Here is a 57,671-nt window from a genome sequence, read left to right as displayed (position 1 = left end):
ACGCCGGATGCCGCCTCGTCGAGGCCGGAGTCGGTGATGGTGGCCTCGGCGAAGGTCTCGGCGGCCTCGTTCCACGCGTCGGCGATGAGCGTGTCGAAGGACGCGATCGCGGACTTGTTGAACTCGTCGATCGGCTTCATGTGCACGATGCCGCCGGCCAGCGAGCGCAGGTGGATGCCTTCGCGCAGGTCGGCGAGGTAGGCCAGGTGGTCGGTCCAGCGCCGGTCCAGGTGGTGCAGGGCGATCCGCCGGGCGGCGTCCTTGACCTTCTCCTCGCCGTGCTCCTCAACCAGCTCGTCGTACTTCTCCTTGACGCGCTCGGAGAGCTCGGTCGCGGCGAGGTCCTCGGTCAGGACCTTCTCGCGGGTGTCGAGCAGGATCGAACGCTGCTGGCCGGTGAGCCGGTGGTACTGCCAGGTGGTCCGGTGCAGCTCGGCGTTGGCGCCGTCGGCGACCCGCTGGGCGTGGTCGAGGATGCCGAGCGACTTGCGGTCGGTGAGCCGGCCGGTCTCGTCCGGGTGCGGGCGCAGGCCCGACGAGACGGAGTACCGGACGACGAGCTCGTCACCGAGGCTCGCGAAGAACAGCGAACCGCCGGGGTCGCCCTGACGGCCGGCGCGGCCGCGCAGCTGGTCGTCCAGCCGGCGGGACGCGTGCAGGCCGGTGCCGACGACGTACAGGCCGCCGAGCTCGATCGCCTTGTCCTTGTCGTGCGACTCGTCCTTGCCGCCGAGCCGGATGTCGGTACCGCGGCCGGCCATCTGCGTCGACACGGTCACCGTGCCCGGTACGCCGGCCTCGGCGATGATCGACGCCTCTTCGGCGTCGTTCTTCGCGTTCAGCACGACGTGCGGGATGCCGGCGGCCTCGAGCTGGTCGCTCAGCTGCTCGGACTCCTCGACGCTGTGGGTGCCGATCAGGATCGGGCGGCCGGTCTCGTGCACCTCGGCGATGTGCTCGACCAGAGCGGCGTTCTTCTGCTTGACGGTCAGGTACAGCCGGTCGACGTCGTCCTTGCGGATGTTCGGCTTGTTCGGCGGTACGACGGCCACCTCGACGTCGTAGAACTCCTGGAGCGACTCGCCGACCACGACCGCCGTACCGGTCATGCCGCAGAGCGACTTGTAGCCCTTGATCAGCGCCTGCACGGTGATGCTGTCGAGCACCTCACCGGAGTCGCTGACCGGGACGGCCTCCTTCGCCTCCACGGCGGCCTGCAGACCGTCGGGCCAGCGCTGCAGCTTCGCGATCCGGCCGCGGTTGTTGTTGATCAGGCTGACCTTGCCGTCGCGGACCAGGTAGTCGACGTCCTTGCGCAGCAGCACCTCGGCGTGCAGCGCGACATTGATCTGGGTCAGCCGGTCGAGGTTCTCGTCGTCGTACAGGTTGAAGGCGGGGCGCTCGGCCTCGGGCTCGGCTTCGGCCTTGTCCTCGGTCTCGTCCTCGGCTGCCTCGTCCTCGGCTGCCTCGTCCTCGACGACGGCCGCAGGCTCGGCCGCCGCCTCGGCCTCGGCGATGCGCTCGCCGAGCAGCTTCTCGACCTTGTCCGTGCCCGCGTCGGTCAGTGCGACCGTGCGGCCGTCACCGTCGATCTCGTAGTCGACCCCCGCGCGCAGCGTCCGGACGATCTGGACGATGTCGTCGTCGAGCTCCTCGGTCCGGGTCGCGCCGGCGAGCACCAGCGGCACCCGGGCCTCGTCGATCAGCACCGAGTCCGCCTCGTCGACCAGCGCCACGTCCGGCTCCGCCGTGACCCGCTCGGAGACGTCGTTGACCAGTCGGTCGCGCAGGACGTCGAAGCCCACCTCGCTGACCGGTACGTAGCAAACCTCAGCCTGGTACGCCGTACGCCGCTCTTCCGGCGTGGACGCCTGGCCCACGTGCGAAACCGTCACACCGAGCAGCTCGTAGACCGGACCCATCCACTCCGAGTCACGGCGAGCCAGGTAGTCGTTGACCGCGAGTACGTGCACCCGGCGGCCGCCGACCGCGTACCCGGCCGCGGCGAACGCACCGGCGAGCGTCTTGCCCTCACCGGTCGCCATCTCGACCACGCGCCCCTGCAGCATCGCCAGCGCACCGACGATCTGGCCGTCGAACGCGCGCTCACCGAGCGTGCGCCGGGCCGCGTCCCGGGCCAGCGCCAGAAACTCGATCTGCTCGTCCTCGTGCAGCCCACCGGTGGTCCGCAGGTCGGCGACGGCCTCGGTGAGTTCCTCGTCGGTCAGCGCCTGGACGGACTCCTCCGCCTCGGCGACCAGTTGCGAGAGCCGGTCGTACGGGCCCAGGTCGATCGAGCCGGGGCGCTGGAGCAGACGACGAAAGCGCGAGGTGATTTTCAGAGCCATAATGACGGCAACGTACAGCCTGACCGTGTCGTTCCGCCGACCAGGTCAGCGTGTCTCGGGACTCCACTCGTACGGCGTGGTGGTGGTGACGCCGTGCAGGCCGAGTTTCTGCAGGATCGGGCGGGAGTCCTCGGACGCGTCGACGCGCAGAAATTCGTAGCCGCGCTCCTTGGCCAGCCGGGCCCGGTGCACCAGCAGCGAGCTGTAGAGCCCGCGCCGCCGCCACTCCGGCAGCGTGCCGCCGCCCCACAGACTGGCGAAGCCCGTGCCCGGGTGGAACCGGATCCAGGCCGCGGAGACGACCGGACCCTCCGCACCGCGCAGTGCGTCCTCGATCAGGAACACCGACAACCGCTCCGGGAACATCCGCGCCTCACCCGCCAGCCGCTCCTCCACCCCGGCCAGCCCGTTGTGCCACAGCGAGTCCATCAGTACGGCGATCCGGTGGAAGTCGCTCGGCCCGTCGGCCTCCCGCAGTACCGCCTTCGACGGCAGCGCCGAGGGCCGCTCGATGATCCGGTCGACCTCACCGAGGATCAGCGTCTCCGGATCCTCCTGAGTGAAGCCCGCCCGAACCAGCCGCTCACCAAGGTCGGCCGGCTCGTCGTACGCGTAGGTCTTCCATTCGAAGGACAGCCCGCGCTCTGCAAAGAACGCGAGTTGGGCAGCGATCACTGCATCCGGATCGTCCCCCAGCCCCCGCGGTGTCTCGACGAAGCCCGCGCCGTCCGGCCCCTCGACGTACGACCTGTGCACGAGACCGTCGTGCTCGACCTTCCAGCCGGGGATGGTGTCCGCGTCCGGCAAGCGGATCCGGCGGTGGAACACGTCGAGCAGCTCCTCAGGCGTCATCTTCGCAGTCAACCAATCTGGTCCTGCCTGCGTCCAACGAGTAAGTCCTGAGAGGGGGACCATCATGAACATCCACCACATCCCCACGAAGACGATCCTCGCCGCACTCGCGGTGGCCGCATTGCCCGCGGTCGCACTGGCTGCTCCCGGCTCGTCCCCCGCCCCTCAGACCCTGTCCGTCTCCTGCCCGTCCGGCTGGGGGTCGCTGCCCGAAGCGAACGCCCGGATGGTCCAATCCCCGGCAGTCGCCGTCCGCACCGGCCGGCACGCCTGCTTCGACCGGCTGGTCGTCGACCTGCAGGGCCGATCCCCCGGGTACGACGTTCGCTACGTCAGCACCGTCACCCGGGACGGCTCCGGCTTCCCCGTCCCGCTCCGCGGCGGCGCGAAGCTGCAGATCATCGTCCGGGCGCCGTCGTACCGGTCGATCGCGGCTCCCGACGTCCGTGGCTACGACACCTTCCGGCAAGTCGCGTACGCCGGCAGCTTCGAAGGCCAGACGACACTCGGTCTCGGGGTCCGGGCCCGGCTGCCGTTCCGTGTCACCACGGTGGCCGGACCGGGCTCGAGCTCCCGTCTGGTGGTGGACGTCGCCCACCACTGGTGACTTACGGCAGGACGCGGTTCATCAGGTCGAAGAACGCGTTGGCGAGCACCAGTTCGTAGCGGTCGTCGAGCAGGCTGGCCAGCTCGGCGATGTCGGACGGTGTCCAGTTCCAGGCGTTGATGCCGCCAGAGATGAACAGGGGCTTTGATCCGTCCCACTTGGCTACCTGTGCGTCCAGGGCGGCCTTGTACTCACCGGCTTTACCAGGTGCACCCCACTGGCCGGCGATCGGCAGACCGCCCTTCCGGACGGCGAGCAGGTCGCCGTCCCAGGTTTGCATGATGCCCTTCAGCGGTGTGTACTTCGCGAAGCCGGCAGCGATCTCCTCCGAGAGCACGACCCACTTGTCGTTCTCGCGGTGGCTGTACGAGTACACCTGATCCATACCGGTACGGCGCAGCTGTGAGCCGGTCAGTTTGAGGAACTGCGTGAACTCGCTGGGCACCCACGAGCCCGGGTAGGTGTAGCCCGCACCGGACGGTCCGCAGACCAGCAGGTCGTTGGCCGTCGCGGTGCGCTGGAAGTGACTGAACAGACCCGGACCGGTCTCCAGGAGCATCGGACTGATCGTCCAGTTCGCGGGAGCCTCGCCACGCTTCGGGTCGTCCCACAGATCGCGCATGTGGCGCTGGCAGTACTGGATGTTGTCGCCCTCACCGAAGGTCAGCGTCAGATAGACCTTGTTCTTCGGCTTGGTGATCCGCCGGACCGGACGGACCTTCTCCGAGATCGGTGCGGTGAAGCCGGCGTGCACAGAGCCGTTCATGTAGAAGTCGGCCGCGATGACCGGCGACCCGCCCTTCGACGCGAGGTCGACGCCGTCCCACTCACCGGAGACGTCGTTCGCGAACCACCCCATGTACGGCGCCAGTGTCGGCCACTTGGCGAAGTGCTCGGTCAGGAGCGCCCCGGTCTCGCCGCCCGGCGGCAGCCAGCTCACCAGGGCTTTGGTGGCCACCACGTAGTCACGGAAGTACGCGAACGGTTCGATCCGCGTGGGCGCGGTGTCGGTGATCGAGACCAGGTACTGGTTCCACATCGTCACGGTCACCACGAGGGACGTCGTACCGGCGGGTGGGTCGAAGGCGTAGATGTAGTAGCCACCGCCGTCGCTGAAGCGGTTGGCCTCGCCGCCGATGCTGGAGTTCGCGCCGTCGAACAGGTACTGCGCCTCCTCCGGCGTACCGGGTTTGAAGTGCGCGATCTCGACGCCGTTCGCCTTCACCCACACCTCGGAGACCGACGGACCCCAGCCGTCGTCACCGAACGAGTCCTGCCAGCGCACGTACACCTTGCCGGCGCCGAGCTTGGCCGACACGTCCAGGTCGTAGTTGCGACGGTTGGACGAGTCCCGGATCTGGCGGGTCTCGCGGGCGATCTCTTGCCACTGCACGTTCTCGACCGCGACCACGCGGGTCGGCGGCAGGCCGGCGAGCAGCTTGTGGGTGACCCGCGGAAACAGGTTGTCCAGCTGCCACCGGTAGGTCTTCACGCGGTCGCCGTCGAACTTCCCGCGCAGGTCCTGCACGATCTTCAGGCCGTGCGCCTTGGCCTGCGCGGCATCCGCCACGACGCAGTCCTCCAGCCCCGCCAGCGTCGTCGCGACGTTGAGCGAGTCCGGTACGGCGGGGTCGTAGACGATCGCGCCGCGGACCCGGTGCCGGTACTTCGCCACGAGGTCCAGCGGGTTCTTGTACAGCGTCGTCGGCAGCCGCATGTCGGTCAGCCACTTGCTGTCCGGCGTGCTCTGGGTGCCCGTGTCGAAGAGGAAGTACAGCTCGGGCTTCGCGCGGTTGACGATGCCTTGCAACGTTGTCAGCAAGGTCTGGTCCTGACCGCTGAGCTTGCTGGCATCGCCGTACCGCAGGTGCGTCGGGCGGCTGAAGGCCGGCAGCAGCCGGGCGGGGCTGCCGGACGTCGATGGAGCAGCATTCGCAGTGGCAGCAAGGCCCGGAACCAGTCCGAAGCCACCCGCCGTCACCGCACCGCTGCCCGCCAGGAACGTTCGTCTCGAGACCATCGTGACCACTCCCCTGTCGCTGACATCGATGTCAAATCTGGCCGGACAGTAGCAATCGGGTGAGAGCGTGTACAGAGCTCGTTACAACGTTGCGCTGAGTATTTGGAATCGTTTCCGGGAGATCGGATCTCTACCAGGCCTGGCGCAGGATCTCGGTCGCCTCCGGCAGACTGATCCCGGCCTCCCGGGCAGCCCGAACCAGCGCGGTCGCCGCGGCCCGCGTCCCCGCGTCATTGGTGTGGCTGCGCGACGCCAGCACGAACGTCCCGTTCCGGCCGCGGGTCTCGATCATCCGATCTGCCTCGAGCTCCTTGTAGGCGCGCGCCACCGTGTTCACCGCCAGCCCCAGCTCACCCGCCAACTGCCGAACCGTTGGCAACCGCGTCCCCTGCGCCAGCTCGCCTCGCCGGATCAGCCCGTCGATCTGGTCCTTCACCTGCTCGTACGGCGGCTGCGCGGCCGCCGGGTCCACGGTGATGTTCATCGGGACAACGTAGCGGCGAATCTTTGGCAGCATGTCGATCAACGGGTCCGCGAGTTCGTCGTACGGGTAATGGGCCGGAGAGCAGGCCCCGACGAGATGGAGCTAGCTGATGAAGTACATGGTGCTGATCTTCGGTGACGAGAGCCAGTGGGCCGCGATGGGACCGGACGAACGCGCGAAGATCGACTCGGCTCACCGGGAGTTCGCCGCCAAGGCAGGCGCCGGGGTGCTGGCGAGCGGGGAGCTGCAGCCGCCGCAGACCGCGACGACGATCCGGTCCGGCGACACCGGGAAGGTCGTGATCACCGACGGGCCGTTCCTGGAAGCCAAGGAGGCGATGGGCGGGTTCTACCTGCTGGAGGCCGAGGACCTCGACCAGGTGATCACACTGGTCTCCGGCCTGCGCGAGGTCCATGTCGGCCACAGCGGCGTGGAGATCCGCCCGCTGGTCAACCACGGCTGACCCGGGATGACCGAGGTGGTACCGGCCGGCGTCGTGGCCGAGGCGGTCGCGTCCGCACACCGGCAGGAGTGGGCGCGTGTGCTGGCCGTCACCGCCAGGCTGACCAGGGACCTGGACCTGGCCGAGGAGTTCACCCAGGACGCCTTCGCGCAGGCGCTGAAGTCGTGGCCGACATCCGGCATCCCCGACCGGCCCGGCGCGTGGCTGACTCTCGTCGCGCGCAACCGAGCCACGGACCACCTCCGCCGCGAGGCCCGCGCCCGGCACTCGCTTGGGCTTCTCGTCCCTGAAGACTCGGTCCCCGGGCCTGAAGAGATCCTCGAGGACGACCGCCTCCGGCTGATCTTCACCTGCTGCCACCCGGCACTGGACCGCGACGCCCAGGTCGCGCTGACCCTGCGACTGGTCTGCGGCCTGTCCACCGCCGAGGTCGCGCGGGCCTTCCTGGTCCAGGAATCCACCATGGCGGCCCGAATCACCCGCGCGAAGAAGAAGATCGCCGCCGCCGGAATCCCGTACCGCGTCCCGCCGCCGGACCAACTGGCCGACCGCCTCGGCGCCGCCCTCGAGGTGACCCACCTGATCTTCACCACCGGCCACGCGCCGCCGTCAGGCTCGCAACTCGTCCGCCAGGACCTCCTCGACAGCGCCATCAGCCTCGCCCGCATGCTCCGCCTCCTCATGCCCAGCAGCCCCGAGACCAGCGCCCTACTAGCCCTGCTCCTGCTGATCGAAGCCCGCTCCGCGTCCCGAGTCGACTCCGCCGGCCGCCTGCTGCGACTCTCCGAGCAGGACCGCAGCCGGTGGGACCGCGCCCTCATCACCGAAGGCGTCGCGGCCCTCACCGACGCCCTGAGCCGCGCCGCGCCTTCCCGCTATGCAGTCGAGGCCGCACTGGCCGCCGTACACAGTGAAGCGCCGTCGTGGGAGCAGACCGACTGGACCGGCATCATCGCCCTGTACGACGTACTGCGCGCCTCGTGGCCGTCGCCAGTCGTAGACCTCAACCGAGCCGTAGCCATCGGCCTCCGCGACGGTCCAGCCGCCGGCCTCCGCGAGCTAGAACCCCTCACCGCCGAACCAGCCTTGGCCGTGTACCACTACCTCAGCGCCATCCGCGCCGATTTCCTCAGCCAACTCGGCCGAGTCCCCGAAGCGATTGCCGCCTACGAAGAAGCTTTAGCCCTTGCAGACAACGAGGTAGAACGAGCCTTCCTCCAGTCCCGCCTCGCCGCCGTACGCGACGCGTAACCGCGCGCACGCGCGTTGATGGTCGCGGCGGATGTCACTACAGGCCGTGCGACGCGTCCTCGAAGGCGGCGATGAGTACCTCGCCTGGGAAACACAGCCTGGCCGGAGAAGCAACCGGTTGTGCGCGTCAGAGTCGGCTGCGCACAACCAGCGATTTCTTGGCGGCCGTGCATCGTACGGTGACCGGCGGGCGATCCGCTGAGGCTGGTTCGCCCGCTCTGCACACCGTGAGATGAGGTTCGAATGGACGTAGTGGTTGGGTTTCTCGTCGCCTGGGCGGCCGGGAAAGCACGGCGGGTGCTGAAGATCGTCGACGGGCTGACCGACGACGCGCTCGATGCGGCGGGCGAACGAGTGTGGAAGGTAGTGGCACCCAAGCTAGGTGTCGATCCGGCGATTCAGCGGCTCACCGCTCAGGCCCGCGATACCGGCGACGCGACAGCCGACGTGCGCGCCGCTGCGGTGCATGCGCTCGAGGCTGCCGCGGCAGCCGACCCGGGATTCCGGGCCGAAATAGCAGCGGCGATGCCGGCAAGAGAAAGTTCACCGCGCGGGATCGGAAACTCGGGAGTCATCGCGGAGCGCAATCAGGTCGGCCGGGACCTCACCATCGACAACAGCACGACGTTCACCAACAAGATCCAGCAGCACCCGGTCTACGCGGCGTTGGCGGTGGTAGTGATCGTGCTCGTGGTGGTCTGGGGACTCTGGTCAGTCCTTGGTGCCCCGCCGCAGGCAGACGCGAGCACAGTGGTCGGAAACTGGACCGCTTCCGACGGTACGGGTGCCAAGTCATTCAGTGCGGACGGTCAGTGCGACGGCGTCTTCTACAACGAGGGCAAGCCACTCGACATCGGCGGGCCGATGACCTGCGCCCTCTCGCAGAAACCGGACAGCAACGGCTTCTACACGCTGCGGGTGACCCAGAGCATGAACAAGGCCACCTACAAGCTCCACTTCGACTCCACCGACCACCTCACCGTCTTCGATTCGGCCGGCCGCAAGCTCTACGAACTCGACAGGTTCTAACTATCGCCTCCGCTACCATGCCCCGCTCGGCGTGCGTTGGCAGCGGAAGTACAGGATGCCGGGGACGGTTTGCCAGACCGGTCGGTCCCCGACCGGCTCGACCATCCGGACGATGGGCAGGCCCTCGGCCATGAACGTATTGAGGTAGGTCGAGAGCATCCGGTGGTAGGAGACCCGCGGCAGAATGGCCAGCCGGGTCGGGCTGGTGAACGGGCCCTCGTCGAAGTACCGGCCGACGATCCGTCTGGTCGAACCGTCGACATAGTCGATCAGTTCGCCGTCGGCCGGAGTCTTGTAGCAAGGGTGGATGATCGAGGCAACGAACCAGCCGCCAGGCTTGAGCATCCTTGCGATCGACCGGACCGTTGGTTCAAGGTCGGGGATGTCCATCAAGGCCATGTAGCAGACCACTCCGTCGAAGGAGGCGGTGAGATCGTCGCTCAGATTCTGTGCGTCGGCGTGCAGGTACTCGATGCCGCGTGGCGCTTGCTGTTCGAGCCTGTAGGCGTGCGAGAGCAGCGATTCCGACGCGTCGAGCCCGACCACTCGCGCACCGAGGTCGGCGAGGCGACGCGCGTCACGGCCTTGGCCGCACGCGACTGCGGCCACACGCTCACCGCGGACGTCGCCTACCAGGGAGTCGAACGTCGGATCGCTCAGACCAGCGCCTTCGGGGTCGACGCCCTCGTGGTAGGCGTCAGCCAGTTCTTCGTATGCGCTCGTGAGGTTCGGCATATCGTGTGAACGGCGGTGCCGTCGCTGAGGTTCCGGACCGCCACGCCATCACAATCGCTCGTTGCGCGTGCACCCAGGCGTAGATGCCAGCTCCATCGTCAATTGTGATGGCCTACAGAACCATCAACGCGCGTGCACCGGCGCCGGGGGGACTTTCGGTGGGTGCCGAAAGAGTGGGTGGGGTCGGGAGAGCTTGGAAGACTTGAAGTATGAGAGTCGGACAGCATGGCAGTGGGCCGGGTGTGCGGACGCCGGACGGTAGTTCGGTCGAGATGTACGAGCTGGCGGAAGCCCACGGCGAGGATGAATTGATCGACAAAGCGATCGGTCCGCAGAGCAGCATTCTTGAGCTGGGGTGCGGGACCGGGCGGATCACGCGGCCGCTGCTGGCTCGGGGGCATCGGGTGGTTGCGGTGGACGAGTCGGCGGAGATGATCGCGCGGATCACCGAGACCGAGACGGTCCAGGCGACCATCGGCGAACTGCGGCTCGACCGGCGGTTCGACGTTGTACTGATGATGTCGTACCTGATCAATGTCGCCGACGAGGCCGAGCGGCTGCGGCTGCTGCGGACCTGTGCGCACCACGTGCGACCCGGTGGGTCGGTGGTGATTCAGCAGCAGTTGCCGGCGCAGCTGGCGTGGCCTGTGGTGCTGGAGAGCGAGCACAGCCGGATGGAGATCTCCGAGGTCGAGCACCTGCCTGGTAACCAGGTTGCAGCGACACTGACGCATACGCGTGGCGGCCGGAGCTGGTCGCAGCGCGTCCTCACCCAGAATCTCACGGAGGAGCAGTTAGCAGGTCACCTGACCGACGCAGGGCTCAAGCTGGTGCGGTACCTGACGCCGGACACGAGCTGGGTACTGGCAACCACACTGTGACCTGTGGACCCTGAGGGGTATGACGACGACTTCGCGGCAGGTGGACCGGCCTCCGCCTGAAGCTCCGGACGACGACCTGTGGGACGCTTTGCGCCGCCAGGAGCCGGAGGCGCTGGGCGAGCTGTTCAGCCGGTACGCCGCCGCCGTCCACGCCTACGCGGTCCGCCACACCGGCTCTTATGCGTACGCCGATGATGCGGTTCAGGCGACGTTCGTGACCGCGTGGCGGCAGTTCCACCAGCACGATCCCGGTCCGCTGCAGCACGGCACTGCGAAGCCATGGCTGCTGACGATCGCGCGAAACGAGCTACGCAACAGCGTCCGGTCCAGACGGCGGCTCGCGCAGTTCCTGCTCCGCCAGCCGGCGCCACTGCATCACCCAGACCACTCCGAGGCAGTTGCCGCGCGGGTCGACTCCGAGAAACACATCCGAGCCGTGCGAGCAGCCCTGTCTGCTCTGCCGGCGCACGAGCGCGAGACCGTCGAGCTCGTCTACTGGGCAGAGCTGACGCTCGCCGAAGCCGCGGCGGTCCTGGGGGTCGCCGAAGGCACCGTGAAGGCCCGGCTGTTCCGTGCCCGCCGCCGCCTGCCCGCCCTGCTCGAGGAGCACCGATGAACCTGACCACTCCCCCGCCGGTCGAGCGCCTCGACCCCGAGTACGCCGCCGAGCTGAAACACCACCTGGTTCGCACCGCCCGCAAGCGCCGGCGGACGCCGTACGTCGCCTGGGTGCCGATCGTCGCGGCAACCGCTGCAATCGCCGTCAGCATCACCACCGTCGTCGTTCTGAGCCGCAGTGGCGGTGCGGACCCAGCCGGCCCGGCGGGTGTCATGCAGGTGGCGCCGAGCGCATCAGACAGCGAGTCGATCGAGCTCGGCAAGGCGAGCGAAGCGGAGGCGCGGGCCGCCGCGCAGCAGTGCCTGACAGTCAGGAAGAACGCCTACGGCGTCGAGACCCATCCAGGCAGCTCAGCGGACGCGAAGACCGCGGCCCTCCGCTCGGCGCGTTGGATCAGAGCCCTCGGCGTTCCGGGAAAGAGCAAGCAGCTGCTGCAGACCTTCGTCGTCACGCATCCCGACAACGAGCTCCTCTGGTACCAGTGCCTCGACGGCGAACTCCTGCGCTGGGCGTGGTACTTCGACGACTTCGGCCGGACGATCGGCTTCGACGGCAGCAGTCCGATCCCGGGGACCTGGGGCTGGTCGGACATCGGCAAGGGGAAGTCGGCCGGCGTGCGGGCGTCGTACTCGTTCCGTGCCGCCGACAACGTCGATCGGGTCGAGCTCCGGATCCGCGGCGTCGACAGCGTCTCCCCCTGGTACGCCGAGCGCGTGGCGGACCACGGAGGCTATGTCGCCGGAACCCTGGCCGGCGCCGCCGCGGAGCACGGCAAGGCGGAGATCGACGTGCGCGCCGTCGGCAAGGACGGCAAGCAGCTCTGGTTCACGACGTTCGGCTGAGCAACGACCCGGGCAACGATCCGGCCGGGCCCTCGGGGGGTCCGGCCGGGTCGCGGGGTGGTTCGGGTGAGCTCAGCCGAGGCCGCCGGCGCCCTCTTTGGCAAGCGCGTCGAACTGGGCGCGGGTGAGCTTGCTGGTGTCGCCGGACATCTTGCCGGTGCGGCTGCAGTTCACCGCTGGGGCCGGCTGGCCGCTCAAGTAGGCGATCGCCGTGCGGAAGGTCTCGCACCGACGACCGTCTTCGGCGCCGGCGGGGTAGCCGATCGCCGCGTTGACCTTGCCCATCTGCAGAGCGTCGGCATACGGGTTGATGTTGCGGGCAACGGTCCAGTACCAACGAGCAATCTGAGCGCTGTAACGGATATCGCGAGCCAGCTCGGGATTGTTGATCAAATCAACGCCAAGCCACTGCCCAGCCGGACGATAGTTAAAGTCGCCGGTCAACTGGATGTACCCACGACCGCCGTACAGCCGGGTGTCGCCAATCTCGCGGATGTTGTACTCCAGCCGCGACTCGTGGACCAGCGTGGCCAGGAAGGCGGCCTTGCGGTAGACCGTGTTGATCTGCGCGTCCCGCATCGCCTGGTTCAGAGAAGGGAGCCCGTCCTGCACGATGGTCGGGTTCGCGATCCGCGAACCGAACATCGCCTGGACGTCGGCCAGCGTGATGTCGCCGACCGGCGGTTCCGGATTACCACCGCATTCGGCAACACCGGGCAGCTTGTCCTCCGGGATCGAGACGAACACGACCGTCACGTACCCACCGAGGGCGGGGACATGGGCCCACCACTCGCTGGTGCCTTCGGAGGTGGTGACGCGGTCACCCTTCTTCTGGCAGTCGACGTCGATCGAGGTTGGGCCGGGCAGCGTCGTGACGACGGCTGCGGACAGGTAGGCGTCGGCGCGGACGTTCACACCACTGCCGTAGGTGGAGAAGACCGCTGCGTGCGCCGGGGTCGCAGTGACCAGACCGGCCGCCACGATGCCGAGACCGGCGAGAAGAGTGGTGAGTCGGCGAAGAACCATGTGGAGCTCCTGGGCGGAGTGGGAGGGGCGGGGTTTGGTGAAATGTTCCCTGCAAACCACAGTTCACGGTTACTTTCCACCAGACCCCGCCCGTCCTCAACCCTTTCGACCCTGATGATCAGCCGACGGTGCCGGGCGCTCCGGGAACCTTGGCCAGCGCGTCGAACTGGGCACGGGTGAGCCTGCTCGTGTCACCGGACATCTTGGCTGTCCGGCTGCAGTTCACCGCCGGGGCCGGCTGGCCGCTCAAGTAGGCGATCGCCGTGCGGAAGGTCGCGCACCGACGAGTGTCCTCGGCGCCGGCCGGGTAGCCGATCGCCGCATTCACGCGACCCATCTTGAGCTGATCGGCGTACGGATTGATGTTGCGGGCAACGGTCCAGTACCAGCGGGCGATCTGAGCGCTGTAACGGATATCGCGAGCCAGCTCAGGGTTGTTGATCAAGTCAACGCCAAGCCACTGCCCGGCCGGGCGATAGTTGAAGTCGCCGGTCAGCTGGATGTAGCCACGACCGCCGTACAGCCGGGTGTCGCCGATCTCGCGGATGTTGTACTCCAGCCGCGACTCGTGCACTAGCGTCGCCAGGAACGCGGCCTTGCGGTAGACGGTGTTGATGTTCGCGTCCCGCATCGCCTGATTCAGCGATGGCAACCCGGTCTGCACCAGCGACGGATTCGCGATCCGCGAACCGAACATCGCCTGTACGTCGGCCAGCGTCACATCACCGGTCTGCGGCGGATCCTGCGGACAGTCCGGTACGCCGGGCAGCTTCGTGCCGGTCGTGTCGATGTATGCGACCGTGGCGTAGCCGCCGTGCGCGGGCAGATGCGCCCACCAGGTCGTCGTACGGGATCCGACGGTGACCGAGTCACCGGACTTCTGGCAGTCGACCTCGACCGAGGTCGGCCCGGCCAGCACCTTGACGACACCGGCCGACAGATAGGCGTCCGAGCGGATGTTCAGGCTGGTCGCGGTGGTCCGGAAGGCCACCGCGTAGGCCGGGACGGTCGCGACGACACTGGCGGTCGCGACGGCCAGAGCGGCCGCGAGAATGCGCTTGAGCATGGCAACTCCTGGGCGGAAGGAGGGGCGGGGTGCGGCGACCACTGGTCACCGCACCGCCACCCTTGCACCGCAGGACTGCAGTTGCTCAAGTACGCAACGTCAGGACTTCTTCTCCTCCGAAGGCTTGAAGTCGACGCCGGCTTCCTTGCGCTGGGCCGGCGTGATCGGCGCCGGCGCCGCGGTCAGCGGGTCGAACCCCCCGCCGGACTTCGGGAACGCGATCACGTCGCGGATCGACTCCGTACCGGCCAGCAGCGCGGTGATCCGGTCCCAGCCGAACGCGATGCCGCCGTGCGGCGGCGCGCCGAACTTGAACGCGTCGAGCAGGAAGCCGAACTTCTCGGTCGCCTCCTCGTCGGTCAGGCCCATCACCTTGAAGACCCGCTTCTGCACGTCCTCGCGGTGGATACGGATCGACCCACCGCCGATCTCGTTGCCGTTGCAGACGATGTCGTAGGCGTAAGCCAGGGCCGACCCCGGGTCGGTGTCGAAGCTCTCCAGCGAGTCCGGCTTCGGGGAGGTAAAGGCATGGTGGACGGCCGTCCACGCACCCGAACCCACCGCGACGTCACCGGCGGCGGTCGCGTCGTCGGCCGGCTCGAACAGCGGCGCGTCGACGACCCACAGGAACGACCAGGCCGACTCGTCGATCAGGCCGCCGCGACGGCCGATCTCCAGCCGGGCCGCGCCCAGCAGCGCCCGCGAGGTCTTGACCGGACCGGCGGCGAAGAAGATGCAGTCGCCCGGCTTCGCACCGACGTGGTCGGCGAGACCCGCGCGCTCCTGCTCGGACAGGTTCTTGGCGACCGGACCACCGAGCTCGCCGTCCTGGCCGACCAGCACGTAGGCCAGTCCGCGCGCACCGCGCTGCTTGGCCCACTCCTGCCACGCGTCCAGCTGCTTGCGCGGCTGGTCCGCACCGCCCGGCATCACGACAGCACCGACGTACGGCGCCTGGAAGACGCGGAACGGGGTGTCCTTGAAGTACTCGGTGCACTCGACGAGCTCCAGGCCCATCCGCAGGTCGGGCTTGTCGGAGCCGAACCGCGCCATCGCCTCGGCGTACGTCATCCGCGGGATCGGGGTCTGGACGTCGTACCCGATCAGCTTCCAGAGCGCGGCCAGCACCTCTTCGGCCAGCGCGATCACGTCGTCCTGGTCGACGAAGCTCATCTCGATGTCGAGCTGGGTGAACTCCGGCTGCCGGTCGGCGCGGAAGTCCTCGTCGCGGTAGCAGCGCGCGATCTGGTAGTACCGCTCCATGCCGGCCACCATCAGCAGCTGCTTGAACAGCTGCGGCGACTGGGGCAGTGCGTACCACGAGCCCGGCTGCAGCCGCGCCGGGACCAGGAAGTCGCGAGCGCCTTCCGGCGTCGACTTGGTCAGCGTCGGCGTCTCGATCTCGACGAAGTCATGCTGCGCCAGTACGTCGCGCGCCGCCTTGTTGACCTGGCTGCGCAACCGCAGCGCCGCACCCGGGCCCTGCCGGCGCAGGTCGAGGTAGCGGTACTTGAGCCGGACCTCTTCGTTGACCGGCGTCGCGTGGTGCTCCTCGACCGGGAACGGCAGCGGGTCGGCGGAGTTCAGCACCTCGACCTCGCTGGCGATCACCTCGATCTCGCCGGTCGGCAGGTTCGGGTTGGCGTTGCCCTCCGGCCGCGCGCTCACCTCGCCGACGATCTTCAGGCAGAACTCGGCGCGCAGCGGGTGCGCGACCTCCTCGTCGCGGATGACGACCTGGACCGTGCCGCTGGAGTCGCGCAGGTCGATGAACGCCACGCCGCCGTGATCACGCCGCCGCGCGACCCAGCCGGCCAGCGTGACGGTCTGCCCGGCGTGCTCGGCACGCAACGAGCCTGCGGAATGGGTACGGATCACGAGTTCTCCTGAGTGTTGATTTTCGGTCGTACGTCGGCCGTCGGCGGCGTCCACGTGGACGGGTCGACCGCCACCTGCTCGCCACTGCGAATGTCCTTGATCTCGGGTCCGTTCTCGGTGCTGAACAGCACGAACGGGATGCCCCGGCGATCCGCGAACTTGATCTGCTTGCCGAACTTCGCCGCGGCGGGAGCGACCTCGACCGGGATCCCCCGGCTTCGCAGCTGCGCGGCGGTCCGCATCGCCTCGGCGCGGTCCTCCTCCGCGGTCAACGCGACCAGTACGGCGGTCGGCGTACTGCGGCTGCCCGTCAGCAAGCCCTGGCTGATCAGCCGGTGCACCAGCCGCGAGACACCGATCGAGATCCCCACACCCGGGTACGTCGTCTTGCCGTCGGACGCGAGCGCGTCGTACCGGCCACCGCCGCCGACCGAGCCGAACGACTCCTGGCCGACCAGGTAGATCTCGTAGACCGCACCGGTGTAGTAGTCGAGGCCGCGGGCGATCCGCAGATCGGCCAGTAGCAGACCGGGCGCGTGCTCGGCCGCCGCAGCCATCACCTGGCTGAGCTGCTCGAGCCCCTCGTCCAGCGTCGGGTGCTCGACGCCGAGCGCACGCACCTGCTCGACGAACGACGTGTCGGTGCTGGAGATGTCGGCCAGCTGAACCGCCAGCCGCGCCTGCTTGTCGGTCGCACCGGACTCGACCAGCCGCTCGACGACCTTCTCCGGACCGATCTTGTCGATCTTGTCGACGATCCGCAGCACGGTGGTGACGTCGTCCAGGCCGAGGCCGCGGTAGAAGCCCTCGGGGATCTTGCGGTTGTTCACCTTGATCACGAACTCGGGCACCGGCAGCTTGCGCAGCGCGTCCGCGATGACCAGCGGCAGCTCGACCTCGTAGTGGTTCGGCAGCTCACCGCTGTCGACGATGTCGATATCGGCCTGGGTGAACTCGCGGTACCGGCCCTCCTGCGGGCGCTCGCCGCGCCAGACCTTCTGGATCTGGTAGCGCCGGAACGGGAAGGCGAGCTTGCCGCCGTGTTCGAGCACGTAGCGCGCGAACGGAACCGTCAGGTCGAAGTGCAGACCCAGCGCCGCGTCCTCGTCCGAGCCGGCGGCCAGGCGTCGTACGCCGTAGATCTCCTTGTCGGCGTCCTCGCCCTGGTTCGACAGCCGCTCGACCGGCTCCACCGCGCGGGTCTCGATCGAGGCGAAACCGTGCAGCTCGAACGTCTCCCGGATCGTGTCGAGGAACTGCAGCTCGACGATCCGGTCCGACGGAAGAAATTCGGGGAAGCCGCTGAGCGGCGTCACCTTACTCATGAATTCGGTATCTCCAGGTCCTGCAAGTAGGGGTTGGTCGCCTTTTCCCGGCCGATCGTGGTCTGGCCGCCATGACCCGGCAGGACGACGATCTCGTCGCTCATCGGCAGGATCTTGGTGGCCAACGTATGCAGCATCGCCGGATGGTCGCCGCCGGGCAGATCCGTCCGGCCGATCGACCCGGCGAACAGCACGTCACCGGAGAAGAGCACCGCGGGGACGTCTTCCGGACCCAGGTACGGCGTGGTGAAGGTGACCGAGCCGCGCGTGTGACCCGGCGTGTGGTCGACGGTGAAGTTCAGTCCCGCGAGCTCCAGCGAGAGGCCGTCCTTGAGCTCGGCGACGTCGTCCGGCTCGGCGAACTCGTGCTTGCCGCCGAGCAGCATCGCCGCCGTCTCCCGGCTGATCCCGGCCATCGGGTCGGCCAGCAGGTGCCTGTCGTCCGGGTGGATCCACGCGGTCGCGTCGTACGTGCCGCAGACCGGCAGCACCGAGAACATGTGGTCGATGTGACCGTGCGTGAGCAGCACGGCGACCGGCTTCAGCTTGTTCTCGGCGACCACCTGCTCGACCCCGGCGGTCGCGTCCTGACCCGGGTCGATCACGATGCATTCCGCGCCCTGGCCGGTGGCGACGACGTAGCAGTTCGTACCCCACGATCCCGCGGGGAACCCGGCGATGAGCACGACAGACCTCTCTGAAACACAGCTGGACCACCCAAGGCTACCGGTGCCGCGCCGCCGAGTTCGAACCGGATTGTGACGGAACAGCATTGCGTGACGGCCGAAGGTTTGTGATTGTTCAGGGATAAGCGTTGGGTTCGAGGCCCGACGCGCCCGGCCGACCCCGAACACCGCAGTTGAACCAGGGGCCGACCAGAATGGGCACGAGCGCAGTACATACCGCCGGAAGGGGCGAGTTGTGGCCGGAGAGAGCTGGGGCCGGGTAGCCGAGGACGGGACCGTCTTCGTGAAGACGAAAGACGGGGAACGGGCGGTCGGCCAGTGGCCGGACGCGAAGCCGGAGGAGGCGCTCGCCTTCTACACCCGCCGGTACGACGCCTTGGCGTTCGAGGTGGAGCTGCTGGAACAGCGCGTCCAGGCGGGCACTGTATCCCCGGACGACGCCCGGGCGGCCGTGAAGAAGGTCAACAGCTCGCTCGAGGACGCGCAGGCGGTCGGCGACCTGGACGGTCTCAAGGCCCGGCTCGAGGCGCTCACCCCGCTGCTCGCCGTACAGCGTGAGAAGCGCAAGGCCGAGCGCGCCGCGAAGGTCGAAGAGGCGCGCGCTGCCAAGACCAAGATCGCCACCGAGGCCGAGACGATCGCCGCCGGCACCGACTGGCGGCACGGCGTCACCCGGCTGCGCGAACTGCTCGACGAGTGGAAGGCGCTGCCCCGGCTCGACAAGGCCAGCGACGACGAGCTCTGGCACCGGTTCTCGTCCGCACGGACGACGTACACGCGGCACCGCAAGCAGCACTTCGCCGAGCTCTCCTCCAAGCGCGAGGAGGCCGCGACCGTCAAGGAGCGCCTGGCCGCCGAGGCCGAGGCCCTCTCGTCGAACACCGACTGGGGACCCACCTCCGGCCGCTTCCGCGAGCTGATGCGCCAGTGGAAGGCCGCCGGCCCCGCGCCGCGCGAGGTCGACGACAAGCTCTGGGCCCGCTTCCGCGCCGCCCAGGACACGTTCTTCGGCGCCCGCGACGCCATCCAGGCCGAGGAGAACGCCGAGCAGACCCAGAACCTCGCCGCCAAGGAAGCACTGCTGGTCGAGATCGAGGCCATCCTCCCGGTCAACGACGCCAAGACCGCCCGCGACCAGCTCCGCGACCTGCTCGACCGCTGGGACGCCATCGGCAAGGTCCCGCGCGACTCCATGCGCGCCATCGACGCCCGCCTCCGCGCCGTCGAGCAGGCCGTGAAGTCCGCCGAGGACGAGGTCTGGAACAAGAGCAACCCGGAGGCCCGCGCCCGCGCCGAAGCCACCGTCAAGCAGCTCCAGTCCCTGATCGCCGACCTCGAGAAGCAAGCCGCGAAGTACGAGGCCCAAGGCAACACCCGCAAGGCCACCGAGGCCCGCGAGTCCATCGAAGCCCGCCGCGAGTGGCTCACCCAGGCCCAGAACGCCCTCGACGAGTTCAGCTGACCTGTGGATAACTCCCAGCAGGGTTGAGCCCACTTGGGTCATCCTGCTGGGATGTACCCGTACGACCAGCCGCACGTCTTCGGCGGCCTGCCCTTCACCGCGCGGCAGATGCCGCGCAAGCTCAAGTGGCTGCAGTCCCGTGGCGAGATCCGCCAAGTGCTGAAGGGCGTGTACGTCGACGCCCGGGTGCCGGACACCCGTGACCTCCGACTGGAGGCACTGCAGCTCGTGGTGCCTCCGGACGCCACGGTGTGTGGGCCGACCGCCGCATGGCTCCACGGCATCGAGCTGACAACGCTTGGCCCTGAACCGCTACTCGAACCGCACTGGACGTTTCAGCCACGACCCACGGTTGAGCTTCAGGGTCTCCGGGTCACCTCGCCGGCGGCCACGGCGATCGAGCTCGCTCAACACCTGCCACGCCCGTTCGCGCTCTCCGCGCTCGACGCTCTCCTCCATCAGCAGGTCGTCACCCTCGACGAGCTGCACGAGAGCTCGAGCGCCTACTTCGCGAACGACAGCCGCTCCCCCGCCGCGCTGCTGTTGCGGCTTGCGGATGGGCGTGCGGCCTCGCCTGGTGAGTCGTGGCTTCGGCTGCGCCTGTTCGATGCCGGGTTTCCCCGGCCCGAGCTCCAGGTACCGGCCGGCCGCTATCGCCTCGACCTCGGCTACCCCGAGCACCCGGTCGACGACCGCCGCCTCGGCCTCGAATACGACAGCGACGCCTGGCACTCCACCGACCGTCAACAGGTCCGCGACGAGTCCCGCCGTACTGATCTCGCCAAGCTCGGCTGGCACATCATCCCGATCCGCCGCCAAGACCTCTGGGGCTCCTACCCCGCGCTCGAACTAACCGTCGGCGCCTTTCTCTGCCGGCACCCCCGGCTCCCCCGCCGCTGGTAGCTCGATCCAGTACCGGCACACGTCACCCCGGACCTCCTCCAGCACACCGCCGTTGCGCTCGATGGTCCGCGCCGAACCCTCGTTGCCTTCCAGACAGACGAGCAGCACTCGCCGCAGTCCCAGCGCCCGGGCCTCATCCAGCATCGCTCCGAGCGCCCACGTGGCCAGCCCGCGGCCCCGAGCCGACGGCCTGACGCCGTACCCGATGTGCCCGGTCACGTCGTTCAGCCGGTGCCGCAAGGCGATCCCGCCCTGCACCCGCCCGTCCTCAACGATCCACCGACACGTCGAGTCCTCGGCCTTCACCCGCTCGACCCATGCCGCAAACCCGTCCGGCGACTCGACCTCATCCGTCGCGGCGAGCCCGAACCCATCCTCGTGCAGTCCGGGCCCCCACTCCTCATGCGCCTCCCACCAAGCGCCGTACAGCTCAACAGAAGGTTCCACCAAGGTCAGAGCCACCATCGGACACTACCCTCACGCCTTGACGTCACGCCTGAACGGAACCTCGAAGTCGTAGTTGAAGTCCGGACCCGCCACGACGGTGACCAGCAAGGTTCCGACGCTCAGGAGGTGCTTGCGATCGCCGCCGCCGGGGCAGCTCAGAGCGACATTGTGTACGGCGTTGGGCGGCAGACCGTGCCGTGGCGTGGCGTCCACCGATCCGTTGGTCTGCGTACAGGGCTCGACAGTCTTCCCGATCCGGATCCGGTACTTGGCCCCGTCCGGCCCCACCACGGCGAGGCGCGAACCGCCTTCCGTGGTGGAGCCAAGAGTCAGGATGCGAACCGCGGTCGGGCCGAGCTCGGCGCCCTCCTCGATCTGCGAACTGACCGGGGCCGGCGAATCCGCAGGACCGGTCCCGCAGGCGCCCAGCACCCCGGCCAGGCCGGCGACGGCCAGCCCGGCAGCGAATGTTCGGTTCATCATCAGGCCTGGAGCAGCCATTCCTCATCCATCGCCTTCTGCGGTGCGTTCGCCGCCTTACCGCTGTACGGGCTGTACCAGGTGCAGGTGTGGGTGTTGAAGGCTCGCTTCGACACCACGAAGTAGCGCGAGGTCTGGAACAGCCGCATCCGGCGCCGCTGTCCCGACGCAACCGTCATGGAGTAGGTGAAGCCGTCCGTACGGGAATACTGCGACGTCAGCGCGACCCCAGCCGTCGTGCTCGCCTTCGCGACCACCACACCTGCCTCGGCGGTGACACTGGCGGACGCGGTAAGGCCTACGGTCGCGGTGGTGGTCTTGTTGTAGGAGATCGTCCCCGGACCGGTGATGTACCGGCTCATCAGGTTGGTCCCAAGCTTCGACAGCTTGAAGTTGGTGAAGCTGTACCGGGCAGGCTCCGGCGGGCAGGCCTGCGTCCCGGCCTGGGCCGGGAGGGCAGTGAGGCCGGAACCCAGCAGGACTGCAGCGGTGGAGACCGCGAGGAGCGCACTCGATCGATTCATGGAAAGTCCTCTCGTGGGAGTGATGTTGCGCATGGCAACGATCACAGACCGTCACGAGCCGGAACAGGGACAAAGTGGTACAACCGCCTGATTGCCTCTTGCTGCAATCAGGCGGTTGTAGCCCGTTAAGCCGTACGGCGGCGGATCAGGAATCCGGTGGTGAGGAGCAACGCGAGCCCGGCTGCGGTGATCGGGATCGTGAGGTCGTGGGTGGGAGCCACGACGGTGGCGGCGGCGGTGTCGTAGCCGCCGGCGGTGCCGTTGTCGTTGTACTGCGAGCCGGGGAGTTTGTCGGCGTACCGGGCGGCGACCAGGCCGTGGTAGGCGGCGACGGTGACGGGCGCCTTGCCGATGGACTTGGTAGCGGATTCGTTGAGGGGGCGGACCTGATTGCCTGCGAGGGCGTACCAGGCGCCGATCTGAGGTTCGGTGAAGACGAGGGCGCCGCGGGCTGCGGTGAACATGCGGGCCTCGGTGTCGCCGGTCGCGACGTTGACGGCTTGCCAGGTGCCGTTGGCGTCGGGGGCCGTGTAGACGGTGAGCCGGTCGACGCCGCGGGTGGCGGTGGTGGCGGCGTACCAGAAGGTTGCCACCGGCGCCGAGGCGTCGCGGACGAAGGCTGGGTTCAACGCGTAGACCGGGCGCGCGTCGTGGGCCACGGCGAGCTTGGCCGTCGACTTCGCGGCGGCCGACTTGGTGGCGGCCGACTTGGTGGCCTTGCCGAGCAGGCTGACGGCGGTCGGCGAACTGGCGGCGTTAGTTGCCTTCGACAACTCACTCGCCGGGACCGGCTCCGGGCCGGCGGCGTTCGCGAAGGCGGCAGTGGCCAGCGTGAGGCCGAGGCCCGCGGTCAGTACGGCGGTCGCGCGGAACAGGAAGTGCTTGAGGCCGCCCATCTCAGGCTCCGATCCGGTAGAGCGAGTGCGTCCAGGTGAACTGCGAGTTGGACCGGTACCAGTTGTACGTCGAGTAGTTGAACCGCGGGTCGTCCGGCCACGGGTTGTAGTACTCGATGGTCGAGTCCGACGCGTCGTACCCGGTGATGTCCATCATGTGCCCGCCACCGGAGGTCCAGCCGATCCGCGTCATCACCGGGCGGCCGGCGGCGATCTCGGTGACCAGGGTGCTGAAGGCGAGGGTGCCCGAGATGTAGTTGCCGGAGCTGATCCCGATCGCACTGAATGCGCGCTGGTCGTTGCCCAGCGTGGCCTGGTTGTTGGGGCAGGTGGCGTTCATGCTGTAGCCGAACGCAAGGTTGCAGAACTGGTTCTGCGAGTAGCTCTTGCCGTAGAAGGCGGCGATGCTGTTGCCGGTCGCGGCCCAGCACCAGTTGGTCTTCTGCTGGGCCTGGCCGGTCACGTTCAGGTAGTAGCTGCTGGGCGCGGCCGCGGCGACCGGCGCGAGCGGGGCCAGGGTGGCCACGCCCAGCACGGTTGCCAGCAGCAATGACCAGGAGCGGCGGGGGCGGAGCCTGCTCATGAACCCTCCTCGATTGGGGTGTGGTGGCGTCAATGGTCAGGACGCTTCGCATCCCCGGCAAGACGCAACTCCCCCGCCGCACAGCGCTTGTGAACACCCACAACAACGTGAACAGCGCGTGATCAGGCAATGTCGCCCCGTGCTGTGAACGTTTACACTGAGCCGCATGACCGGTTCGGTGCCCGCCGTCACTCTGGACACGTCGTTCGCCGCGGCCCTCCGGCAGGCGATCGCGCATCGCGGCCTGGCCCTCAACCGGATCCGCACGCATCTGGCCGACCGCGGCCTGCAGGTCGGCGTCGCAACGCTCAGCACCTGGCAGAGCGGTCGCCGGGTCCCCCGCGACGACTCACTGGCCGTGATCATCGCCCTGGAGGAGCTTCTCCAGGTGCCGCCCGGCTGGCTGACCGTCCGCATCCCACCGGCCCGATCCGATCTCGCCGCGGCCCACCGCCCGTACGCCGTCGTCGAGTACGCCGAAGCGCTCGGCCGACTGCTCGACCGGCTCCGCCGCGACGCCCACGGCCGGCTGCGCAACGTCACCGTCTTCGAAGAGGTCCAGCACGGCCCCGACCGCGCCGTGCAGTACCGCCGGGTCACGCAATGCGTGGTCGCGGTCCAGCCGGTCGACCGGATCATCGTCGCGCACCAGGGCGAGCCCGGCTGCGACGTCGGCCAACTGACCGTCCACGGCCTCAGCGGCTGCCGCACCGGCCGCATCGCCCGCGCGCCCGAAGCCGGTGCCCTTCTCGGCGAGCTCCTCCTCGACCGCGTCCTCGCCACCGGCGAAACCGCTGTCGTCCACTACGAGATCGAGGACAACACCGGCCTCCCGTCCTCGAACTACTACCGCTTCGACGAGTGGGGCGGCACGCACTACGTCCTCGAGGTCCAGTTCGACCGGGCCGCGCTGCCGGTTCGGGTCAACGAGTTCCGTCATCGCCACGCCGACGGCGCCGACGTACTGAGTCAGGATTTGATGCTCACGCCGGACGGCCGAGCCCACCTGATCGAGCCGTCCACCGAGCCGGGCCTGCTCGGCATCTCCTGGGAATGGGACTAAGCGCGGAAGCCAGCGTGCACGTGGTCGTGGTGGGTCTGGTCGGAGAAGAACGCAGCACCAGAGAGCATCACGGGACCGCCGACGTTGTAAGAGCCAGCCCGCTCCAAGGCTTTCATGTACGTCGAGATCAGGCTCCGCGAGGTCTGCGGTGAAACGACCGGATGGCCGTCGATCTCCCAGGTATCAAAGGCGCGGCCGCGAGGATGGTCACTCGGCCGATCCGTGCCGAACACATTGATCGGATGCCCGGACCGGATCACACTCACCCCGATCCGGTACGTCTTCGCGAGCTCGAGCATCGCGGTCAGCACACTGTCGTGCACCTGCCCGGACCGGATGTCCGCGATCGATGCCGGAGGCAACTGAATCGCCTTGGTCGCCAGCACTTGCCGCGCAACGGCCGAGACGGTCCGCGCCGCCGGCCCCGGCTTCGCCGGCTGCAGCGACATGACTCGCCAGGTGTCACCGGACTTGTTCATCCGTACGTCGACCGTCGTACCGCCAGTCACCACCCTGCCGTCGCGCAGCGAGTACACCCGGCACGGAACGAGCACACTCGCCGAGCTGCTCAGGATCCCGCCGTACTGCGCGTCGATCACCTCGACCACGGACTGCCCCTGCTGCAGTTGCTTCACCACCGCCGCCACAGCCAACCGCTTCACCTGCGGTGCGACCTCCCCCGGGCCGGCCACCCACGGCCGCACCACCGGCAGCTTCACCGCGGACGGTGTGCTGGTGGGAGCCGGCATGCTCACAGGCGGCGTGCTGGAGGGCGGCGTGTTGGAAGGTGAGGCGCTGGACGGCGCACCGCTCGGCGACTCCCCCGACGAGCTGCAGCCAACCAGCACCCCCGCCCCCGCAATCAGCAGCCCCCGCCGCCCGACCTCACCCGAGAAACCCATACCAAGCAGTCTCCCCCGCCTCACAACCTCAGCGTGGCGTCGCCCGTGTTGTAGGTCTGCACGAACCGATCAAGGAAGTCGGTACCGATCAGGCCGTCGAGGTGAAGATCCTGGAACATCACCGTCGGTTGTTCGTGCCGGGTCCGGTCCGGCGCCGCATCGAGCCACAGCGCACCAGGGATCCGCGCGAAGCGCCGGACGAACTGGTGGCCGGTCTCGTCCGTGCCCTCCACGATCCGTACGCCGCCGGCCGTGAGGTCGACCGAACACGCCGACAGGTAACGGGAGTCGAGGATCGTCGTCCCGGACCCGGTGTCGATCTCGACCTCGGCAATCTGGCCGTCCGGAAGCCGCAGCTCGACGCGCAGCTCCACCGAAGCGCCGTCGCGAAGGACCGAGACCGGTACGACGGTCCGCTCGTCGGCCGCCGGCGCGCCAAGCCGGATGACCTGTGCGAACGGGTCGACAGTCAGCGGCAGTTCCCCGAGCAGATCGAGGCCGAGGATGCCGTCGAATCCGTCAGCCCCGTCGACCGCACCGAGCGCCGCGACCGCGACCACCGACTCGGTCACGGTGTGGTCCCCGACGCGCAAGACCGGCAGCGCCGCCAGCGGCGCCCCAACCTCTTGCCCGGACATGCGCCGACCGGTGAACTCTTCGCCGGTCAGCTGCAGCCCGGCCCGATCGACCAAGGTGGGATGGACGAGCGAGATTCCGATCCCGGTGTCGACGAGGAAGCGTGCCGTCCGACCACCCGGCAGTTCACCGGCGATCCGGATCAGGTGCCCGACGCGGTCGAAAGGGATCTCGATCATCTGCTCAGCCTAGGAACAGAGGCGGCAGTCCTGGTAGTCGCCGACGAACAACCCATGCTCGGGGCACCGCTCGAACGACGCCGCCGGCGCTTGCTCCCACCGAGCGCCCGGCACGCCCTCCGGCTGGTAGTCGAACACCAGCTTCTCGTACGTCGCCAGGTAGTCCTCCGCGAACGGCGGGTCGTAGCTCAGCGCGTCCCACCGGAATCGCGCCGCCGCCAACCGCACCACGCGGATCAGGAAGAAACGCTCGCTCGGCCACTCGTCCGACCATGGCAGCTCGTCCAGGTCGAAGTCGTCGTTGCCGCCGCCGATCCGCGCGTTGCAGAGCAGCAGCGCGAAGCCGCGCTCGAAGTCTGTCTCCGCGAGCTCACACGCCGCCAGCGCCAGTACGTCGAGGAACACTGCCGTACCGCCGTTGGACAGGCTGAGGACGTGGTCGTGGTCGTCGCGTCCCCAGCCGAACGTGCTGCCCATGCGCTACTGCGTGACGCGGTAGACGTCGAAGACGCCCTCGACCGATCGGACCGCCTTCAGGACGTGACCGAGGTGGGTCGGGTCGCCCATCTCGAACGTGAACCGGGACTTCGCGATCCGGTCGCGGGTCGTGGTGAGCGCCGCGGAGAGGATGTTGACGTGGTAGTCCGACAGCACCCGAGTGATGTCCGAGAGCAGGCGGGCCCGGTCGAGTGCCTCGACCTGGATGGCGACCAGGAAGAGCGACTGCGCCGTCGGGGCCCACTCGACCTCGACGATCCGCTCCGGCTGGGTCGACAGGTTCTCCACGTTCGCGCAGTCGGCGCGGTGCACCGAGACGCCCGCACCGCGGGTGATCCAGCCGATGATCTCGTCACCGGGCACCGGCGTACAGCACCGGGCCAGTTTGGAGAGCACATCGGTCGCACCCTTGACGATGACACCGGCGTCGCCGCGCGCGGTCCGCTTCCGCCGTTCGCGGGACTGCGGCAGCCGGAGACCCTCGGCCAGATCCTCGGCCGCGCCCTCCTCACCGCCATACGTCTCGATCAAACGCCGTACGACGGCTTGTGCGCTCACATGCGATTCGCCGACCGCGGCGTACAGACCCGTGACGTCGGGGTAGCGCAGCGAGTTGGCGACCGCGGTCAGCGTCTCGTGCGACAGCAGGCGCTGCAGCGGCAGGCCCTCCTTGCGCAGCTGCTTGGCGATCGCGTCCTTGCCGTGCTCGATCGCCTCGTCGCGGCGCTCCTTGGAGAACCAGTGCTTGATCTTGTTCCGCGCGCGCGGGCTCTTGACGAAGGAGAGCCAGTCCCGCGAGGGGCCGGCGCCTTGGGCCTTCGACGTGAAGACCTCGACGACGTCACCGTTCTCCAGGGTGCTCTCCAGGGGCACCAGGCGACCGTTGACGCGGGCGCCGATACAGCGGTGCCCGACCTCGGTGTGGATCGCGTAGGCGAAGTCCACCGGCGAGGATCCCGTCGGCAGCGACATCACGTCACCGCGCGGGGTGAAGACGTAGACCTCGGAGTTGTTGATCTCGAACCGCAGCGAGTCGAGGAACTCCGACGGGTCGGAGGTCTCGCGCTGCCAGTCGACCAGCTGCCGGACCCACGGCATGTCGTTCGGTGCGCCGACCTCGGTGGTCGGCGGCGCGCCCACCTCGGGGGACGGGGCGTTCGGGTCTTCCTTGTACTTCCAGTGCGCGGCGATGCCGTACTCGGCCCGGCGGTGCATCGAGAAGGACCGGATCTGCAGTTCCACCGGCTTGCCCTGGGGGCCGATCACGGTGGTGTGCAGCGACTGGTACATGTTGAACTTCGGCATCGCGATGTAGTCCTTGAACCGGCCGGGGACCGGGTTCCAGCGCGCGTGCATGATGCCGAGGGCGGCGTAACAGTCGCGGACCGACTCGACCAGGACCCGGATGCCGACCAGGTCGTAGATGTCACCGAACTCGCGGCCGCGGACGATCATCTTCTGGTAGATCGAGTAGTAGTGCTTGGGCCGGCCGGTGACGGTGGCCTTCACCTTGGCCGCGCGCAGGTCCTCGTGGACCTGGTCGATGACCGTGGCCAGGTACTCGTCGCGGGACGGAGCTCGCTCGGCCACCAGCCGGACGATCTCGTCGTACACCTTCGGGTGCAGGGTCGAGAACGACAGGTCCTCGAGCTCCCACTTGATCGTGTTCATACCGAGCCGGTGCGCCAGCGGAGCGTAGATCTCCAGCGTCTCGCGGGCGATCCGCTCCTGCTTCTCCTGGCGCAGGAAGCCCAGGGTGCGCATGTTGTGCAGCCGGTCGGCGAGCTTGATCACCAGCACCCGGATGTCCTTGGCCATCGCGACGACCATCTTGCGGATCGTCTCGGCCTGCGCGGACTCGCCGTACTTGACCTTGTCCAGCTTGGTGACGCCATCGACGAGCATGGCGATCTCTTCGCCGAAGTCCTTGGTCAGCTCGGCCACCGTGTACGGCGTGTCCTCGACCGTGTCGTGCAGCAGCGCGGCGCAGAGCGTCGGAGCCGTCATACCGAGCTCGGCGAGGATGGTGGCCACGGCGAGCGGGTGCGTGATGTACGCGTCGCCGCTCTTGCGCAGCTGGCCCGTGTGGTACTTCTCCGCGGTCCGGTAGGCGCGCTCGATCATCGCCAGGTCGGCCTTGGGGTGCGTCGCCCGCACCACCCGGAACAGCGGCTCCAGCATCGGCGCCCGGTTCGGGTGCCGGGTGCCGCCGAGGCGGGCCAGCCGGGCCCGGACGCGGGCCGGCGCGATCCGCGGCGGCTGGGCGGCCGGCGGCGGTGACACGGGAGCCGGGCGCACCGGTGCCGGGGCGCGCGGAGGCTCCTGCGGTACTACGTTCGGTACCGCTGACGTCATCGCCGGGTCTTCGCCCACGTTGTGTCCCTCCGCCGACAGAGCACCAGTCTAGGGGTCACCGGCCAACGACAGAGAAACACCCTGTGGACAACACGCCGGGTCATTGACCCGTCACGGAGAGTTTATCCCCTTTTTAACCGATACAGCGCAGTTCAGACAGAAACTAGCGAAGTGATCTGTTCCGAGCCCAACCGCTCGCGCCACGGCAGGAACGACAGTTCCAGCAATACCGCCGTACCGACGACCTCAGCGCCACAGCGCCGGATCAGCCGCAGACAGGCCTCGACGGTCCCGCCCGTGGCCAGGACGTCGTCGATCACCAGCACCCGGTCACCCGGCCGGAACGCGTCCTGGTGCACCTCGATGGTGGCCTCGCCGTACTCCAGCGCGTACGACTCCTCGTACGTCGCCGCCGGCAGCTTGCCCTTCTTCCGGACCGGGACGAACCCGGCGCCGAGGGCGAGCGCGACCGGGGCGGCGAGGATGAACCCGCGCGCCTCGATCCCGACCACCTTGTCGACCACCGGGTTGCCGTCGTCGTCCTGCCCCGCGGCCGCCAGCGCCTGGACCACCTGGCCGAAACCGTCGTGGTCGGCCAGCAGCGGGGTGATGTCCTTGAACACCACCCCCGCTTGCGGGTAGTCCGGGATGTCGCGGATGCCGTCGGCCAGAACCTGCTCCAACGTCCGCGACATCACTTGCCGCGCTTCGACCGCGGTTTACGGCTCGGCTGCGGACGGCCGGCGCCGCCGGCGTTCATCGGCCGGGCCGCCGGAGCCGGCACCGAGCCGGTCGCCCGCGGGGTGTCCTGGACCGCACTGGCGCCCGAGGCCGCCGGCACCAGATCCTCGGCGACGGCCGGGGACTTCGCCGTACCGGCGCTCTGGGCCTTCTTCGCGGTGACGCGGCGGTTCAGCGCCTGCATCCCCGGCTCACGCTCCTTGAAGGCCGCGAGCAGCGCCGGAGCGATGAAGATCGACGAGTACGCACCGACCGCGATACCGACGAACAGGGCCAGCGAGAGGTCCTTCAGCGGACCGCTGCCGAGCACCCAGGTACCGACGACGAGGATCGACCCGACCGGCAGCAGCGCGATCAGCGTGGTGTTGATCGACCGCACGATGGTCTGGTTGACCGCGAGGTTGGTGGCGTCGGAGTAGGTGTAGCGGTTCGAGCCGGTGATGCCGCGGGTGTTCTCACGGATCTTGTCGAAGACCACGACGGTGTCGTACAGCGAGTAGCCGAGGATGGTCAGCACGCCGATCACGGTGGCCGGCGTGACGTCGAACCCGATCAGCGCGTAGACGCCGACCGTGATCAGCACGTCGTGGACCAGCGCGATGATCGCCGCCGCGGACGCCTTCGATTCCCGGAAGTACGCCCAGATCACGAAGAAGACCAGCAGGATGAAGACGCCGAGCGCCCAGATCGCCTTGTTCGCGATCTGGTCACCCCAGGAGGCGCCGATCTGGGTCGAGGTCACCTGGTCGGCCGGGACCCCGGCCTCCTTGGCGATCGCTTCCCGGACCTTCGGTACGTCGGCCTGCGCGAGCGGCTTGGTCTGAATCCGCACGCGCTCGTTGTTGATCGTGGTGACGACCGGGTCACCGAGACCCTCGATGTTGGTGGCCTTGACCACGTCACCGAACTTCTGGACGGTGTCGCCGGTGATCTGGGTCTTGGCCTCGTACTCCACGCCGCCGCGGAACTCGATGCCGAGCGCCAGGCCGCGGGCGAACAGGCCGCCGAGCGAGAGCACCACCAGGGCGATCGAGACGGCGAACCAGATCTTGCGCTTGCCGATGAAGTCGTAGGAGACCTCACCGCGGTGCAGCTTGTTCCCGAGCTGTCCGAGCTTCGACATCAGACCTCCCCTCCGATCGGCTTGCGCGTGGACGGCGTCTTGCGGGGGCGCGGGGTGGCCGAGCCGGCGTTGTGGCCGGGCAGTCGTTCCACGCCGAGGTGTTCAGGATCCAGACCGGACAGCTTGTGACCGTGGCCGAAGAAGTTCGTCCGGGCCAGCAGCGTGACCAGCGGTTTGGTGAAGATGAAGACCACGAGCAGGTCGATCAGCGTGGTCAGGCCGAGCGTGAACGCGAAGCCGCGGACGCTGCCGACGGCCAGCACGTAGAGCACCAGCGCGGCGAGCAGCGAGATCGAGTCGGCCGCGATGATCGTGTGCTTGGCGCGGGCCCAGCCGGTCTCCACCGACGACCGCAGACTGCGGCCTTCGCGGACTTCGTCACGGAGTCGTTCGAAGTAGATGACGAACGAGTCCGCGGTGATACCGATCGCGACGATCAGACCCGCGATACCGGCCAGCGTCAGGGTGAACCCGATCGCCTTGCCGAGCAGGACGACCAGCGCGAAGGTCAGCACCGAGGCGACGGCCAGCGAGGCCACCACCACCAGGCCGAGGCCGCGGTAGTACAGGAACGAGAAGAGCACGACCAGGGCGAGACCGGCCAGACCGGCGTAGATGCCGGCGGTCAGCTGGTCACCGCCGAGCTGCGGCGAGACCGTCTCGACCGACGAGGTGTCGAAGGAGACCGGCAGGGCGCCGTACTTGAGGACGTTGGCCAGGTCGCGAGCCTCGGTCTCGGTGAAGGTACCGGTGATCTGCGCCGAACCACCCGGGATCGGCTGCGAGACGGTCGGCGTCGAGATCGCGACGTTGTCCAGCACGATCGCGAACAGGTTCGCGCCCTCGCCGCGCGCGGAGATGTTCTGCGTGGCCTTGAGGAACTTGTCGCCGCCCTCACCGGTGAAGTTCAGGTTGACCTGCCACTGGAAACCGCCCTGCGGGATGCCGGCGGAGGCGTCCGACAGGTCGGTGCCCTTCAGGATCGCCGGGCCGAGCAGGTACTTGTAGGCCTTGCCCTTGTCACAGGCGAACTGCGGCTTGGCCGGGTCCTCGTCCTGCTTGTCACCACACTTGTACGCCGCGAAGGCGGCCTGCGCGGCGGCGTCCGGGGTGTAGGTCAGCGGGTCGCCCTTGTGGGCGGCGGGAGCACTCGGCGTACCGGTCGGTGCGCTCGGGGTGCCGGAGGGCTTCGGCGTCGGCGTCGGCGTGGCCTGACCGAGCACGCTGCTCCAGGCGCGGCCGTTCGGCTTCGCGGTCGGCGTTCCGGTGGGCTTGATCGACGTACTCGGCTTCGGCGTCGTGGACGGCTTGCCGCTCGCCTTCCCGCTCGGGGTCGGCGTCGTCGACGGCTGCGGCATCGGGTTCGCCGGCTGCGCGTCGTACACGATCCGGAAGTAGAGCAGTGCGGTCTGACCGACCTGGGCCACCAGGCTGTCCCGCGTCGCGCCGGGCACGGCCACCGTGATGTGGGTGCCGCCGGAGGTGGTGATGTCGGCTTCCGCGACACCCGCACCGTTCACGCGCTGGGAGATGATGTTCTTGGCCTCGTTGAGCTGGTCCGGGGTCACGTCCCCGCCGCCCGCCAGATTCTTGGCGGTCAGCGTGATGGTCGTGCCACCGCGCAGGTCCAGGCCGAGCTTGGGCTTCCAGGTCTTGGTGAGCGCCATGATCCCGAACAGCAGGACCACGATGACTCCCAGGGCAATCAGGAGCCGACCGGGGCGGGATGTCGTCGTCGTTGCCACGTCAGATTCAACCTTTGTGCTTCTGGGCGCGCCCCACCGTCGGGTGGACGCGGGGCGCGCCGCAGGCTGTCAGTGGGAGGTCAGTTCTCGGAGTGCGTCGGCGGCAGCTTCGGCCCGTCCTGGACCTTGCCGTCGGCCTTGTCACGGCCCGCGTCCGGGACGTCGACCGGATCCAGGGCCTCGACCGGCTCCGCAACCTCGTCGGTGGTCTCGACGGCCTCGTCGGCGGTCGCGTCCTCGTCGGGGATGATCCGGCCGATGGCGGCCTTCACGACCTGGACCAGGACGCCGTCGGAGATCTCCAGCGTCACGTACTCGTCGTCGGTCTCCTCGACGATGCCGACCAGGCCACTGGTGGTGATCACCTTGGTGCCGGGGGCCAGGGCGGCGACGGTCTGGGCCTGCCGCTCGCGCTGCTTACGCTGCGTGCGGCTCATGAACCAGATCATTCCCACGATCAGGATCAGCGGGATGAGCAGCGTGATGCCGCCACCCCCGGAGGAGGCCATCGGTACGGCGAGGAGTTGCATCGGGTCTCAGAATCCTTCGTCGATCGGGGAAAACGGGCTACCGGCACGCTCTGCAAAAGCGCGCAGGTCGCAGCGGAATGACCTCAGGTCAGGCCAACGGGGAGTCTAACCCTGAGCGTCAACAACTGCGTCACGACACCGGGTCACGTTTGCGTTACTCGGCCGGCGGCGCCAGTCATTCGTCCGGGATCGAAAAGGTACGCCTACTCTTCGTCGTCGAAGAGGGTGTCCGCGAATGTTGCACCTTTTGGCACTTTCAGCCCGATGTGCCGCCAGGCCGCGGGGGTCGCGACACGGCCGCGCGGTGTCCGGGCCAGGTAGCCGGAACGGACCAGGAACGGCTCGGCCACCTCCTCGACCGTCTCGCGCTCCTCACCGACGGCGACCGCCAGCGTGGACAGGCCGACCGGCCCGCCACCGAACCGGCGGCACAACGCGTCCAGGACCGAGCGGTCGAGCCGATCCAGCCCCATCTTGTCCACCTCGTACAGCTCGAGGGCGGATTTGGACAGCGCCAGCGTGATGATCCCGTCCGAGCGGACCTCGGCGAAGTCGCGCACCCGGCGCAGCAGCCGGTTCGCGATGCGGGGTGTGCCACGGGACCGGGACGCGATCTCCGCCGCACCTTCGGGGGTGATGTCGACCTCGAGCAGGTCGGCCGACCGGTTGACGATCTTCTCCAGCTCGGAGGCGTCGTAGAACTCCAGGTGCCCGGTGAAACCGAACCGGTCGCGCAGCGGTCCCGGCAGCAGACCCGCGCGGGTCGTCGCCCCGACCAGCGTGAACGGCGGGATCTCCAGCGGGATCGCGGTCGCGCCTGGGCCCTTGCCGACGATCACGTCGACCCGGAAGTCCTCCATCGCCATGTACAGCAGCTCTTCGGCCGGCCGCGACATCCGGTGGATCTCGTCGAGGAACAGCACTTCGCCCTCGTTCAGCCCGGACAGGATCGCGGCCAGGTCACCGGCGTGCTGGATCGCCGGGCCGCTGGTCACCCGCAGCGGCGCCGACATCTCGCTGGCGATGATCATCGCCAGCGTCGTCTTCCCCAGCCCGGGCGGCCCGGAGAGCAGCACGTGGTCCGGGGTCCGGTTCCGGCCGCGGGCGGCGTGCAGGACCAGCTCGAGCTGCTCGCTGACCCGGCGCTGACCGCCGAACTCCGCGAGCGTGCGCGGCCGGAGCGCCGACTCGATCTTGCGCTCCTCGAGATCCACGGCATCGCCGGAGACCAGCGGGCGAACGTTGTCGTCCATGGCCTAAGCCTTGGAGAGCGCGCGCAAGGCGGCGCGGAGCAGGTCGGGAACCGACGGGTTCGGGTTGTCGGCGGCCAGCGGTGACACGGCGGTGACGGCGTCCTCGGCGTCGCGCGCGGACCAGCCGAGACCGACCAGACCGGCGTGCACCTGCGCCCGCCAGGCCTCCTGGGCCTGCAGCGGCCGCCCGGTCACCGTCCGCGACGGCATACCGATCTTGTCCTTGAGCTCCAGCACGATCCGCTGCGCGCCCTTCTTCCCGATGCCGGGAACCTTCACCAGTACGGCGAGGTCCTCCGTGGCGACGGCATGCCGCAGCTGGTCCGGCTCGAGCACGGCCAGCGCGGCCTGCGCCAGCTTGGGCCCGACACCGGTGGCCGTCAGCAGCAACTCGAACAGGCTCTTCGCGTCGTCGTCGGCGAAGCCGTAGAGCGTGAGTGAGTCCTCGCGCACGATCATCGAGGTCGCGATCCGGGCCTCCTGGCCGGGCCGCAGCCCCGCCAGCGTGCCGGGATCACACTGGACCTGCAGGCCCACTCCCCCGACCTCGATGACGGCACTGTCCACTCCGATGGCCGCCACCGGGCCCCGCACGAACGCGATCACCGCGCACCTCCACTACTCATGGCACCACTCATGGCACTCATCGCTTGCCCTCCTGCGCCGCGACCGCGGCCCGCAGCCGAGCCACCTGCAGGCGGGACTGCGCCTGCGCCGCGGCCTCCAGATTCGACCGCGAGGCGGCCGCCTGCTGCAGTTTGCTCGTCACCCCACCACGCCAGATGTGGCAGATCGCCAGCGCCAGCGCGTCCGCGGCGTCGGCCGGCGTCGGCCGCTCGGGCAGCTGCAGGATCCTGGTCACCATCGTGGTCACCTGCTCCTTGCCGGCCCGTCCGGACCCGGTGACCGCGGCCTTGACCTCACTCGGTGTGTGCAGCGCGACCGGCAATCCGCTGCGCGCGGCCACCACCATCGCCACTCCGGAGGCCTGGGCCGTGCCCATCACTGTGCGCACGTTGTGCTGCGCGAAGACCCGCTCCACCGCGACCGCGTCCGGCCGGTGCTCGGTGATCCACTCGACCAGCTCGGCCTCGATCCGCACCAGGCGCTGCGAGACGTCGAGCTCGGGCGGGGTCCGGATCACGCCGACGGCGACCATCGTGGGTGGCCTGCCCGGCGTGCCCTCGACGACGCCGAGACCGCACCGGGTCAACCCAGGGTCGACGCCGAGCACCCGCATGGACTACCTCCGAACGTTTGTTCGACAACCCTAACGGGCCGTTCGGACAGCCGGGAAATCGACGCGCCGCCCGGTCAGAAGTAGTCGAGCATGTACGGCGTCGACCCGCCGAACGCGTCGTCGAGCGCCCGGTCGGCGGCCGCCGATCCTCCGGACAGCAGTCCGGCTCCGCGGAGCGCAGCGACCGGCGTACCGGCATAGAGGGCGGCGAGTCCGCGCGCACCCAGCCGCATCGCGTCGTCCGCGGGCTCGGCCGCGACAAGTGAACCTGTGCCGTCAGCCACCGACAACCGCCAATCCCCAGCATTTGCTGGCAGATCAGCGTCCTCGATGCGCACAGCAACATCCAGTACGGCGCCCGCCGCGAACCCGCGCTGCCGAATCGCCGCAGGCGCGTCCAGCAGCCGCAGCATCCAGCGCTGGACCCGCGCGTCCGCCTCCGCCTCGTGCTCGGCGAGCAGGTGCACCGGATCGGTCGGCGCCGTGTGAACGACCACGTTCTTCGCAATCGACGCACCAGAGCCGACCGTCGCCCACAGCGCCCGCGCGGTCTCCTCGGAACCGGCCACGAGCTCGTCGACGGACAGGTTGCCGTCGGACCAGTTGTAGACCACGAAGCCGTCCTCGGCGACGTACGCGAAGTTGTCGTCGTCACCCAGCCAGGACTCGATCTGGCTGAGCGGCCAGATCAGCGGACCGTTCGACCGCTGCTTGTCATGGAGCTTCGAGGCCAGCTCGATGAACAGCTGCGCATCCGCCTTGCCGGCCTTGCGCACCGCCACACTCCGACCGCCCAACGTGCGCAAATCGGCCGCCGGGAAGGTGAACTGGTAGCGTCCACCGCCGAACTCGTACCCGAGGTGCCGATACAGCACAGTGGTCGCCGGGTAGAGCGCCGACAGCGGATAGCCCTTCTCGACACTGCGCTGCAGCACTCCACGCATCAACAGGCTGCCGACTCCGCGCCCGCGATACTCCGGTGCCACGACAACACCAGCGATACCGGCCATCGGCACTCGCCGCCCACCCCACCACTGCTCGAACGGCCAGATCCGCGCCGCCGCCACCAACTCGTCGCCGTCGACAACCCCGAGGTACCGCCCGTCCTGCGCGAACTCGAGTGCGTTCTTCCGCCACTCGTCCTTGTCCCCACCGGGCCCGAACGACCTCTGCCGAACCTGCCATGCCGAGTCCAGGTGCCCCTCGACAACATCCACCACCCGCAGCGCATCCGTCACATGCCAGACCCTACGACGCCGTACGTCACCCCAGCGAGAGGAATATCGGCACAGCGTTGATCGCCCCGTGCACGGTGATCAGCGGCCACATCCGCCGGTACCGGCTCCACAGGTAGCCCAGGAAGAGCCCTTGCACTCCCTGGTTCACCAGCACCGACGCGAGGTCGATCCCGAACTCACCGCGTCCCTGCAGCGTCACATGCCAGACAGCCCAAGCAATCGATGCGATCAGGATCGCCGGCCACGGTCCGAGCCGTTGCTCCCACCGCGTCTGCAACCAGCGCCGGTAGAAGACTTCCTCAAGCACGCTGTTGGCCAGGAACCCACCGACGATCACCAGCGCCAGCTCAACGCCGCTGAACTCCAGCCGGTCGGGCACCGGTGCGGCCAGTGGCCCGGTGTAGCTGAGCAACAGGAAGGCAGCGACCGGAACGGCCGGAGCCCACCGGACCGTAGTCGGCCAGCTCGCCGTGGGCTTACCGCCCAACCAGCGGAACACAGCCAACGGCACAAGCAACAGGAGCAGCCCCTTCAGCACCTCGAACATCCCAAGGCCGAGCAGCTTCAGCAGTACGGCGAACGCGACCGCCAGTCCGGTCAGGATCCACGCTTGCCGGCGATCCGCCGTACCGCCATCGGTCCGCTCGAGCCGCCACGGCAGTAGCCGGACTAAGCCGATACCAACGGCAACCGGAATCCAGCGAACCCACATCGGCTGTGTGCTGTCGCTGTCCGCCGTGTATCGCACGCCGGTGTTGCCTGTCAGCACCAGCACCACTGCAGCACCTACCAGCACCGCAATCCCGCCTACCAGCACCCATCTACGCATCTGCGGGATTCTGTCAGCCGAGGGGCCTACTTCCGGTCGGTGACCCAGAGGTGGATGGTGCCTTCGACAACGACTGTGCCGTCGTCACGGGTCGCCTTGACGCGCACCGGGACGTCGGGGCCGGTGGTCCAGTCGTCAGGGTCGGTTTCGGCGGAGCAGGTGAGGTCAGACGTGGACTTGGCGAGGTAGGCGACCTCCATGCCCTTCGGCAGCCAGCGCTTGCCGGCAGGGACGGTCGCCTCGGCCAGTGCGCCCATGGCTGCCTCCAGTCCGTTGCACGCGGCGATCGCATGCACAGTGCCGATGTGGTTCTGGACCGCGCGACGCTTCGGCAGCACCAGCGACGCGTAGTTCGGGCCGATCTGCACGAACCGAGGCCGGATGGTCCGGAAGTACGGCGCCTTCCATGCGAAGGCCCGTGAGAACACCCGGTCGCCACCGGGGACCGCCTTGAGCCGGTCCCACATCTCGATCACCTGAGTCGCCATGCAGGTTATGTTACCCACGAGTAAGGCAGGTTGTCGCCCCCTCGCTACGGCCGTTGCGGCTGAACTGTCCGCAGCGTCCCGTTGACGCGCACCTGGACCGTACGACGTGAGTCGGTGCGGTCGGCTGTGATCCGGAACGATTGGACGCGGCCGGCTGCCCACGTGCAGTCCACCCGGTAGCCGCCCCGGGCGCGGAGCCCGCGGAACGAGCCGTCGACCCAGGACGGCGGGAGCGCCGGCAGAAGCGCGATCTCGCCGGCATGGCTCTGCAGCAGCATCTCGACGATCGTTCCGGACACACCGAGGTTTCCGTCGATCTGGAACGGCGGATGCGTCGCGAACAGGTTCGGAAGCAGGTTGAACGTCAGCAGGCCGCGCAGCATGATCGCTGCGCGCTCACCGTCGCCGAGCCGGGCGAACAGCGCGCACCGCCACGGCCACGTCCACGAACGGCGGCTGTCCCCGGACACCGTGGCCGCAGTGAACGGCTCCCCCGCCTTCTCACCGCAGCGCGCCTTCAACGACACGAGTGCAGCGGCCGCAAGCTCCGGCGTACTGGCTGGGGTGATCTGGCGGCCTGGGTAGACGGCGAACAGGTGTGAGGTGTGCCGGTGAATGTCGGCCGGGTCGTCGCGGTCGGTCTGCCACTCCTGCAGCTGACCCCAGCTTCCGACCTTGTTGGGCGCCAGCCGGGCCTGCAGGTCCGCGACGGTCCGCCGGTACGACGCATCGACGCCGAGGGCGGTCGCCGCGTCGACATAGTTCTGGAACAGGTCCCAGATCATCTGCTGGTCGTACATGATGCCGTCCTCGCGCGGACCGTGCTCAGGCGACCAGCCGTTGGGCGATACCAGCCGACCGTCGGCGTCCTCGATCAGACGGTCCTCCCAGAACTCACAGATCTCCTTGATCAACGGGTACGCGCGCCCGCGCAGGTACTCGCGGTCCTGGGTGAACGCGTAGTGCTCCCAGAGGTGCTGCGCGTACCAGGCACTCGCAACGGTGTTCCACTGCCAGGAGTTGCCGCCGAAGACGCTCTGACTCATCCGCGCGGTCCAGCCGCGGGCCTCGGCACCGAACGCGTGCTTCGTCGCCACTCGGCTCGGGACCGCGACCTGCTCGATGAAGCGGGTGAATGCCTCATGTGACTCCGGGAGGTCCGTGGTCTCCGCTCCCCAGTAGTTCATCTGCACATTGATGTCCGTGTGGTAGTCCGAGGCCCACGCGGGTTGGTCCTGGTCGTTCCACAGGCCCTGCAAGTTCGCGGGGAGACCGTGCGGTCGAGACGACGACCACAGGAGGTAGCGGCCGTAGGTGAACAGGGTTTGTTCGAGTGACGGGTCAGCACCGCCATCGGCGTACCGCGTGAGTCGTTGGTCTGTTGGCAGTCCGGCGATCTCCGGAGCTGTCGTGCCCCAGTCGACGGAGACGCGTCGCATGCGAGCACTGAAGTCCGTCTGATGCTTGCTCAGCAACGCGTCTGCACCCGCGCGCGCAGCGGCTGCTACAGACTGCCGCACTGCGGGTGCGGGAGCGCTGCCCCGCCAGCCGGCCGCAGCGGACATCGCATAGTCGGTGCGTGCGTCCAGGTACAGCACCAGCTCGCTGCAGTTCTTCAGCTCGATCGAGGTGCCATCCGTCGACACCGATCCGCCGCGAGTCACGACGCGAACCTCGGCGGCGTACCGCAGTCCGTTGCCCATGGCATCGTTGAAGCGCAGGGCCGTCCGGTCCGCGGTCGTCTTCGCGCCCTGACCGGCGTGCAACGACACCCGGCCCGACAGTTGCCCGGTGTACCGCAGCACGAATACGTCCGCGGCGAACGCCGTACTGCGGATGCGCACACCCCGCTCGTCGACGTACTCGCTGCTGTGCACGCCACGCACCAAATCGAGCGAGCGTCGATAATCCGTGAACGGAGGAGCGTCGTGGGGGTCCACGCCATCCAGTGCGATCTCCGCGACCTGGAAGTGGCTCACGCCGGCGACAGGCGTGAAGGTGAAGCGATAGCGCCCGTACGACGCGGGCTGCGCGATCTCGAAGTGCCGAGTCTCGAACCGCTCACTGAACGGACCCGACAGCTGCTGCCGGTCCAGCACCGTCCACGCCTGTCCGTCGTTCGACCCCTCGAGCACCCACGCCCGCGGATCGCGCTCCGGTACGTCGTTCGCGCTGGTGAGCGCGTAGCCGCTGACACTCGCGGCGGTCCGCAATGTCAGCTGCCACACCACGGCGGCCGGTGGCGACTCCACACACCACTTGGTCTCTTTGCTGCCGTCGATCGTCTGCTGCGCGGTTTCCGTGCTGGGTGACTGGTACGGCCCGCCTGGCGTGGTCAGCTCGGTCGCTGCGCTGCCCAGCTCGACGTACAGGTCGCCGAAGTTCCGGAAGGAGCCGAAGCCGCTCATCGAGGTGTCGAACACGTTGTCGTCGACTCCGGCGAGCCCGTTGTCGTAGTTGTTCACCCCGCCCCACAAGCTCTGCTCGCTGAGCTGGATGCGGTCCCGGCCGACGCCGCCGAACAGCATGGCGCCCAGCCGGCCGTTGCCGACCGGCAGCGCCCCTGACTCCCATTCCCGCGCCGGTTGGCGATACTCCAACCGCTCCGGGGTGACGGTAGGGAGCAGCGGCCGCGCCGATGCCGGGGTCACCCCACTCACCCAGGCCACGGTCCCCAGACCACCAGCGGCGAGCACAGCACGACGAGTCGGTTCAGGCATGGGCGGCCCTCTCGAAGAGATCGGGCGACTCCATGCATTTCTGCCCGGAGTCGCGCTACTTTGAGCGAGAATGCCGAAAGAAAGGTCCGATGTCTACCCCTCGACCACAGCCTCTAATCTGCGGAACCAGGTATCGGCCAGGTCCCGTACGGCGTCTTCGGTGAGGAGTTCGGCGGCGTAGTCCCACTGGGCGATCAGCTCGGGGCCGTCGGGACGGTCCGCGGTCAGAGCGTTCAGAGTGAGCGCATGCGACATCGGCATGTCCGGATCCGCGTCCAGCTCCGCGGCGCTGTCCTCGTCCCCGGCAGCGGGCGACCAGTCGGCCGCCTCCGGAAGGTCGAAGCGACCCATGTAGTTGAACTCGATCTGCGGCTCCTCGAGCTCGGCCAGCACAGATGCGGTCTTCGGGTTGAGGCGGCGCAGAAGGCCGTAGCCGATGCCTGCCGTGGGCAATGTGGCCAACTGGTCCCGGACGCGATCGATAGCCACCTCCAGGTCCTGCCCTGCCGGGTCGAGCCGCACCGGTACGACGCTGGTGAACCAGCCGACCGTCCGCGACAGGTCGGCGTCTCCCGCGAGTTCGCCCTCTCGACCGTGTCCCTCGAGATCGACCAGCACGGGCGCACCGGCCGCCGTACCGAAGTGGCGCGCTCGCCACTCCCCCACGGCCAGTGCGAACGCGGTCAGCAGCACATCGTTCACACCGGCGCCGAAAGCGGCCGGAGCCCGGCTCAGCAGCGGACCGGTGACGGCCGGCGGCAGCGTCAGGGACAGGTGACCTGTGGTGCGGACGGTGTCTCGGGTCGAGTCGAGTGGGCGTGCCAGCGGTAGACCGGCGCCCTCGGCGAGGATCGAAGTCCACAGCGGCAGCTCGTCCTCGGCCGCCGGCTCCACTGCCCGCGCTGCGAGCCGACGAGACCAGCGACCGAACGACAGCTCCACCGGCGCCAGCTCCGGCGTACGGCCTTCTCGTACGGCGGACCAGGCTGCTGCGAAGTCCGGCAGGAGTACGCGCCATGAGACGCCGTCGGTGACCAAGTGGTGCGCGAGGATCAGCAGCCGGCCCGGCGTCTCAGGGCCGGCGTCGAACCACACTGCCCGGACCATCGCACCCGCCTCAGGATCGAGCGCGGCCTGCGCGATCAGTGCCTGCTGAGAGATCGCCTCAATCATCGCCGCCTCGTCGGCACCACGTACGTCTGTCCGGGTGAGCCACGTGCTGACGTCTACGTGTGTCGGCACCGACAACGCCGGCTCGGGCTCACGAATCAGGCGTGCACGCAGCATGTCGTGCCGGTCGGCCACAGCTTGCAGCACGAGCTGCACACCTTCCTGAGTGAGCTCTGCCGGAGTGCGGATCAGTGCGGCCTGGTGGTAGCCGGCGATCGGACCACCGCGCTCCAGCAGGCCGTGCATGATCGGCGTGAGCGGAACCGTGCCCACACCGTCGTCGTGGACCGCCACGTGCTCGACGGCCTCGACCACGGCGGCCAGTGCGATCACTGTGCGGTGCTGAATCAGCTGCCGCGGTGTGAATCGCAGCCCTCGGGCGCGGGCCCGAGCGACCAGCTGCATAGCGATGATGCTGTCGCCGCCGAACGCGAAGAAGTCATCCTCTGTTCCGACCGCCTCGGCCGGCAACGCCAGTACCTCGGCGAACAGCTCTCGCAGTACGTACTCGGTCTCGTTCTCCGGAGTCCGCCCACCACCCGCCAGGGTGAAGTCGGGCGCAGGCAGTGCCGCCCGGTCGAGCTTGCCGTTCGACAGCACCGGCAACCGATCCAGTACGACGACCGCCGCCGGAACGATGTAGTCGGGCAGCACGGCCGCAGTGTGCGCGCGGAGCTCGGCCGGGTCCGCATCGGCGACCACATAGGCGACGAGCTGCCGCTGGTCGCGAGCAATCACGACGGTCTGGCTGACCGCCGGGTGGCTGTCGAGCACGGCCTCGATCTCGGCCAGCTCGATCCGGTAGCCGCGGATCTTGACCTGGTCATCGGTCCGCCCGGCGAACTCCAGCAGCCCGCTCCGCGTCCAGCGCGCGAGGTCGCCCGTGCGGTACATGCGGGCGCCCGGCGTACCAAACGGGTCGGCAACGAATCGCTCGGCGGTCAGGTCCGGCCGGCCCAGGTAACCGCGAGCGAGTCCTGGGCCGGACAGGTACAGCTCACCGGTAACACCTGGCGGAACCGGAGTCAGCGCTGTGTCGAGCACGTAGGCGCGAGACCCGTGGACCGGCCGCCCGACGACCGGACGTGCGCTGTCGCTGACCCGGCCGACCAGTGCGTCAACAGTCGCTTCGGTCGGCCCGTACAGGTTGAAGCCCTCGGTGTTCGGCAATGCGGCCAGCCGGCTCCACAGCGACTCCGGAACCGCCTCGCCACCGAAGCCCACTACGGCGAGCGGACACTCGCCGTCCGGCCCGATCAGCCCGCTGTCGGGCAGCTGGGTCAGCAACGACGGAGTGATCTCGATGAAGTCGATGCGGCGCTCGCGGATGAAGGCCGTGAGCAGCTCAGGATCGCGGCGCGTCTCGTCATCCGCGATGTGCAGCGCGTGCCCGTCCAGCAGCCACAACTGCGGCTGCCACGACGCGTCGAACGAGAACGACCAGGCGTGTGCCACCCGCAGGTGCCGGCGACCGGTCCGCTCCTTCGCCAACTCGTGCAGGTCGTGCCGGTGACTGTGGAACAGGTTCGCGACACCGCGCTGGGTGACGACCACGCCCTTGGGCCGACCGGTCGACCCGGAGGTGTAGATGACGTACGCCGGATGGTCCGGGCCCGGCGCGGTCGGTGCCGCTTCTGGGAGTCCGGCCAACGCGTCGATACGCAGTACGGGGATGTCCGTGACAGGCAGAGCGGTGTCCGAGGTGGACAGGATCAAGACCGGGCCGGCGTCGGTGAGCATGCTGGTTAGGCGTGACTCGGGCAGGTCGGGATCCAGTGGCAGGTAGCCGGCCCCGGCCTTCATCACCGCGATGATCGCGGCGATGTAGTCGGCTGTGCGCGGCAACGCGAGTGCGACGAGCCGCTCCGGGCCTGCGCCTTGTCCGGCAAGCACTCGGGCCAGTTGCTCAGTGCGGGCATCCAACTCGGCGAAGGTCCAGGTGTTGTGGTTGTCGGTGACGGCAATCGCGTCCGGACTCGCCGCGACCTGTGCGGCGAACAGTGCGGGCACGGTCTCAAGCCGCTCGGCTTGCGGAAGCGCAGTGTCGTTCCAGGTCTCCAGAACACTCTGCCGCTCGGCACCAACGAGGACGTCGAGAGAACTCATCGTGCATGCAGGGTCGGCGACGACCTGTTCCAGCAGGGCCTCCAGCCGACGGCCGAGGAGTTCGGCGGTCGACCGGTCGAACAGGTCGGCGCTGTACTCGATCCAGCCCTGCATACCGTCGCCCTCGCCCTGCTCGACGAAGTCGAAGCTCAGGTCGAACTTGGAGGTGTCCTGGCCCACCGACTCGCGTTGCACCGACAGGCCGGGCAACTCCAAGCCACCGCTCTGGTCGGCGAGGTAGGCAACCATCACCTGGAACAGCGGGTGCCGGGCGAGCGAGCGCTCCGGGTTGATCGCCTTCACGAGCCGTTCGAACGGCAGGTCCTGGTGTTCGTACGCCGTCAGATCGGTCTCGCGGACCCGGCTCAGCAGCTCGGTGAAGGTGGGGTCGCCGGACAGGTCCGTTCGCAGCACGAGCGAGTTCACGAAGAAGCCGACGAGGTCTTCAAGCGCCTTATCGCCGCGGCCTGACACCGGAGCGCCAAGCGGGATGTCCGTCCCAGCGCCGAGTCGGTGCAGCAACGCCGCGACAGCGGCATGAGCCACCATGAACATGCTGACGCCGTTCTCACGGGCCAGCGCGCGCAGTGCGCGCTCCACAGACGGCGTGACGGTGAAGCCGACCGTGCCACCCCGCCCACCCGACTCCGCCGGACGCGGACGGTCGACGGGCAGGTTCAGCTCGACAGGCAACCCGTCAAGCGTGCGGCGCCAGTGCTCGACCAGCTCACTCCCGGTCGCGGCCAGCAGCTCCTGCTGCCACAAGGCGTAGTCGGTGTAGCTGGCGGGGAGTGGCGTCCACTCCGGGCCGCGCCCCTCGACGCGCGCCGCGTAGGCAGTGCTCAGGTCGTCGAGCAGTGGGCGATCCGACCACTCGTCGGTGGCGATGTGGTGCAGCAGAAGCAACAGCACATGCTCGTCCGGTGCCACCTCGAACAGGACTGCGCGCACTGGCATCTCCTGGCCCAGGTCGAACGCGTACGCCGCCTCGGTCTCCACCTCTGCGTAGTCCGCCACGGTGAGGCGAAGCTCGGCGTGATCGAGGACCTGCTGGAACGGCACACCATCAGCGGCTGGGAACACTGTGCGCAGCGGTGCGTGCCGTGCGACGACGTCGTTCAGTGCGGCCGCTAGTGCGGTCCGATCGAGTCGACCGGTGAGCCGCCAGACCGATGGGAGGTTGTACGTCGCGTTGGGTCCGTCCACCTGGTGCAGCAACCACAGCCCCTGCTGTGCAGACGAGACCGGCACCCGCTCCGGCACCGACCGAGCCGCGCCGAGCTCAGGCCGTACGACGCTGTGAGACTGCCCAAGCCGCGTGGCGAGCTTGGCTGGCGTCGGTGCATCGAAGATCGTGCGCAGTGACGCTCCTTCCCCGACACTCGCCCGGAGCCGGCTGACCAGTCGCATCGCACTCAGCGAGTGCCCGCCCAACGCGAAGAAGTCGTCATCGACCCCCACCCGCTCGAGGCCGAGCACCTCAGCCACCAACGCACACAGCGTTTCCTCCAACGGAGTCCGCGGGCGCGCGTCGCCCACCTCGGCCGCGAAGTCCGGCGCCGGCAGCGCCCGCCGATCCAGCTTCCCGTTCGGCGTCAACGGCAGCGCGTCAAGAGTCACCACCGCGGCCGGAACCATGTGCTCGGGCAGCGAGACCGGCGCATGCGCCCGCAACTCCGCGGACGTGACGGCCTCCGCCATCACGACATACGCAACCAACTGTTCATCCCGGAGGACCACCGTCGCCTGAGCCACGGCTGGGTGGGCACTCAGCGCGGCCTCGATCTCCCCGAGCTCGATGCGGAAGCCACGCAGCTTCACCTGGTCGTCGACCCGACCCAGGTACTCCAGCTCGCCGTCCTGCCGCCACCGCGCAAGATCGCCGGTCCGGTACATGCGCTCGCCGGTGGCGAAGGGGTTCGCGACGAACCGCTCAGCCGTGAGCGCCGGGCGACCGAGGTAGCCGCGGGCCAACTGCACACCGGCGAGGTAGAGCTCGCCAGCCACACCCGGTGGGACCGGGTTCAGCTCGGCGTCGAGCACGTAGGTGCGGGTGTTCCAGACCGGGTGACCGATCGGGACAGTGGACGGGTCGGCGGGGACCTCGTACGAGGTGACGTCGACTGCGGCCTCGGTGGGGCCGTACAGGTTGTGCAGCTTGCTGGTGGGCATGACCTCGGCGAAGCGCGCGGCCAACGACGCCGGCAACGCCTCACCGCTGGCCATCACTTGACGCAGCGAGGTGCACGCCGCAGCAGCAGGTTCATCCACGAACGCGCGCAGCATCGACGGCACGAAGTGGGTCGTGGTGATCTGCTCGTGCCGGATCAGCTCAGCCAGGTAGACCGCGTCCCTGTGTCCTTCTGGACGCGCCACGACCAGCGCAGCACCGGTGACGAGCGGCCAGAAGAACTCCCACACCGACACGTCGAACCCGGCAGGTGTCTTCTGCAGTACACGGTCGGTGGGCTCGAGCTGGTAGGTGTCCTGCATCCACAGCAGGCGGTTGGCGATCGCCCGGTGCGGTACAGACACACCTTTCGGCCGACCTGTCGAACCGGAGGTGTAGATGACGTACGCAGGCTGGCGTGGGTCGTAGTACTCCGGCAGCGCCGCCTCAGGACCCTCTCCACTCACGGACAGCGTCGGCAGATCGGTCTCGGGGAGTTCGACCTCCGGAGCCGTGACCAAACAAACCGGCCTCGCGTCATCGAGCATGTTTGCCAGCCGGTCGGTCGGGTAGCTCGTGTCCAGCGGCAGGTACGCCCCACCAGCACGTTGCACAGCCAGCAACGTGATCACCAGCTCCAGCGAACGCGGCACCGCCACAGCCACCGTCGACTCGGCCCGCACACCGCACGCCACCAGCCGGCGCGCGAGCTGCTCCACCTTGCCGTCGAGCTCGGTGTAGGTCAGCTGCTCACCCTCGAATACGAGCGCAGTAGCCTCCGGCGTACGAGCCACCTGCGCGCGGAACAACTCCGGCAGCGTCGTGTCGACCACCGCATGCTCGGTGTCGTTGAAGCCTTGCAGCACAAGGGCGCGCTCGTCGTCGTAGAGCACGTCCAGCGTGCCGACGCGACGGCTGGGGTCGGCGACGACCTGTGCAAGCAGAGACTCCATCCGGCGGCACAGCAGCTCTGCCGTAGCCGCATCGGTCAGGTCGGTCGCGTACTCAAGCACGAGCGTGAGACGACCGGACACGTCCGACTCGTCCACGAAGGTGAAGTTCAGATCGAACTTGGCCGCACCGGTGTCCATCTCGTACCAGTCCGCCGGCAGCCCGAGCAGAGTGTCGGGATCGCCGTCGGGACGGTGGTGATAGCCGAGCATCACCTGGAAGAGCGGATTACGACCGGTGACCCGCGGCGGGTTGAGCGCCTCGACGACACGGTCGAACGGAACGTCCTGATGCTCGAACGCGGCCAGCGACGACTCGCGAACTCGCGCCAGCAACTCCTGGAACGTCGGTGCACCGGACAGGTCGGTGCGCAGTACCAGAGTGTTGACGAAGAAGCCGACCAAGTCATCGAGGCCGCTGTCGGTGCGCCCCGCGATCGGCGCACCGAGGGGAATGTCGTCACCCGCCCCCAGCCGATGCAGCAGCGCGGCGGTAGCAGCCTGCACCACCATCCACATGCTGGTGCCGCTAGTGGTGGACAGCTCGCGCAACGCACGCGCCGTCTCGACGGGTAGTTCGTAGCGAACGATGGCGCCGCGGCCACTGGGCTCTGCCAGACGCGGCCGGTCCAGCGGCAGCGTCAGCTCATCCGGAGCGCCGCGCAGCGCCTCACTCCAGTACGCGAGCTGCCGCTCACCCACCTGCTCGAACAGCTCCTCCTGCCAGAGCGTGTAGTCCGCGTACTGCACCGGCAGCGCGTCCCACGCCGGTTCGTTACCAGCCACGCGGCCGGCGTACGCCGTGTTGAGGTCGGCCAGGAACGGACGGTCGGACCACTCGTCGGTGGTGATGTGGTGCAGCACCACAGCCACGACATGGTCCTCCGCACCAACCCGGAATACCGCAGCCCGCAAAGGGAACTCACACGTCAGATCGAAGGGACGCCGCTGCGCGGACTCGACCAGCCCGGGCAGCTCGACCTCGGCACAGTCCACAACACTGAACGACAGCTGTGCCTCGTCACGAATCCACTGGAAGGGCACTCCGTCGTGTTCGCCAACCAGAGTCCGCAGTGACTCGTGCCGCGCCGCCACATCCTGCAACGCTGCCTGCAAAGCCGGTACGTCGAGCGCTCCGCGCAGCCGGAACACGAGCGGGAAGTTGTACGCCGCTCCCCCGCTCTCAAGCTGTTCCACCAGCCAGAGCCGCCGCTGCGCAGCCGACAGCGGCACGCGCTCCGGACGGTCAGCGCTCGCCGTCAGAGCCGGGCGAGTGAGTTTGCCGTTGTCGGCGCGGCCCGCAAGGAGTGCCGGGGTCGGTGCCTCGAACAGGTCACGGATGGCGAGCTCAGCACCCAGTTCGGTGCGGGCACGACTGACAAGCCGAGTGGCGAGCAGCGAGTGCCCGCCGAGATCGAAGAAGTTGTCCTCAGCCCCTACTTCGGGCAGCCCGAGCACCTCCGCGAACAGGCGGCACAGCACCTCTTCCTGCGGAGTCCGCGGACCACGTCCACCGCCCAGCGCCACGGCAGGCTCAGCGTCGGGCAGCGCGCGCACGTCCAGCTTGCCGTTGGAGTTCATCGGCAGACCGTCAACAGTGACGAACGCGGCCGGAACCATGTACTCCGGCAGCTCACGCCCGAGGTCGTCCCGCAGTCGCCGTACGAGCGCACTCGCCTCACGGGCAGCCGTGGGGTCATTGGCGTACGGCGCTGTGCCACCGCTGGCGCGGTAGAGCCCACTGGTGAGACGCGGCTCAGTCGTGAGGAACACCGCCTCGTAAGTGCCGGCCGAACCGGCCCACGTAGTCAGCACTTCATAGCCGAGTGCGTGCAGGTCCTCTGGATCGACCCCCTCGCCGATCCGGCCGTCGGGGATACCGGTGACGCGTAGTGGGGTGCCGTGCTCGCGGATCGCCTCAACCGTCGACCACTCCACGGCGGGCGCGTCCGCCAGTCGAAGGTCCGGCTCACCGGCGTACAGGACGACGTCGTACCGGTGGCGGCTCAGCTCGTTGTGGTGTCGCGCGCGCTTGGTGCGCAGGTCGAGCTCATAGCCCAGAGTCGTGAAGTAGTCCGGGTCGACGAGCAGTTCCTTCTCCAGTTGCAGACCGCGCTCCACTGCGCGCTCCAGCTCTGTCTCGGCAGTCCCCCGGGCACGCTGGATCTCGGTGTGGAAGGTGCGCGCCAGTCGGAGGTTGCGGACGTCACCGACGAACAGTGCGCCACCGGGCGCCAGCAGCTCCATCGCACCGTTGATGACGGTGGTCAGGTACTCGATGCTCGGGAAGTACTGGATGACGGAGTTGATGACGATCGTGTCGAAGAAGCCGCTCGGCAGCTCCGACAGGTCATCAGCGGGCCTGCAGCGCAGCTCCACGCGCTCCGCCAGCTCCGGGTCGTGGGCGCGCAGTTCGGCGCCGATCTTGCGGATGACCGGCTCGGCGAAGTCTGTGCCCCAGTAGGACTCGACCGCCGGCGCCAGCCGGGACAGCAGCAGACCGGAGCCGATTCCGATCTCCAGCACCCGGCGCGGCTGCAGTGACTCGATCCGGGCCAGCGTGGCCTCGCGCCACTCGTGCATCTCCGCGAACGGGATGGGCTGTCCGTCGTAGGAGCTGTCCCAGCCGTCGTACTGCTCAGTGAAGACGGCAGTGCCGATCTCCTCGTACTCGTCAGAGTAGATCTCCTGCCACTCGTCGACCTGGGCAGCCTCCGCCGCTCGCCGCTCAGCGGAGTCCGCCGCCGCTGGTACGACGTACCCCACGAGGCGATCGTCGCGGACCACAACGGCCGCTTGGGCGACCAGTGGGTGCCGGCTGAGCACAGTCTCGATTTCGCCGGGCTCGATCCGGTAACCGCGAATCTTGACCTGGTCGTCGGTGCGGCCGAGGAAGTCGAGGTTGCCGTCGAGGTTCCGGCGCACCAGGTCGCCGGTGCGGTACATGCGCTCACCCGTTGCACTGAACGGATCCGCAACGAAGCGCTCGGCGGTCAGGCCAGGCTGGTCGAGGTATCCGCGCGCCAAACCGATCCCAGCGATGTACAACTCACCCGGTACGCCGTCCGGCACCGGACGCAGCCACGTGTCGAGAATGTGTGCTCGGGTGCCGCGGATGGGCTTGCCGACGGTAGGAGTGTCGCTGTCAAGCGTGCCGCCACCAAGCGTGTTGATGGTGTACTCCGTCGGCCCGTACAGGTTGTAGCCATAGGAGCCATCGGTGTCGCGCAACGCGGCCCACACCGTGTCCGAGACAGCCTCGCCACCGAGTAGTACCAGCGGCGGCACGTGGCCTTCCAGCAGCCCCTGCTCGATCAGCAGCCGCGCGTAGGTCGGGGTCACGTTGACGACGTCGATGCGGTGCTGATCGCAGTACGCGACCAGCGCCTCGGCGTCCCGCCGCAGCTCCTCGTCGCAGACATGCACCTCGTGCCCCTCGACCAGCCAGAGCAGCTCTTCCCATGACATGTCGAACGCGAACGAGACCGTGTGTGCGATGCGTAGGCGCCGACCACCGGCCGAGGCGACTGCCGGGTCGAAGATCTCCTTCTGGTGGTTGAGCTGCATGTTGGTCAGACCCCGGTACGGCGTGACAACGCCCTTGGGACGACCGGTCGAGCCAGATGTGTAGATGACGTACGCCGAGTGCTCCAGGCTGAACCGCAGCTGCATTGGAGCATCGGAGAGCGCGGCCAGCTCGCTCTGCACTGCGGAGTCGTCCAATAGGACCCGCTGCAGGTCACCGTCGAGTGTTGCCGACACTACGGTCGTGCTGAGCAGCAGGAGCGGACTGGCGTCGGCCAGCATCAGGGACAACCGGTCGGCCGGGTGATCGAGTTCCAGCGGCAGGTACGCCGCACCGGTCCGCAGTACGGCGAACAGTGCGACCACCATGTCCAGTGACCGCGGTAGGCCGAGTGCGACCACCTGCTCCGGGCCGGCACCGCGCTGGATCAACAGCCGGGCCATGCGGTTCACGGCGGCGTCGAGTTCGGCGTACGTGAGTGTGCGCTCGCCGAAGACCAGCGCCCGAGCATCCGGCGTACGGGTTGCCTGTGCGGCGAGCAGGTCGGCGATGGTCTCTTCGGGGTCCGGTACCCGGCTCGCGACCCACTCGTCCTGAAGCGCCACATGCTCGGCGGGCAGCAACGAATCGAGGGAACCGACTGGTGCGGTAAGGTCGGAGGTGAACCGCTCCACCAGCAGGGCAAAGCGATCCAGAAGAGTCTGAGCTTGGCTGGTCGGGACGAGGTCAGTTCGGTGGGTCAGCGTGACAGCGATCTCGCGGCCCGGCGTGATGACGAGGTTGACCGGGTAGTGGGTCGCGTCGACGTTGGCGACGGCGGTCGCGCCGTGCTGTGTGCGCAGCTGCTCCAGCCGTTCCTCGGTGTCGTTGTTGCGCAGGACGAACAACGTGTCGAACAGCTTGCGGTGTCCGGTCTCGGCCTGCAGCACTCCGAGACTGAGGTGCTCGTACGGCATCAGGTCGAGGCGTTCGCCTTGGATCCGCTGCAGCATCGCGAGCACCGGCTCAGCCGCATCGAGACGGAGCCGGGTCGGGACCGTGTTGAGGAACAGTCCGATGATCTCGCCGACCTGCGGGACCTCGCTCGGCCGGCCGGCGACCGTCGTACCGAAGACCACATCGGAACGGCCGGTCGCGGAAGCGAGCGTCAGACCCCAGGCTGCGTTGAGCAAAGTGTTCAGCGTGAGACCGTGCACCCGGCCCACCTCGCGCAGCCGATCCCCCAAGGCAGCAGGGAGCAGTACGTCGAGCTGGTCGGGGATGACCGGTTCCAGACCGTCGGGTGCGGTCGGAGCCAGCAGAGTGGGCTCTTCCAGACCGGAGAGCGCAGTGCGCCACGCAGCGGTAGCCACCGTGTCGTCCTGGCGCTCCAGCCAGGTCAGGTAGTCGCGGTAGCTGCCGGGCGCGGGTAGAGCAGTTCCGCCCTGATAGAGACCGAAAAGCTCGTCCAGGAACAGCCACGCCGACCAGCCGTCCCACAGGATCAGGTGGCGGCCGATGATCAGGCGGTCACCGCGGTCGAGCCGCACCAGCAGCAGGCGGAACAACGGTGGCGCCGAAAGGTCGAACCGACGGTTGCGCTCGGCATCGGTCAGCTCCTTTAGCCGTGCGTCCTGCTCAGCAACGGGGAGACCGGTGAGGTCGACCTCTTCGAGTGGAACCTTCGGAGCCTCGACGATGAACTGCACCGGCTGGTCGAGCCCCTCGCTGGTGAAGCCCGCGCGCAGGCCGGGGTTGCGGACCAGCAGGGTGCGAACGGCGGCGCGCAACCGGTCGGTGTCGAGGCGCTCCGCGAAGTCGAAGGTCTCATGGACCGTGTAGACGTCCAGTTCGCCCTCGTAGAAGGCCGAGTGGAAGAACAACCCGTCCTGCAACGGAGCGAGCGGCCAGACGTCCTCGACGACGGCCGGTGCCGCGAACGAACGCACGTGAGCCAGCTGCGCATCGGTCAACGCAAACCTGGCGGTGTGCTGCTCGACGACCTCCGTGACCGCAGGTGCCGCAGCAGCCAGCGCAGCGGGCGTGCGGTGCGTGAACACGTCTCGTGGGCTCAGCTGCAGCCCCCCAGCGCGAGCGCGGGTAGCGACACCGATCGAGCTGATGCTGTCGCCGCCGAGCTGGAAGAAGTCGTCGTCAGGACCGAGGTCTGCAATGCCCAGCACAGCCGCGAAGATCTCTGTGAGCAGCCGCTCCGCAGGTCCCTCCGGCTCCCGGCGAGCGGTGCGCTCAACCTCCGGTGCCGGTAGCGCCGCCTGGTCCAGCTTGCCGCTGGGACTCAGCGGCAGGTCGTCAAGAACGACGTAGGCGTCGGGAACCATCGACGCGGGCAGCAGCTCGGCCAGTGCGGCCCGCAGCTCAACGGAGTCGACGGTGGCGCCGGACGCCGGTACGGCGTAGGCCACCAACCGCTGCTCACGCACCACAACCGCTCCACGAGCGACTGTGGGGTGGCTGGTCAACGCAGCCTCGATCTCGCCGAGCTCCACCCGGTTGCCGCGCAGTTTGACCTGCCGGTCGGTCCGGCCGAGGTAGTCGATCCCTCCGTCCGGGCGGCGGCATACTAGGTCGCCGGTGCGGTACATGCGTGCGCCGGTCGCGTACGGGTCCGCGACGAAGCGGTCGGCGGTGAGCGCAGGGCGGCGGTGGTAGCCGCGAGCAAGCTGCACACCGGTCAGGTACAGCTCACCCGGTACGCCGTCCGGCACCGGGCGCAGACACGAGTCGAGTACGCGCAGGCCCGTGTTCCACACCGGTCGGCCGATCGGCACAGTCGTGTCCGCAGCACCGTCGTACTGGTGGAACGTCACGTCGACCGCGGCTTCGGTCGGTCCGTACAGGTTGTGCAGCGGTACGCCGGTCAGCTCGCTCCACCGGCGCGACGCCGTACCGGAGAGGGCCTCGCCGCTGCTGAACACTCGCCGCAGACTGCGAGCCCATGACGGATCCGCGGTGACCTCGTCGGTCACCAGGAACGCTTCCAGCATCGACGGTACGAAGTGCATGGTCGTCACCTGCTCGGCCTGGATCAGCCGGGTCAGGTAGGCGGGATCGCGATGACCGTCCGGTGCGGCGAGCACAACAGCCGCGCCTTCGCACAGCGCCCAGAAGAACTCCCAGACACTGACGTCGAAGCTCGACGGCGTCTTCTGCAGCACGCGATCGTCGGCCGTGAGACCGTACGCGCCCTGCATCCAGGCCAGCCGGTTGATGATCGCGCGGTGCGTCACCACCACGCCCTTGGGCCGACCGGTCGAGCCAGAGGTGTAGATGAGGTACGCCGGATCGTCGGGGCGAGCCACCACGACCGAGGGCTCCGCCCAGAGCTCGTCGTAGGCGTCCACCACCAGTACGTCCAGACCGTCGGTCGCAGGCAGCCGCATGGCGTCCCGGTCCGTAGTGACCGCTATGGTCGCACCGGAGTCAGCCAGCATGTAGGCAAGGCGATCAGCCGGATAGTCGAGGTCCAGCGGCAGATATGCAGCACCTGCCTTCAACACACCTAGCAGCGCCACCATGAGCTCTGCCGAACGAGACACCGCGACAGCAACGAACTGCTCGCGGCCAACACCCCGTGCACGCAGCCGACGCGCCAACGCCTCAGCCCGCACATCGAGTTCGGCATAGCTCAAGGCGTCGCCCTCGTAGATCACCGCAGTCGCGTCCGGCGTCTTCGCAACCTGGAGGGCGAAGGCCTCGGCCAGTGTGGTCTCCGGAACCGCGCGCGTCTCCCCCACCGGATGCGCACCGGCCAGCTCCGCCGGGCTGAGCAGCTCAAGGTCCGCGACCTTGCGCGCCGGATCGCCGGCCAGCGCCTCCAGCACCAGAGTGAGCCGGTCGGCGAGCGACTGCACCACAGCGGTGTCCAGACGCTGCACGTGGTGCTTCAAGCGCAGGTCGAGCCGACGACCGGGCTTGACGATCAATGCGAGTGGATAGTGCACGGCATCGTGGAACGCGTGTCCAGCAAGGGCAATCGAACCAGTGGGATCAGTCACGTCCTCGTTGCTGGGGTAGTTCTCGAACACCACCAGAGTGTCGAAGAGCTCACCGCCACCGGCGTGCCCAGCGGCCCGCTGGATCTCTGCGAGCCCGAGGTGCTGGTGGTCGAGCAGTGCGCTCTGTTCCTCCTGCAACCGGTCCAGCAGCTCGCCGAACGTGTCGGCCGGCGACCAACGCAGCCGAGTGGGCAGGGTGTTGATGAAGAGACCGATCATCGACTCGATGCCGTCAACGGCTGCGTCGCGTCCGGAGACGGTGGTACCGAACAGCACGTCCTGCTGCCCGGTCATCCGTCCGAGCAACAGACCCCACGCGCCCTGTACCAGCGTTCCGAGCGTGACAGCGCGCTCTCGGGCCCGAGCAGTGAGCTGAGCGGTGACACGCTCCGACACCTCCACTCGGACCTGAGCAGGTTCTATGGGGCCGGCGGACGTCTCCACCAGACGGGTCGGCCCGGCCACACCCTCCAATGCGGTCCGCCAGGCGGCCCGCGCCGCGTCCCGGTCCGCACTGGCGATCCGGCCGAGGTAGGCCCGGTACGGCGCGACCGCGGGCAATGGGACCGGGTTGTCGCCGTACAGGGCGAGGAGCTCGCGGTGCAGGACGGGCAGCGACCAGCCGTCCGCGATGATGTGGTGGAACGTCAGAACCAGTCGGCTGCGTTCCGCACCGAGGCGGATCAGCGCGCAGCGCAGCAACGGCGGCCGGGCCAGGTCGAACCGCTCGGCGCGCTCAGCCGCGGCGACTGCCTCCGCATCGGCGGCGTCGTCAACCTCACGCCACGGCACCTCCACGCCGGACGCGATGAGCTGGACGGGGCGCCCGTCGGGTAGTTGCCGGAAGCAAGCACGCAGCGGAGCGTGCCGATCCAGCAACCGCTGTGCTGCGGTGCGCAGCAGCGATCCGTCGACCGGACCGGTCAGCTCGATGACCTGCTGAACGACGTACGCGTCATGCTCGGCACCGTCGACCAGCGCGTGGAAGAAGAAGCCCTCCTGCAGTGGTCCGAGCGGCAACACCTCCTCCGCCGAAATCTGCAGTGCAGCAAGCTCATCCGGTGTCGGCTGCTCCCACACCAGCGCGTCCGCGTCGTCCGTCGGCGCATTGCGAGCGACACCGGCCAGCTCTGCAACAGTGCGGTGCCGGAACACGTCCCGCGTTGTCAGCTCCAGCCCGGAGCGCCGAGCCAGGATCAGCAGCTGCACAGCGATGATGCTGTCGCCACCCAACGCGAAGAAGTCGTCATCGATGCTCACCGACGGCAGACCGAGCGCCCGCGCGTACAGGTCGCACAACAACTGCTCCCGAGCCGTACTGGGCGCTCGACCGGCGCTGAGCCGCGTGTAGTCGGGCACCGGCAGCGCAGCCGCGTCGAGCTTGCCGCTGGGCGTGACCGGCAGCTTGTCCACCGGCACGAAGGCAGCCGGGACCATGTAGTCCGGCAGGAACTCCGCAGCATGCGAGCGCAGCGACGCCATCAACGCTGCGGCATTACGGAACGGCGCCGGCCGATTGGTGAGCGGATGCCGCCCACCAGCCCGGTACGACGCACCCACGTCCCCGCGCGAGAACACCGCGTCGAGGCTGCCGTCCTCAGCGTCCCCGTTCCACGTCAGTACGGCGGTGTGACCGTGCCGAGCCGCGATCTCGTGCAGCTCCTCCGGATCGACGCCGTACGTCGCAATCGCCGGCCTGCTGCTGTCTTCGAGAGCTTCGAGCGCAGCCAGGTCCCCGGCGAGCCGGGAGTTCGGGATACCGGTGACCCGCACCGGCCCGTTCGCACCGGCGAGCAGTTCGTCGAGCGAGTCAATGGCGAACCAGTCCGACTCGACCGCCTCACATGCTTCGGTGCCTGAGGCACGCAGTACGACGTCGTACCGGTAGCGGGTGAGCTCGTTGTGATGCTTGCCGCGCTTCACGCGAATGTCAGCCGTGAGTCCGTCGAGGCTCGCGAAGTAGTCGGGATCGACGAGCAGCTCGCCCTCCCACGCGATCGCCCGGTCCACAGCAGACCGCAGCGCCTCCTTGTCGCCGTCCTGCACGCGCCGCGTCTCGATGGCAGCCGTGAGCGGCAGCAGCAGTCGCAGGTTGCGCACATCGCCGACGAACAACGCACCGCCCGGTGCGAGCAGCTCTGCGGCGCCCTGCAGTACGGCGGTCAGGTACTCGCCGGTCGGGAAGTACTGGATGACGGAGTTGATGACGATCGTGTCGAAGTGCGCCTTGGGCAGTCCGGACAGGTCATCGGCGGGCCGGGCCAGCAGCTTGACCTTGTCGGCCAGACCGGGCGCTGCAGACACCTGTGCCTCCAGCGCCCGGACAGCCTCCTCAGACAGGTCTGTACCCCAGTACTCCGCACAGTCCGGCGCCAGCTGGGACAGCAGCAGTCCGCTGCCGACACCGATCTCCAGCACCTTGCTGGGCTGGACAGAGCGGATCCGGTCCAGCGTCGACGCGCGCCACTCACGCATGTCCGCGAGCGGAATCGGCAGACCGTCGTACATGCTGTTCCAGCCCGCGAAGTTCTCCTCGAACGCGTCAGAGCCGGCAGCGGAGTACAGGAGTTCGTGCAGGTCCTTCCAGTCGGCCACACCGCCGCCACCGTCAAGCGCCGGTACGACGTACGCGGCGAGGCGGCGCTCACCCGGACGGTCCTCGCGGACGACGACAGCCGCCTGGTCGACTGCAGGGTGCGCCCGCAGCACAGACTCGATCTCCCCCGGCTCAATGCGGAACCCGCGGATTTTGACCTGGCTGTCGACCCGCCCGTGGAACTCCAGCCGACCGTCGGCCTTCCAACGCA

Annotated in this window: 41 protein-coding genes (2 of these 41 only partly in view); 10 read left to right on the top strand and 31 right to left on the bottom strand. The window is 68.4% G+C overall.

Annotation, left to right across the window (positions count from 1 at the left end):
- Positions 1 to 2,348, bottom strand: partial view of an accessory Sec system translocase SecA2 gene (locus ABZS29_RS18415; RefSeq protein WP_355463372.1) — the 5' portion only. The gene continues 223 nt to the left of window position 1, outside the view; the window shows 2,348 of its 2,571 coding nt (coding positions 1–2,348); it begins with the start codon at positions 2,346 to 2,348; its stop codon lies off the left edge, out of view.
- Between the two features lie 45 nt (positions 2,349 to 2,393).
- Positions 2,394 to 3,200, bottom strand: a complete 807-nt coding sequence (locus tag ABZS29_RS18410; protein ID WP_355463370.1) for a GNAT family N-acetyltransferase — start codon at positions 3,198 to 3,200, stop codon at positions 2,394 to 2,396.
- Positions 3,201 to 3,264: 64 nt separating this feature from the next.
- Between ABZS29_RS18410 and ABZS29_RS18405 the strand changes: the two genes are divergently transcribed.
- Positions 3,265 to 3,807 (top strand): hypothetical protein, encoded by a 543-nt coding sequence (locus tag ABZS29_RS18405; RefSeq protein ID WP_355463369.1) that lies wholly within the window; start codon positions 3,265 to 3,267, stop codon positions 3,805 to 3,807.
- Position 3,808: 1 nt separating this feature from the next.
- Here the strand turns inward: ABZS29_RS18405 and ABZS29_RS18400 are convergent, their stop codons facing one another.
- Together ABZS29_RS18400 and ABZS29_RS18395 are read right to left on the bottom strand one after the other, a co-directional pair.
- On the bottom strand, positions 3,809 to 5,827 hold the full coding sequence (locus tag ABZS29_RS18400; protein WP_355463368.1) for a GxGYxYP domain-containing protein: 2,019 nt from the start codon (positions 5,825 to 5,827) through the stop codon (positions 3,809 to 3,811).
- A 130-nt stretch (positions 5,828 to 5,957) separates the two neighbouring features.
- On the bottom strand, positions 5,958 to 6,311 hold the full coding sequence (locus ABZS29_RS18395) for a GntR family transcriptional regulator (protein ID WP_355463367.1): 354 nt from the start codon (positions 6,309 to 6,311) through the stop codon (positions 5,958 to 5,960).
- Between the two features lie 109 nt (positions 6,312 to 6,420).
- Here ABZS29_RS18395 and ABZS29_RS18390 point away from each other — a divergent pair, with 109 nt between their 5' ends.
- The 3 genes from ABZS29_RS18390 to ABZS29_RS18380 all read left to right on the top strand — a co-directional run bounded on the left by ABZS29_RS18390 (position 6,421) and on the right by ABZS29_RS18380 (position 9,054).
- Positions 6,421 to 6,774, top strand: coding sequence for a YciI family protein (locus ABZS29_RS18390; RefSeq protein ID WP_355463365.1), 354 nt, complete (start codon positions 6,421 to 6,423; stop codon positions 6,772 to 6,774).
- Between the two features lie 6 nt (positions 6,775 to 6,780).
- Complete coding sequence (locus ABZS29_RS18385) at positions 6,781 to 8,025, top strand: sigma-70 family RNA polymerase sigma factor (protein WP_355463363.1); 1,245 nt, start codon at positions 6,781 to 6,783, stop codon at positions 8,023 to 8,025.
- Between the two features lie 243 nt (positions 8,026 to 8,268).
- The gene (locus ABZS29_RS18380) at positions 8,269 to 9,054 is read left to right on the top strand and encodes a hypothetical protein (protein WP_355463361.1); all 786 of its coding nucleotides are present in this window, start codon (positions 8,269 to 8,271) and stop codon (positions 9,052 to 9,054) included.
- A 12-nt stretch (positions 9,055 to 9,066) separates the two neighbouring features.
- Here the strand turns inward: ABZS29_RS18380 and ABZS29_RS18375 are convergent, their stop codons facing one another.
- Positions 9,067 to 9,789 (bottom strand): class I SAM-dependent methyltransferase, encoded by a 723-nt coding sequence (locus ABZS29_RS18375; RefSeq protein WP_355463360.1) that lies wholly within the window; start codon positions 9,787 to 9,789, stop codon positions 9,067 to 9,069.
- 209 nt (positions 9,790 to 9,998) lie between these two features.
- Between ABZS29_RS18375 and ABZS29_RS18370 the strand changes: the two genes are divergently transcribed.
- The 3 genes from ABZS29_RS18370 to ABZS29_RS18360 are packed head-to-tail and all read left to right on the top strand — an operon-like array spanning position 9,999 to position 12,131.
- Positions 9,999 to 10,670 (top strand): class I SAM-dependent methyltransferase, encoded by a 672-nt coding sequence (locus ABZS29_RS18370; RefSeq protein ID WP_355463358.1) that lies wholly within the window; start codon positions 9,999 to 10,001, stop codon positions 10,668 to 10,670.
- A 19-nt stretch (positions 10,671 to 10,689) separates the two neighbouring features.
- Complete coding sequence (locus ABZS29_RS18365; RefSeq protein WP_355463357.1) at positions 10,690 to 11,286, top strand: RNA polymerase sigma factor; 597 nt, start codon at positions 10,690 to 10,692, stop codon at positions 11,284 to 11,286.
- On the top strand, positions 11,283 to 12,131 hold the full coding sequence (locus ABZS29_RS18360) for a hypothetical protein (RefSeq protein WP_355463355.1): 849 nt from the start codon (positions 11,283 to 11,285) through the stop codon (positions 12,129 to 12,131). Before ABZS29_RS18365 ends, ABZS29_RS18360 begins: the two co-directional genes overlap by 4 nt.
- A gap of 72 nt (positions 12,132 to 12,203) precedes the next feature.
- Here the strand turns inward: ABZS29_RS18360 and ABZS29_RS18355 are convergent, their stop codons facing one another.
- From ABZS29_RS18355 to ABZS29_RS18335, 5 genes are all read right to left on the bottom strand, one after another.
- Positions 12,204 to 13,157: a glycoside hydrolase family 19 protein gene (locus tag ABZS29_RS18355; protein ID WP_355463353.1), complete on the bottom strand. Its 954-nt coding sequence runs from the start codon at positions 13,155 to 13,157 to the stop codon at positions 12,204 to 12,206.
- A 118-nt stretch (positions 13,158 to 13,275) separates the two neighbouring features.
- Entirely contained in the window at positions 13,276 to 14,223 is a 948-nt protein-coding gene (locus ABZS29_RS18350; protein WP_355463352.1) for a glycoside hydrolase family 19 protein, read from the bottom strand.
- Between the two features lie 99 nt (positions 14,224 to 14,322).
- Positions 14,323 to 16,101 (bottom strand): aspartate--tRNA ligase, encoded by a 1,779-nt coding sequence (gene aspS, locus ABZS29_RS18345; RefSeq protein ID WP_355463351.1) that lies wholly within the window; start codon positions 16,099 to 16,101, stop codon positions 14,323 to 14,325.
- Entirely contained in the window at positions 16,098 to 17,426 is a 1,329-nt protein-coding gene (gene hisS, locus ABZS29_RS18340) for a histidine--tRNA ligase (protein WP_355463349.1), read from the bottom strand. The genes aspS and hisS overlap by 4 nt, the downstream gene beginning before the upstream one ends.
- Positions 17,423 to 18,112 (bottom strand): MBL fold metallo-hydrolase, encoded by a 690-nt coding sequence (locus tag ABZS29_RS18335; RefSeq protein ID WP_355463347.1) that lies wholly within the window; start codon positions 18,110 to 18,112, stop codon positions 17,423 to 17,425. The genes hisS and ABZS29_RS18335 overlap by 4 nt, the downstream gene beginning before the upstream one ends.
- A gap of 235 nt (positions 18,113 to 18,347) precedes the next feature.
- Here ABZS29_RS18335 and ABZS29_RS18330 point away from each other — a divergent pair, with 235 nt between their 5' ends.
- On the top strand, positions 18,348 to 19,574 hold the full coding sequence (locus tag ABZS29_RS18330) for a DUF349 domain-containing protein (RefSeq protein WP_355463345.1): 1,227 nt from the start codon (positions 18,348 to 18,350) through the stop codon (positions 19,572 to 19,574).
- Between the two features lie 51 nt (positions 19,575 to 19,625).
- Entirely contained in the window at positions 19,626 to 20,477 is an 852-nt protein-coding gene (locus tag ABZS29_RS18325; RefSeq protein WP_355463343.1) for a hypothetical protein, read from the top strand.
- On the opposite strand, the gene ABZS29_RS18320 is transcribed toward ABZS29_RS18325, so the two are convergent.
- The 5 genes from ABZS29_RS18320 to ABZS29_RS18300 form a co-directional block, all read right to left on the bottom strand.
- A complete protein-coding gene (locus ABZS29_RS18320; RefSeq protein ID WP_355463341.1) occupies positions 20,424 to 20,939 on the bottom strand; it encodes a GNAT family N-acetyltransferase in 516 nt (171 codons plus the stop codon). The genes ABZS29_RS18325 and ABZS29_RS18320 overlap by 54 nt on opposite strands.
- Positions 20,940 to 20,954: 15 nt before the next feature.
- Positions 20,955 to 21,404, bottom strand: a complete 450-nt coding sequence (locus ABZS29_RS18315) for a hypothetical protein (protein ID WP_355463339.1) — start codon at positions 21,402 to 21,404, stop codon at positions 20,955 to 20,957.
- A 2-nt stretch (positions 21,405 to 21,406) separates the two neighbouring features.
- The gene (locus tag ABZS29_RS18310; protein WP_355463337.1) at positions 21,407 to 21,928 is read right to left on the bottom strand and encodes a hypothetical protein; all 522 of its coding nucleotides are present in this window, start codon (positions 21,926 to 21,928) and stop codon (positions 21,407 to 21,409) included.
- Positions 21,929 to 22,053: 125 nt separating this feature from the next.
- Positions 22,054 to 22,824 carry a hypothetical protein gene (locus ABZS29_RS18305; RefSeq protein ID WP_355463335.1) on the bottom strand — a complete coding sequence of 257 codons (771 nt, stop codon included), beginning with the start codon at positions 22,822 to 22,824 and terminating at the stop codon, positions 22,054 to 22,056.
- Position 22,825: 1 nt separating this feature from the next.
- Positions 22,826 to 23,407, bottom strand: a complete 582-nt coding sequence (locus ABZS29_RS18300; RefSeq protein ID WP_355463334.1) for a papain-like cysteine protease family protein — start codon at positions 23,405 to 23,407, stop codon at positions 22,826 to 22,828.
- 166 nt (positions 23,408 to 23,573) lie between these two features.
- Between ABZS29_RS18300 and ABZS29_RS18295 the strand changes: the two genes are divergently transcribed.
- Positions 23,574 to 24,470 (top strand): hypothetical protein, encoded by an 897-nt coding sequence (locus ABZS29_RS18295; protein ID WP_355463332.1) that lies wholly within the window; start codon positions 23,574 to 23,576, stop codon positions 24,468 to 24,470.
- Here ABZS29_RS18295 and ABZS29_RS18290 read toward each other — a convergent pair.
- The 16 genes from ABZS29_RS18290 to ABZS29_RS18215 all read right to left on the bottom strand — a co-directional run.
- Complete coding sequence (locus ABZS29_RS18290; RefSeq protein WP_355463331.1) at positions 24,467 to 25,372, bottom strand: hypothetical protein; 906 nt, start codon at positions 25,370 to 25,372, stop codon at positions 24,467 to 24,469. The two genes, ABZS29_RS18295 and ABZS29_RS18290, sit on opposite strands and share 4 nt — an antisense overlap.
- A gap of 20 nt (positions 25,373 to 25,392) precedes the next feature.
- Positions 25,393 to 26,187 carry a retropepsin-like aspartic protease gene (locus ABZS29_RS18285; RefSeq protein ID WP_355463329.1) on the bottom strand — a complete coding sequence of 265 codons (795 nt, stop codon included), beginning with the start codon at positions 26,185 to 26,187 and terminating at the stop codon, positions 25,393 to 25,395.
- Positions 26,188 to 26,196: 9 nt separating this feature from the next.
- The gene (locus tag ABZS29_RS18280; protein WP_355463328.1) at positions 26,197 to 26,664 is read right to left on the bottom strand and encodes a hypothetical protein; all 468 of its coding nucleotides are present in this window, start codon (positions 26,662 to 26,664) and stop codon (positions 26,197 to 26,199) included.
- Positions 26,665 to 26,667: 3 nt separating this feature from the next.
- The gene (locus ABZS29_RS18275; RefSeq protein WP_355464402.1) at positions 26,668 to 28,866 is read right to left on the bottom strand and encodes a bifunctional (p)ppGpp synthetase/guanosine-3',5'-bis(diphosphate) 3'-pyrophosphohydrolase; all 2,199 of its coding nucleotides are present in this window, start codon (positions 28,864 to 28,866) and stop codon (positions 26,668 to 26,670) included.
- A 326-nt stretch (positions 28,867 to 29,192) separates the two neighbouring features.
- Positions 29,193 to 29,735 (bottom strand): adenine phosphoribosyltransferase, encoded by a 543-nt coding sequence (locus ABZS29_RS18270; RefSeq protein WP_355463327.1) that lies wholly within the window; start codon positions 29,733 to 29,735, stop codon positions 29,193 to 29,195.
- Complete coding sequence (secF, locus tag ABZS29_RS18265) at positions 29,735 to 30,904, bottom strand: protein translocase subunit SecF (RefSeq protein ID WP_355463325.1); 1,170 nt, start codon at positions 30,902 to 30,904, stop codon at positions 29,735 to 29,737. The genes ABZS29_RS18270 and secF overlap by 1 nt, the downstream gene beginning before the upstream one ends.
- Positions 30,904 to 32,649 carry a protein translocase subunit SecD gene (gene secD, locus ABZS29_RS18260; protein ID WP_355463324.1) on the bottom strand — a complete coding sequence of 582 codons (1,746 nt, stop codon included), beginning with the start codon at positions 32,647 to 32,649 and terminating at the stop codon, positions 30,904 to 30,906. The genes secF and secD overlap by 1 nt, the downstream gene beginning before the upstream one ends.
- Positions 32,650 to 32,729: 80 nt before the next feature.
- Entirely contained in the window at positions 32,730 to 33,179 is a 450-nt protein-coding gene (yajC, locus tag ABZS29_RS18255) for a preprotein translocase subunit YajC (protein ID WP_355463322.1), read from the bottom strand.
- Between the two features lie 203 nt (positions 33,180 to 33,382).
- Positions 33,383 to 34,432 carry a Holliday junction branch migration DNA helicase RuvB gene (gene ruvB / locus ABZS29_RS18250; RefSeq protein ID WP_355463320.1) on the bottom strand — a complete coding sequence of 350 codons (1,050 nt, stop codon included), beginning with the start codon at positions 34,430 to 34,432 and terminating at the stop codon, positions 33,383 to 33,385.
- Between the two features lie 3 nt (positions 34,433 to 34,435).
- Positions 34,436 to 35,038 (bottom strand): Holliday junction branch migration protein RuvA, encoded by a 603-nt coding sequence (ruvA, locus tag ABZS29_RS18245; protein WP_355463319.1) that lies wholly within the window; start codon positions 35,036 to 35,038, stop codon positions 34,436 to 34,438.
- 37 nt (positions 35,039 to 35,075) lie between these two features.
- Positions 35,076 to 35,672 (bottom strand): crossover junction endodeoxyribonuclease RuvC, encoded by a 597-nt coding sequence (ruvC, locus tag ABZS29_RS18240; protein WP_355463317.1) that lies wholly within the window; start codon positions 35,670 to 35,672, stop codon positions 35,076 to 35,078.
- A gap of 74 nt (positions 35,673 to 35,746) precedes the next feature.
- Entirely contained in the window at positions 35,747 to 36,910 is a 1,164-nt protein-coding gene (locus tag ABZS29_RS18235) for a GNAT family N-acetyltransferase (protein WP_355463315.1), read from the bottom strand.
- Between the two features lie 25 nt (positions 36,911 to 36,935).
- The gene (locus tag ABZS29_RS18230; protein ID WP_355463313.1) at positions 36,936 to 37,739 is read right to left on the bottom strand and encodes a CPBP family intramembrane glutamic endopeptidase; all 804 of its coding nucleotides are present in this window, start codon (positions 37,737 to 37,739) and stop codon (positions 36,936 to 36,938) included.
- 26 nt (positions 37,740 to 37,765) lie between these two features.
- The gene (locus tag ABZS29_RS18225) at positions 37,766 to 38,227 is read right to left on the bottom strand and encodes a hotdog fold domain-containing protein (RefSeq protein ID WP_355463311.1); all 462 of its coding nucleotides are present in this window, start codon (positions 38,225 to 38,227) and stop codon (positions 37,766 to 37,768) included.
- 44 nt (positions 38,228 to 38,271) lie between these two features.
- Positions 38,272 to 40,947 (bottom strand): glycoside hydrolase N-terminal domain-containing protein, encoded by a 2,676-nt coding sequence (locus ABZS29_RS18220; protein ID WP_355463310.1) that lies wholly within the window; start codon positions 40,945 to 40,947, stop codon positions 38,272 to 38,274.
- Positions 40,948 to 41,040: 93 nt separating this feature from the next.
- A protein-coding gene (locus ABZS29_RS18215; RefSeq protein WP_355463308.1) for an amino acid adenylation domain-containing protein crosses the window boundary here: on the bottom strand, positions 41,041 to 57,671 show its 3' portion. The gene runs 1,609 nt beyond the window's last position; only the last 16,631 of its 18,240 coding nucleotides appear in the window; the start codon falls outside the window, past its right edge; the stop codon is at positions 41,041 to 41,043.

This window comes from Kribbella sp. NPDC005582 (assembly GCF_040605415.1).
Classification (GTDB): domain Bacteria; phylum Actinomycetota; class Actinomycetes; order Propionibacteriales; family Kribbellaceae; genus Kribbella.
The sequence above is the reverse complement of the archived record's forward strand: the minus strand, read 5'-3'. Positions and strand labels throughout refer to the sequence as shown.

Coding starts and splice junctions, on each gene's coding strand:
- ABZS29_RS18410 (WP_355463370.1), bottom strand. CDS start 3,200: ATGACGCCTGAGGAGCTGCTCGACGTGTTCCACCGCCGGATCCGCTTG.
- ABZS29_RS18405 (WP_355463369.1), top strand. CDS start 3,265: ATGAACATCCACCACATCCCCACGAAGACGATCCTCGCCGCACTCGCG.
- ABZS29_RS18400 (WP_355463368.1), bottom strand. CDS start 5,827: ATGGTCTCGAGACGAACGTTCCTGGCGGGCAGCGGTGCGGTGACGGCG.
- ABZS29_RS18395 (WP_355463367.1), bottom strand. CDS start 6,311: ATGAACATCACCGTGGACCCGGCGGCCGCGCAGCCGCCGTACGAGCAG.
- ABZS29_RS18390 (WP_355463365.1), top strand. CDS start 6,421: ATGAAGTACATGGTGCTGATCTTCGGTGACGAGAGCCAGTGGGCCGCG.
- ABZS29_RS18385 (WP_355463363.1), top strand. CDS start 6,781: ATGACCGAGGTGGTACCGGCCGGCGTCGTGGCCGAGGCGGTCGCGTCC.
- ABZS29_RS18380 (WP_355463361.1), top strand. CDS start 8,269: ATGGACGTAGTGGTTGGGTTTCTCGTCGCCTGGGCGGCCGGGAAAGCA.
- ABZS29_RS18375 (WP_355463360.1), bottom strand. CDS start 9,789: ATGCCGAACCTCACGAGCGCATACGAAGAACTGGCTGACGCCTACCAC.
- ABZS29_RS18370 (WP_355463358.1), top strand. CDS start 9,999: ATGAGAGTCGGACAGCATGGCAGTGGGCCGGGTGTGCGGACGCCGGAC.
- ABZS29_RS18365 (WP_355463357.1), top strand. CDS start 10,690: ATGACGACGACTTCGCGGCAGGTGGACCGGCCTCCGCCTGAAGCTCCG.
- ABZS29_RS18360 (WP_355463355.1), top strand. CDS start 11,283: ATGAACCTGACCACTCCCCCGCCGGTCGAGCGCCTCGACCCCGAGTAC.
- ABZS29_RS18355 (WP_355463353.1), bottom strand. CDS start 13,157: ATGGTTCTTCGCCGACTCACCACTCTTCTCGCCGGTCTCGGCATCGTG.
- ABZS29_RS18350 (WP_355463352.1), bottom strand. CDS start 14,223: ATGCTCAAGCGCATTCTCGCGGCCGCTCTGGCCGTCGCGACCGCCAGT.
- hisS (WP_355463349.1), bottom strand. CDS start 17,426: ATGAGTAAGGTGACGCCGCTCAGCGGCTTCCCCGAATTTCTTCCGTCG.
- ABZS29_RS18325 (WP_355463343.1), top strand. CDS start 19,626: ATGTACCCGTACGACCAGCCGCACGTCTTCGGCGGCCTGCCCTTCACC.
- ABZS29_RS18315 (WP_355463339.1), bottom strand. CDS start 21,404: ATGAACCGAACATTCGCTGCCGGGCTGGCCGTCGCCGGCCTGGCCGGG.
- ABZS29_RS18310 (WP_355463337.1), bottom strand. CDS start 21,928: ATGAATCGATCGAGTGCGCTCCTCGCGGTCTCCACCGCTGCAGTCCTG.
- ABZS29_RS18305 (WP_355463335.1), bottom strand. CDS start 22,824: ATGGGCGGCCTCAAGCACTTCCTGTTCCGCGCGACCGCCGTACTGACC.
- ABZS29_RS18300 (WP_355463334.1), bottom strand. CDS start 23,407: ATGAGCAGGCTCCGCCCCCGCCGCTCCTGGTCATTGCTGCTGGCAACC.
- ABZS29_RS18295 (WP_355463332.1), top strand. CDS start 23,574: ATGACCGGTTCGGTGCCCGCCGTCACTCTGGACACGTCGTTCGCCGCG.
- ABZS29_RS18290 (WP_355463331.1), bottom strand. CDS start 25,372: ATGGGTTTCTCGGGTGAGGTCGGGCGGCGGGGGCTGCTGATTGCGGGG.
- ABZS29_RS18285 (WP_355463329.1), bottom strand. CDS start 26,187: ATGATCGAGATCCCTTTCGACCGCGTCGGGCACCTGATCCGGATCGCC.
- ABZS29_RS18280 (WP_355463328.1), bottom strand. CDS start 26,664: ATGGGCAGCACGTTCGGCTGGGGACGCGACGACCACGACCACGTCCTC.
- ABZS29_RS18275 (WP_355464402.1), bottom strand. CDS start 28,866: ATGCTGGAGCCGCTGTTCCGGGTGGTGCGGGCGACGCACCCCAAGGCC.
- ABZS29_RS18270 (WP_355463327.1), bottom strand. CDS start 29,735: ATGTCGCGGACGTTGGAGCAGGTTCTGGCCGACGGCATCCGCGACATC.
- secF (WP_355463325.1), bottom strand. CDS start 30,904: ATGTCGAAGCTCGGACAGCTCGGGAACAAGCTGCACCGCGGTGAGGTC.
- yajC (WP_355463322.1), bottom strand. CDS start 33,179: ATGCAACTCCTCGCCGTACCGATGGCCTCCTCCGGGGGTGGCGGCATC.
- ruvB (WP_355463320.1), bottom strand. CDS start 34,432: ATGGACGACAACGTTCGCCCGCTGGTCTCCGGCGATGCCGTGGATCTC.
- ruvC (WP_355463317.1), bottom strand. CDS start 35,672: ATGCGGGTGCTCGGCGTCGACCCTGGGTTGACCCGGTGCGGTCTCGGC.
- ABZS29_RS18230 (WP_355463313.1), bottom strand. CDS start 37,739: ATGCGTAGATGGGTGCTGGTAGGCGGGATTGCGGTGCTGGTAGGTGCT.
- ABZS29_RS18225 (WP_355463311.1), bottom strand. CDS start 38,227: ATGGCGACTCAGGTGATCGAGATGTGGGACCGGCTCAAGGCGGTCCCC.
- ABZS29_RS18220 (WP_355463310.1), bottom strand. CDS start 40,947: ATGCCTGAACCGACTCGTCGTGCTGTGCTCGCCGCTGGTGGTCTGGGG.